Raw genomic sequence first — 56,963 nt, 5'->3', positions numbered from 1 at the left:
GCGAGCGCCTTCAGCAGGTCGAGCACCGGTGGCTGGCGAGCGGCAGTCATGCCCCATCCTACCGGATCAATCTGATGGATGGCTGCGCCCAGGCTTCGGCGCAGCGGCCGCACCGCCTGACCGGTGGGCGCCTCGCCCCCGGCAGAAGGGCGAACGTGGACGTCCGGTTAAGATTTCCGTGACGGCACGCACCCATACTCGAAGTATGGCTGCAAACCCTGCTCGAGACGACCGTGTCGTTCTCGACGCCATCACCCGCAGCATCGATCCCGTCCTGGTGCTGGAGCCGCTCACCCTCGAGGTGCTGGCCGTCTCCGAGGCGTTCGGCACCTGGAGCGGCCACGACGCCGCGACCCTCCCCGGCACGGACGTCCTGAAGATCGTCGCCGCGCACGAACGCGAGGCGTTCCGCCGGAACGTGACGACCTTCGGCGCCGAGCTGAAACTGCCCACGCGCCGCGACAGCACCTTCCGCGACCCGCGCGGCCACCCCATCCACGCGCAGATCCGCGGTGTGCGCTTCGAGCTGCCGGGCGGTCGGCGCGCCGTCATGATCGTCATCCGGCCGAGCCCGGCACAGTCGGGCGAGGTGACCTTCTATCACCGGCTGCTGCAGGACCTGCCGCTGCCCGTCAGCGTGCTGGACGAGCAGGGCCGTTACCTGTACGTCAACCCGGCCGCCGTGCCGGACGCTGCCCTGCGAGACGTCGTGACAGGGCGGCGTGACCGGGACGCCGCCGCCGCACTGCAGCTTGACGAACCCGCCCTGCAGCGGCGCGAAGCGGAACTCGCGTCCGTTCTCGCCACGCGCGAACCTCGGCGCTGGACCGAAACGATCGGTGACCGGCTCTACGAACGGACCTTCATCTCCGCGCGCGAGCCCACCACCGACCGCGACCTCGTGATCTCCTGCGCCACAGACCTCCCGGAGCGCCTGCAGCAGACCGAACGCCTCCGCCTGCTGGAGGGCGGCATGAACGCCACCTCCGCGCCTGTCTGCCTGCTCGACGCGGAAACCCTGCAGGTCGTGTACGCCAACGCGGCCTTCATCTCGCTCGTCGGCCAGCGGCAGGACATTCTCGGTACGTGCCCGCTCGACTGGCCGTGGGACCGCCGCGACCGGCCGGAAGTCGAACGGCTGTTCGGCCGCATGCGGAGCAACCCGGACGCGCCGATCGTCATGGACCTGCGCTTCTCCGCCAGCAGCCAGTGGTGGGAGGTGAGCGCCACCCCCATGCCCCCGGACGACCCCGGGCCAGGGCAGCGGCAGACGCCCCACTGGGCCCTGCTGCTGCGTGACGTGCGCGTACAGCGGCAGGCGAGCGTGTTCCTGCAGAGTTTCGCGGCGGCGGCCGTCACGTCCCTCGGAGGCGCGCCGCTCGAAGAGGTGCTGGAGTGGATGTTCCACGGCCTGAAGGAGGCCACGCCCGGCTGGACACCCGGCGTCGTCACGCTCGACGAGCCCGTCATGCGCACCATCGGTCCCGTCCTGCCGGAACTGCGCGCCAGCCTGCAGGACTACCTGAGTGAAGACGCCCGCCGACTCTGGGCGCGGCGCGACCCGGACCGGCAGGCGCGCCCTCACGTCATTCAACACGTGTGGGAGCGGCTGAACCTCGGGACGCTCGTGGACGGCCAGTGGCGGCCCGCCGTCGGGACGAGCGTCGAGGTGCCGCTCTACGACCACGCCCGCGAACTGCTCGGCGTGCTGGCCCTGACGCACCCGCAGCGCCTGGAGGCCACCACGCAGGTGCAGGACCTTGCGGAGCACGTCGCGGGGCACGTGGCGCTCTTCATCGACCGGCAACGGCACCAGGACCGTCTGGAGCGCCTCGCCTACCGCGACTCCCTGACCGGCCTGCTGAACCGTGACGGGTTCGCGCGGTCGGTCGCTGCCTTCCTCGGCACGCCTGACGCGCCCCCGCGCGCTCTGGCCCTGATGGACCTCAACCGCTTCAAGTTCGTGAACGACACGCTCGGCCACGACGTCGGCGACGACCTGCTGCGCGGCGTCGGAGAGCGCCTGCAGGCCGAACTCGTCCGCTTCCCGGTCCTGTCGCTCGCACGGATGGGCGGCGACGAGTTCGCGCTGCTTCTCGACGATCCCGCGCACATCGAGGCCGTGAGCGCCGCCGTCCAGAACGCCGTGAGCCGACCCTTCGACATCTCCGGCCGTTCCCTGCGCGTCGGTGTCGCCATCGGCTGGAGTCTCGCGCCGGACCACGGCGACACGCTCGCGAGCCTGATGCGTCAGGCCGACACCGCCATGTACCAGGCCAAACGCAGCGGCCAGCTGTGGCAGGCCTACCTGCCGTCCTCCCAGCCGCGCATCTCGCACCTCGCACTGGAAGCGGCGATGTACGAGGGCCTGAGCGGCGGCCAGTTCACGCTCGTGTATCAGCCGCAGGTGCGCTGCGACACCCGCGCCGTCACGGGCGCCGAGGCGCTGCTCCGCTGGACGCATCCCACGCTCGGCCCCGTGTCGCCCGCCGAGTTCATCCCGGTGGCCGAGGCGACCGGACTGATCACGGACATCGGCACCTTCGTGCTGCGAGAGGCGCTGCACGAAGCGGCCCACTGGCCCGCGCACCTCAGGCTCAGCGTGAACGTCTCACCGGTCCAGCTGCGCAACTCCCGTTTCCCGGCCCACCTCGCCGTGCTGCTGCGAGCCGCGCGTTTCCCACCGGAGCGCCTGATGCTCGAGATCACGGAAACCGCCATCATTAACGACCTGAGCGCCGTGACGTACGCCATCCACGAACTGAACGCGCTCGGCGTTCGTGTCGCCATCGACGACTTCGGCACCGGGTACTCCACCCTCATGACGCTGCGGCACCTGCTCGCGCACGAACTGAAGATCGACCGGGCCTTCGTGAACGAACTCGACCGGCCCGGCCGTGACGGCCGCGAGAACCGCGCCATCGTGCAGGCCACCCTGGCCCTCGCCAGTGCGCTCGCACTGCACGTCGTCGCCGAGGGCGTCGAGACGGAGGCCCAGGCGGACCTGCTCGCCGAGCTCGGCTGCCCCACCATGCAGGGCTGGCTGATCGCGCCCGGCGTGCCCCCCGCAGAGTTCCGCAACCGCTTCGCGGACGCGCCACTCCTCCCCTGAGAGGCGCGCCGCACGACACAGAAACGGCCCGGAAGGCGTGTGCCCGCCCTGCGTTCCTCATTGTCCCTGAATTGTCAACGTCCCGTAAGACCTGCCCCGGTACACTGTGAGACAGAACATGAGCGCCTTCCGGAGCGTCCCGACCCCCCTGCTGGACCTGGAACGCGCCTGGGCCGTGAGGGACGAGGATCCGGTCCTCGCCCGGCACCTCGCGCTGACGTTCCGTCCTGCTGCACCTGCTCCGCCGCAGGTGGACGTGGTCCTCGCGTACCTCGAATGGCGCGACGGAAACCTCCCGGCCAGCCTGCACCGCTCACACCAGGCGATCCGTGACCTGCAGCGCGAACCGCTCAGCGCGTGGCACGGCCGGGCCGTGAACACCCTCGCCTGCCTGGAAAGCCGACTGAACCGGCCCGATCAGGCGGTGCGCCTGTACGACGAGCAGATCCGCGTCGCGCGCCAGGTGCAGGACGACGAACTCGAGGCGTCCGGCCAGCACGACCTCGGTGTGGAACTGCGCGCCAGCGACCCTGACCGCGCTCGCGAGCACGTCCTGACCGCCCTGCAGCGTTTCCGGCAGCTCGGGTACGGGTTCGGTGTCGCCATTGCCCTCACCAACCTCGCGCAGTTCGCGCAGGACGCCGGACAGCACGAGCAGGCCCTCACGTACCTGGAGGAGGCGCTCACGTACCCCGGCCTGCATCACCGCCCGGAGGTGGAGGCCGAAGCGGTCCACACGACCCTCCTGAGCCTCGACGCGCTCGGCCGCACCACCCGGGTGCCGGAACTCGAAGCGCGCCTCGCCGCCCTCGCTGCACAGAACCCTGGCTCCGAACTCCGCATCGACGTCGCGCTCGCCCTCACCCGGCACGGCGACCCTCACCTCGCCCTGCGCCTCCTGCCGCCCGAGGTGGAGTTCGCCCGGTCCCTCGGCACGCACGTCTCCCTGCCCCGACTGCACGAAGCGCTCAGCCGCGCGCACGCCGAACTCGGCCACGACCACGACGCCCTCCTGCACCTGCGCGCCACCCTCGACTTCGAACGGGCGACGCACGCCTCGGAACGCCGCAAGGTGTACCGCAGCCTCGAAGTGCTGCACCGCATCCAGGCACTCGAGGAGGCCGCCGAGAACGAACGCCGCCAGAGCGCCGCGCTGCAGGAGCACGTGCGGGAACTCCAGGCCCTCAACGACCGCATCCGGGAACTCAGCCGCACCGACGGTCTCACGGGCCTGTCGAACCGCGACCACCTGTTCCGGCGCGGCGAGACGCTCGCCCTGAACGCCACCCCGGACGCGCCGCTCGGCGTGGCGATCATCGACATCGACCACTTCAAGGCCGTGAACGACACGTACGGCCACCCCTTCGGCGACACCGTCCTGCGCCGACTCGCGGGCCTGCTGCGCGAGCACGCCGCCCCGCAGGACGTCATCGCCCGCTACGGCGGGGAGGAATTCGTGCTGCTGCGCCCCGCAGAGGCTGCCGAAGACCTCGCACGCACTGCGCAGCACGTCGTCGACGCCATCCGCAACCTGACGTGGCCGGACCTGCCGCATCCCTTTCGCGTGACCGTCAGCATCGGCGTGGCGGAGGCGACCACCCCGGACTTCGAGATGGCCCTCGCGACCGCCGACCGGCACCTGTACCACGTCAAACACACGGGCCGCGACGGCGTCGCCTGGCACACCTGAGCCGAAATCGGTCGGAACGAACGGCAGGACGTACGGTCCGGCGCAGGTGAAACGAGATCCGGTGTGCTTCCCTCACCTCATGAAGGTGGAGCGGAACCATGTGAGCGAGGCCCGGACGACCGCCAGGCACGGGAAACGGGCGGAACGCCGAAGCGCCCGCCCGCTCCCCTGCACCTTCCTTATTTGTCGGCGCTGACGGCGTCCACGACCTTGATGGACAGGTCCGGCTGGATGCGGATCACGAAGATCCGCGCGTCGAGCCGGTCGCCGAGCTTGTCGAACTGCACGGTGCCGCTCAGCAGGCCCGTCGTTCTGGAGGCACGGATGCCCGCCTCGACGGCCGCGTGGTCCGGGACCTTGCCGCCGCTCTTGCGGGCGAGGTTCAGGATGGTGCCGAGCGCGATGTTCGCCGCGTCGTAGGCGGTCACACCGAAGCCCTGCACGTCCGCGTTGAAGGTCTTGCGGTACAGCGCCGCGAAGGTGGCTGCCTTCGGGAGGGAACTGGCGGGCGCGGCCGTCGCGGTGTACATGACGCCGCTGGCGGTGCTGCCCGCCAGTCTCTGGAATTCGGAGGAATCCCAGCCGTCGCCGCCCATCACGGCGGACGTGACGCCCGACTCGCGCAGCTGCTTCACGAAGGGCGCGCCCTGGTTGAAGATGCCGCCGAAGAACACCGCGTCCGGGTTGAGGGCCTTGATCTTGCTGATGATGCTGGAGAAGTCGCTCTTCTCCTCGGTGCCCTCGGACGCGAGGATGGTGACGCCGTGCGCGCGCAGGTACTTCTCGACCTCGCTCGCGAGGCCCTGCCCGTAGGCGGTCTTGTCGTCGAGCATGTAGACCTTTTTGGCCTTGAGGGTCGTGGCGATGAACTTGCCGATGGCGCTGCCCTGCGCGTCGTCGCGCGCCACGACACGGTTCACGTTCGGCAGGCCGCGCGCCGTGACCTTCACGCCCGTCGCGGACGGCGTGATCATGGGGATGTGCGCGCCGAGCAGCACGTCGCTGACAGGAACGGCCACGCCGGAGTTGTACGTCCCGATGAGCGCCAGGATGGCCGGGTCGGCGGCGATGCGGCGTGCGAGGGCCGTACCGGTGGTCGGGTCGGCCTGGTCGTCGTACGTGACGAGCTGCAGCTCGAATCCGGCGGCCTTGAAGCGCGCCTGGTACGCGGCCACGGCGAGCTGCGTCGCGTTGCGGATCTGCAGGCCCTGGTCGGACTGCCCGCCGGAGAGCGGGCTGAGCGTGGCGAGCTTGATGACCGGCAGGGCCTGGGCGGCGCCGAGCGTCAGGAGGGCGGTGAGGGCCGTCAGGGTGAGCGTGCGGTGCGTCATGGTTCCTCCTGGTGGCCGCGGTGCACGGCCGTGGTCATGCGTGGGGCGTGTCGTTCGGTACGGGTCGGTGGCGCGCGTTCCTCCGGACTTCGTGACAGCGTACACGTTCCGGGTGGGGCTGCCCAGGTGTGAATCACACGACCGGAATCGTGTGCAGCCGTGTGGAAGGTACACTACCTGGATGACCGACGCGCTGCCCTTGCCGGACCTCGGCGTGTCCCGCCCGCTGCTCGTGCAGGACCTGCTGCACCTGCCGGTCCTGGTGGGCGCCACGCTGCTCGCCGGGCACGCGGGCCTGGGCATGGTGGTACGCCGCGCGCACACGGTGGAGCAGCCGGACCCGGAACGCTGGGTGCGCGGCGGCGAGCTGCTCCTCACGACCGGCGCGGGCTGGGCGGGCCGCGTCACGCCCGAAACCTTCGTGCGGCGGGCCGCGCGTGCAGGCGTGTCGGCGCTCCTCGTCGCGGAAGGCCGGGACGCGCTGACCGTCACGCCTGCCATGCGGCGCGCCGCGGACGCCCGCAACCTGCCGCTGCTGAGCCTGCCGTGGCAGGTGCCGTTCGTGGACGTGCTGGACGCCATCAGCGCCGAACTCATGAACCGGCAGCAGGCGCTGATCGTCGCGAGCGAACGCATCCACCAGGCGCTCACGCAGGCGGCCGTCACGGTCGCCACGGTCGACGCCCTCCTCGACCGCTTCGCGGGCATTCTGCGCACCGACGTGCAGTTCAGTCCTGCCGGAACGCCGCTCCCCGGTCCGGACGGTGCGTGGGCGGCCGTGCCCGTCACCATCGGCCGGGAGGACGTCGGGCGACTGCGCGGCGTGCTGCAGCCGGACCGCGATCCGGACCTGCAGGCGCGCGCGCTGGAGCACGCGGCCACCATCCTGGCGCTGCACCTCTCGCAGGCGCGTACCGGGGCACTCATCGAGGCGCGCCTGCGCTACGCGGCGCTCGACGCGCTGTTCAGCGGCGGGTGGACCGACACGCCCAGCGTCCGCGCGCGCGCCGCCGCGCTCGGCTACCTGCCGCAGCAGCCGTACCGCGTGTGCCTGAGCGCCGTGACAGGCGGAGAAGCGCTCGCCCCGCACGTCCCGGAACAGCCGGAGGCGTTCCTGCAGCGCGAGGCGCTCGCCCGGCACGTCGCGCAGCGCCTCCAGGCGCACGGCGTGCCCGCCCTCCTGACCGTGAACCTCAACCGCGTGGAGTTCCTGCTGCCGGACGACCCGGCCCTGGTGCGGCGCTTCACGGCCACCGCACCCGGCGAGACGGAAAGCGTCACCCTGATCGGCCCGCGCTGCGAGCGCCCGGAAGACCTGCCCGCCGCGCATGCCGAACTGTCACGCGCGTTCCGGGGCGTCACCGGTCCCGGCGTGCACCACTACGAGGACCTGCTGCTCCCCAGACTGCTCGGCAGCGTGTCGGACCTCGCCGCGCTCCGCGCCTTCCACGCGCGCCTCCTCGGGCGGCTCGACGCGCCCGGCGTGCCGGGCCACCTGCGCGTGACGCTGCAGGCCCTCGTGGACAGCGGATTCCAGCAGGCCTGGACGGCCCGGCAGCTGGGCGTGCACCTCAACACCCTGACGGCGCGCGTGCAGCGCCTGGAGACGCTGCTGGAACTGGACCTCGGCGCGCCCTTCACGCGCTTCGAGCTGAGCCTCGCGCTGCACCTCGAACGCCTCGGCCCGCCCCGCTGAACAGGCCCGGCCGCGTTCACCTGCGGCGCCCTCGGTTCAGGTGGCGGGTGCCGCGTCCGTCTCGCCCCACACCACCGCCCGCGCCCGCCCGGCGGCCTTCGCGCGGTACAGCGCCTCGTCCGCAGCATCCTTCAGCGACACCATCCCGGACAGCCCGTGCCCGGCCACGCCGATGCTGACCGTCACCTGCCCCAGCGGGTGCGCCGGGTGCGGGATCGCCGCGTCCCGCAGGGCCGCCAGGATGCGGTCCGCCACGCACCGCCCGCCCTGCAGGTGCGTGTCCAGCAGCAGCACCGCGAACTCCTCGCCGCCGTAGCGCGCGACCACGTCCGCCGCGCGGTTCACCTGCGACCGGACCACCCGCGCGACCTGCTGCAGGCACGCGTCGCCTGCCGGGTGCCCGAGCGTGTCGTTGTACCGCTTGAAATGATCGATGTCGAGCAGCAGCAGCGTGACCGGCAGGCCCGTCCGCGTGTGCAGCGCCAGGGCCCGCTCGTACCCCTGATCGAAGGCGCGGCGGTTCGAGATGCCCGTCAGGCCGTCCGTGAGCGACAGCGTCTCCAGCTGCGCGTTCAGGTCCGCGAGCCGATCGTTGAGCATCTTGAGCTCCGCTTCGCGTTCCCGCCGGGACCGCAGGGCGCGCGTCAGGCGGGCCGCGCTGGACGCACGCGCGCACAGCGCGCCGGGCCGGACCGGCTTGGTGACGTAGTCGTTGGCGCCCGCCGCGAAGGCCTCGTCCAGCCGGTCCTCCTCCTGCATGGCCGTCACCATGATGACGCTCAGGTCCTCCAGGTGCGGGTGGGCGCGCAGTTCACGCAGGAAGGTCAGGCCGTCCGTGTCCGGCATCACCAGGTCGAGCAGCAGCACGTCCACGTCCGTGACGCCGCCCGGCATGCCGAGCAGGGTGCGCGCGTCGTCCAGCGTCGCGGGCGCGGTGACGGCCGCGCCGGTGGGCGTGAGGGCGCTCGCGAGCATGGCGCGCATCAGGGGGCTGTCGTCGACGATCAGGACATTCACGGTGAACCTCGTTCGGGAGCGGTGGGGGAGGGGACGGAAGCGAGGACGGCGAGCCAGAAGGCGGGCAGGGCGTGCGGGGGCGTGTCGCGGCGCGGGCGGCCCTGGGCGTGCAGTCCGGCCTGCCGGGACTCCGCGACCCGGTCCGGGCGTTCGCTCAGGACGCTCAGCCGGTCCGGCGGCCAGCCGAGCCGCAGGGCGTCCCCGGCGAGCTGGCCGGACACCACGCCGAGCGTCTCGCCCGCGTACGGCCGGGCCTGCCGGTGGAGGACGACCCGCGCTCCGACGGAGCGCAGCAGGTCCGCCACGGCCTCGCCCGCCAGCCGGGAGTCATCCATCACCACGGCACTCGCGGCGGGGAGGGAGGCGGGCGGCGCGGGACTGACGGGCGCGGCGACAGTACCCTGAACGTCCTGGCCCACTGACGCGGCCTTCAGCGCGGCCGCCAGCGCCTCCTCCTGCATGGTCGCGGGCAGGCCGGGCGTCAGCTGCCCCAGGCTGGCGCGCAGGTGATCGCGCACCCCGAACGACAGCGCCAGCCAGCCCTGCCCGGCCCTGGACGCGTCGTCCCGCCACCTCTGCAGCAGGTCCTCGAAGGCGCCCGTCACGAGCCGCAGGCCATGCAACTCCAGCATGGCGGCCCCCCCCTTGAGGGAGTGCGCCGCCTGGAACGCCGAACGGATCGCCTGCCCGTCCGACGCGTCGTCCTCCAGCCGGTGAAGGCTGCGCTCCAGCAGCAGCAGCTGGGATTCGGCCTCCTCCGCGAACAGCGGCAGGAACGCGCCCGGGTCGAGCGTCATGCGTTCCTTCCCAGCAGGCCCGCCAGTTCCTCGGGCGTCAGCACGTAACTCGGACGTTCCCGCTGCAGCGCCTGCTGCGGCATGGACGGCAGGGACGCCGTGGCGGGCGCCTGCACCACCGTCAGCGCGCCCGCCCGGCGCAGCTGCGCGAGCCCTTCCGCGCCGTCGTCGCCCATGCCGCTCAGCAGCACGCCCGTCACGGTCGGGGCGACCGGCACGGCCGACACGAACAGCCGGTCGATGCTCGGCAGGTGTTCCAGCCCCGGACGGCCCGGCTGCAGGTGCAGCACGCCGCCCGACAGCCACAGGTGCTGCCCGTCCGGCGCGACGAGAATCTCGCCCGCCCGCAGCGGGTCGAGGTGCCGGGCCACCCTCACCTCGCTGCCCGTCACGCCGGACAGCCACGACGCGAAGTTCTGCCCGAACCCGCCGGAGATGTGCTGCGCGATCACGACCGTCCCGGACGGCTTCAGGTTCCTCAGCGCGACGGACAGGACCTTCGGCCCGCCCGTGCTCGCCCCGATCAGCGTGAGCCGGGGGGGCACCCCGGCCGGGCCGCCTCCCTGCACGCGCTCCGGGCCGCCCTCCGCGCCCGCCGTGGGCCGCAGCAGGCGCGCCGCCGCGTGCAGGTCCGGCAGCGTCACCGCGCCCGGCACGGCCCCGCCGATCACGATCACGCGCGCCTGCACGCGCCGCGCCGCGCGCGTCACGTCCGCGAGGGGCACGTCCGGCAGCGGCGCCATCAGGATCAGGGCGCTGCCGCTGCCGGGAGTGCCCTGCAGGTGCGTGAGGGCCGCCGTGACGGACGACGTCAGCAGACGCGGTGCGGCGAACAGGCGTGCCGCCAGCTGCCGGTCCTCCAGGCGCGGCGACACGAGCACCACCGGCGCGCCGTTCACAGGAGACGCTCCACCGTCTGCAGCAGCACGTCCTGCGTGAACTCACCCTTCACGAGGTACGCGTCCGCGCCGGCGTCCGCGCCCGCCTGCCGCTCGTCCGGCCGCGCGAGCGACGTGAGCAGCACCACCGGCAGCGCCGAAAGCTGTGTGTCGGCCCGCACCGCACGCGCGAGCTCCAGGCCCGACATGCGCGGCATCTCGACGTCCGTGAGCAGCAGGTCCACCGGCGTGGAGCGCAGCACCTCCAGCGCCTCCAGTCCGTCATCTGCGGACTGCACCTCCAGCCCCGCACCTTCCAGGATCTGGCACAGCAGCTGCCGCGTGACGGCCGTGTCGTCCACCACCAGCACCCGCCTGCGCACCGCTTCCGGGGCGGGCGACAGCGTCTGCACGCCCACGCTGCGTGCCAGGAGCGACGACACGTTCAGCACCGGCACGACCGCGCCCGACGGCAGGATCGCCGCGCCCTCCAGATACGGCGACCCGGCGAGCGGCCAGCCGAGCGGCTTGATCACGATCTCCTGCTCGTCCAGCAGCGACTGCACCAGCAGCGCCAGCCGCCCGCTGCCCTGCCGCAGCAGCAGGTACGCGCCCTCCACGGCAGGCGAGGCGTCCCCCATCAGGCGCGCCAGGGACGCCGCCGGAACGAGGGCCGACCCGACCCGCACGACCGGGCGGCCCTCCAGCGACTCGGGCGGCCCGGCCCGGCCTGCGCGCTCCACCCACGTGATCGGCAGGGCCAGCGTCCACGCGCCGCTGCGGACCACCACCACCCGCGTCGTCGCGAGCGTGAGCGGCACCTGCAGCCGCACCAGCGTCCCGTCCGGCCCCGTCTGCAGCGTCACGTCGCCGCCCAGCGCGCGCGCCTGCGTGCGCACCACGTCCAGGCCCACGCCGCGCCCCGATAGGTCCGTCACCTCCTCCCTGGAACTGAAGCCCGGCGCGAACAGCAGTTCCGTCAGCTCCTCCGGGGCGGGGTCCGCGTCGTCCGGCAGCAGGCCGCGCCGCACCGCCGCCTGCCGCACGCCCGCCAGGTCGATGCCGTGCCCGTCGTCCGCGACCGTCACCTCCACGTGCCCGCCCCGGCTCACGGCGTCCAGCGTGACGCGCCCCACCTCGTCCCGCCCGGCCAGCACGCGTTCCGCCGGGCCCTGCAGGCCGTGATCGACGGCGTTGCGGATCAGGTGCAGCAGCGGCGCGCGCAGCCGGTCCATGGTGTGCCGGTCGAGGTCCACCTGCGCCCGCCCCAGTTCCAGCCGCGCCCGCTTGCCCGCCTGCCGGGCCGCGTCCCGCACGGCCGGCTCGAAGCTCTGCAGGTACGGCAGGGCAGGCTGCAGCCGCGCGGCCAGCACCTCACGCACCAGCGAGTCCGTCAGGGCCGCGAGCGACGTCTCGGAGCGCCGCACCTCGCGCCACGCCGCGTCGTCCGGCCCGGACCGCACCCGCGCGAGCCGGTCGGCGAGCTGCAGGCGCGCCGTCGTCAGTTCGCCCGCCAGCGCGAGCAGCGCGTCAAGTTTCCGCACGTCGATCCGCACCGACTGCGCCTCCTGCACCTGCGGGGGTGGCGGGGCGGACGCCTCCCTCACCGTCACCCCCGGACCGGGCCGCGCTGGCAGCGGCCCCCCCCGAACCGGATCCGGGTACACGGCCCGCAGCGCCTCCCGGTACCGGGACGGGTCCGGCAGCAGTTCCTCCAGCCGAGTCAGCTGCCGCGCCAGATCCTCGTCGCCCTCCACCGCCGCCGCCGCACGCAGCGAATGCAGTGCGCGCGCCGCGCCCTGCCCGCCTGCCTGCACGTCCGCCCGGGCCGCCTCGACCTCCGCGGCCAGCCGTTCGTTCACGCGCGCGCCCGCCCCCTCATGCCCGTTCCTGTCACGTCCTGTACCGTCCCGTCAGCGTCGTCAGGCGCTCCAGCAGCGTCTGCAGGTGACGCGCCACCTGCTGGTTGTCCTGCGTGACGTTCAGGTGCTGCAGGGTCGCGTCGTTGATGTCGTTCATCGCGATGGCGATCTGCTCCATGCTGAGCGCGTGCTGCTGCACCGCGTCCGCGATCTGCGACGCCATCCGCGACGCGTCCTCGTTCACGTCCGCCAGCGCCACGATCGTCTGCCCGGCCCGGCCGATCAGGGCGCTGCCCACCTGCGCCTGCTTGCTGCCCTCCTCGGTCGCGAGGACCGCCGCGTTCGTCGCCGTCTGCATGTCCTCCAGCTTCCGGCGGATCTGCGCGGTCGCCCCCTTGCTCTGCTCGGCCAGCGTCCGGATCTCCTGCGCGACCACCGCGAAGCCCCGGCCCTGCTCGCCCGCACGGTTCGCTTCGATCGCGGCGTTCAGCGCGAGCAGGTTCGACTGGTCCGCGAGTTCCGACACCGTCTCGATGATCTCCCCGATCTGCCGCGACTGCCGCGACAGCTGCAGCATGTTCTGCGCGATCGCGTCCACCCGCGCCTGCAGCTCCGTCATGCCGGCTTCGGCGTCACGGGTGGCGTCCACGCCCTGCGCGGCCACGCTGCGCGCCTCGTCGGAACGGCGCGCGACGCTGCCCGCCACCTCGACCGCGTGACGGCTGCTCGTGCGGACCTCCTCCACGGCGGCCGTCGTCTCCGCGATCGCGGCGGACTGCTGGTTCACGCTCGTCGCCTGCTGCGTGGTGGCCGTCACGAGGCTCTGGCTCGCCTGCGCGAGTTCCGACCCGACCTGCTGGTTCTGGTGCACGAAGGCGCGCAGCTGCTCCACCATCGCGCGCAGCGCCTGCCCGAGCGTGTCCGCGTCGGACCGGACGGGCGGCACGGTCGTCAGGTCGCCCTGAGACACGGCGTCCGCCGCGCGCGCCACCTCCAGCGTGTGCCGCGTCAGGTCGTGCACCGCCTGCCCCAGCACGTCCGCACCGTGCCGGACCGGGAACGACGTGTCGCTCACGCCGCGGCTGATGTCCACCATGGTGCCGGCCAGCGCCCGCTGCTGCACCGTCAGGGCCGACAGGGCGCGCAGCATCTGCCCGACCTCGTCCGCGCTGCCGTTCACGCGCACGTCGTCCAGGTGCCCGTCCGCGAGGCGCTGCGACACGCGCGCCACGTCCCGCACGGCGTCCGACACGCGCCGCATCAGCAGGAACGCCGCGCCGGTCCCCGCCGCCCCGCCGAGCAGCAGCGTGATCAGCACCCAGCGCTGCCCCGCCGCGAGTTCACGCGCGAGCGTGCCCTCCAGCAGGTTCAGGGTCCGTTCCCGCCCGTCCAGGTAGCCGTTCACGCTGCTCACGATTCCGGCCCGCTCACGTTCCAGGCTCGACTCGAACAGGCTTCTCGCCTGTGCGGGCGGCGCGGCCAGCACGGCGCGCAGCGCGTCGCCGTACCCGGACCAGCCGGTCCGGACGGGCGTCAGGGCTGCCGAGTCCGGCAGGCCCGCCACGAGCGTTTCGGCCTTGAGCCGCGCGGCGTCCACCGCCGCGTCCTGCGCGGGCACGCGGCCCGCCAGCAGCGCGCGGCTGACGCTCAGGCTGAGGCTGTTCGTCGCGCCGCGCACGTTCGTGAGCTGCCGCGACTCGCCGATCCCGGCCGTGAGCTCGGCACTCACCTGCCCGGCACGGTCGAGCGTACGGTACGACAGGACGCCCGTCAGGACGAGCGGGAGGAGGAGCAGCAGGAGCACACCGGACAGTTTCAGACGGATGGACATGAGGATACCTTCGAGATTCGGGTGAGGGGGGACAGGATACAGAGCGGAAGGACGAGCGGCGGGCCGTTCACGGTGCGTTCCAGGCCTGCAGCGGGCCGTGCAGCAGCCGTTCGAGGTCCAGCAGGGCCGCGTGCTCCGCCGCGAGGCCCGCCACACCCGGCGACGGGAAGGGCGGCGGCGTGAGCGCGTGCGGGTCCACCCACAGCAGGTCAGCGGTGTCGTCCACCAGCAGCGCGCAGCGGGCAGGCCCCGCCCCGGTGAGCAGCACGGTGCGGCCCGACTCGCCCGACACGCGCCCCGTGAGCAGCACGTCGGCACGCAGCACCGGGATCAGTTCCCCGCGCACCGCCTGCAGGCCTGCCACGACGGGCCGCGTGAGGGGAAGGGGCGTCACGGCCGCCTGGAGAATCTCCGTCAGATCCGCGAGACGCACCACGTACCGTTCGCCCGCGACGCGCACCGAAACGGCGTTCACCGGGGGACGCTGCCCCGACGGGACGCGGGAGAGCGTTTCCGTCCGGACGCGCATCAGCTCGTGTTCCCCTGCGTTCACGGGCGCTCCAGGCGCTGCCGCGCGGCAGCGAGGGCCGCCTGCCCGCGCGCGAGCGTCCACTCGGGCAGGTCCGGGCGGTCCAGAAGCGTCTGCACGAACTTCAGGGTGCGTGCCGCCCGGTCAGGCTGCCCGGCGTCCAGCAGCGCGAGCGCCAGGGCCAGCTGCGCGTCCGGGTCTTCCGGGCGCTCGTACGCCCGGCGGCGCACCTCCGCGAACGCGTCCACGGGCGGACCGGCAGGTACTGCCGGAACAGGCGTGAACGGAACCGGACGCGCAGGCGTGACCGGCCGCTCCATCCGGGGCACCTCCGGACGCGCCGCGGGCCGCCGGAACGCGCTCGCGCCCGGCAGCGGCACGAGTTCCAGCCCGAGTGCCGCGTCCGGCCGGGGATCGCTCGGCGCGAGCAGCAGCACCCCGCCCGGCACGAGCGCCGCCACCAGCCGCGCGTACACCCGCTGCACCGCCTCCGGCTGCAGGTAGATGGTCACGTTCCGGCACGACACCACCGACAGGCCCGTCATGGGCGCCGGGTCCTGCAGGTTGTGCACCAGGAAGCGCGCGGCCTGCCTCAGCGCGGGCCGCGCCCGGAACGCCTCGCCGCACCGCTCGAAGTGCCGGTCGCGCAGTGCGTCGTCCACGCCCCGGAACGACCAGCGGCCGTACTCGCCCCGCTGCGCGCTCAGCACGGCGTCCGCCCGCAGGTCCGACCCCCACACCTCCACCGGCACGCCCCGCTCCTGAAACACCGCCGCGAGCGCGTAGGCCTCCTCACCGGTCGAGCAGCCCGCACTCCAGGCCCGCACCACGCCCCCGGACGGGCGCGGCACGAGGTCCGGCAGGGCCAGCAGCTGCTCCCGGATGCGCATGAACCACGTCTCACCGACCGTGAACGCCGCCGCGACCTGCTCCGCCACCCTCGGCTGGGCCCTCGCCGTGCTCAGCAGGCCCGGCAGGCCCCCGTGCGCGGCCAGCAGCGGTGACAGGCGCTCCAGCGCGCCCGGCAGCTGCGCAGGATTCCAGCGCAGGCCCGACACGCCCTCCACCAGACGCTGCAGGCCCACCACGGCCGGATCGGGGTGCGGGGCGGCCGTCACGCGTCACCCCACAGGACCGGCAGCACCTGACCCGCGTGCACCGCGCTGTCCGCCCGGCCCGTCAGGGTCTGCAGGCCCTCCACGTCGTCCACCCACCACGCCTCGCGCCGCGGCGCGTGCAGCACCACCATCCGCTGCGACGGCGCGGGCGTCACGGCCCGCTCACGCCAGCGGTCCCGCACGTCCAGCAGCGGCAGCGTCTCGCCGCGCAGGTGCACCTGCCAGCCGCCGTGCGCGTCCCTGGACGGCAGCACCATCGGGTACACGCGCTCCACCCGCCCGAGCGGCAGCAGGAACCGCGCCTCGCCCACCCGGCACAGCAGGGCGTCCAGGCCCTCCACGGTCTTTGCCTGCCCGCCCGCCAGGGCCGCCGCGTCCCGCGTCACGCGGCCGCGCGTCCGGACGACCGGCAGGCCCCCTGCCGCGCCACGAAGGGCAGGACGGAACGGGCGGTCTGGAATGGGCGGGCAGCGCGGCGGTTCATGAACATCCTCCTGCCGTCCCGCGTGGAGGGGAGGCCGATGCGCCCAGCATAAAGGGTCCGCAGGCCTGCGCCGTCCCAAAACTTCACACTGCGCCGCACACGTGACCGCCGCGCCCGTGACACGCGCCCCCCCGGTGCACTACGCTCAGGCCGTGACCGTGCCCGACGACGTCCGCGGGCGCCCTGCGCCCCACCCTCAAGACCCCGCCCCGACCTTCCCGGCCGACCCGGCCCCCGAAACCCGCGACGCTGCGCCCGCCGGAACCACCCGCGAACTCCTGGCGCTCGCGTGGCCCCTGATGCTCAGCAACCTCGCGTACACCGCCGTCGGCTTCACCGACACCCTCTACATGGGCCGCCTCGGCGTGCTGGAGGTCGGCGCGGTCGGCCTGGCGGGCGTCGTGCTGTTCAGCGTCTCGCTGTTCTTCCGCGGCGCGCTCAACACCGCCGCCACCTTCGTCGCCCGCGCCGTCGGCGCTCAGGACCGACCCGGCGTCATCCGCTGGGCCGGAATCTTCCTCACGCTCTCCCTGACGGGGCTGCCGCTCGCTCTGGTCGGCCCGTGGCTCGTCGAGCACCTCCTGAACCTCATGCACGCCGAACCCGACATCACCCGCGTCGGCCTCACGTACGCCCGCATCCGCATCTTCGAGATTCCCTTCGTGCTGCTCGGCGCGGCCAGCCTCGCCATCATGCTCGGCCTCGGCAACACCCGTACCCCCATGCTGCTCTCCTGGCTGCTCGTGATCGTGAACGCCGTCCTGGCCGCCGTGTTCGTGTTCGTGCTGCACTGGGGCGTCGCGGGCGCCGCGTGGGCCAGCCTGATCGCCGTGAGCGTCCAGGGTCTCCTCGCGTACCTGCTGCTCGGCCTGCACCGCAACGAGTACGGCCCCTTCCGCTTCGTGCGCCCGGACACGAAGGAACTGCGGTCCGTGGCGCGCATCTCCGTCCCGGCCGGCGCGACCGACCTCGGCGAGGTGAGCGCCTTCACGGTGTTCCTCGGGATCATCGCGCGGCTCGGCCCGACCGAACTGGCCGCGTCGCAGATCGCGAACCAGTTCGCGAGCTTCGGGTTCCTGCCCGCCTTCGCGCTGTCCGCCAGCACCTCCAGCCTGCTGTCCCGCGCGCTCGGCGCGGGCCGCCCCGACCTCGCCGCCCGCATCGGCTGGCGCGGCGCGGGCCTCTCCGCCGCCCTGATGGCCGTCCTCACCGCCGCATTCCTCGCGTTCCCGCACGCCCTGATCCGCCTCTTCAACTCCGACCCCGGCGTCCTCACGCTCGGTTCGCGCGTGCTGGCCGTCATGTCCGGCTACATGCTCCTCGACGGGCTCGGCATCGTGCTCGGCGGGGCGCTGTCCGGCGCGGGCGACACCCGCTTCCGCCTGCTCGTCACGCTCAGCGGCGCGTGGCTGCTGATGGTGCCCGGCGCGGCCCTCCTCGCCCCGCGCTACGGGGTGAGCGGCGCGTGGTTCGCGGCCCTGCTGTACATCGCGCTCGTGGCCGCCACGTACAGCTGGCGCTTCTGGTCCGGCCGCTGGCGCCGCAAGACGCTCTGAGCGGGATTGCCCGACTCCACCCTACACTTTGCCGGACGTCAGCGCCTACACCCGCGAGAACAGCGCCAGTCCGGCCTCCGTGACGCTCAGGTCCACGCTTCCCTCCTGCACGAGGTACTCGGCGAGAGCGGCCGTCTGGTCGATGAGCAGCAGCGCCTGCCGGTCGTTCAGACGCGGATGCAGCCGCCGCGTGAGGTCCATCACGCTGGCAGGCGTGTCCAGGGCGTCCAGCGTGGCGCGCAGCTTGTCGGCATACCGGTCGCGCAGGTCCCGGACGCGGTCCCGCCACTGCAGCATGGGCGCGTCGTGCCCGCCGAACGCCACCGTCACGCCGTCCAGCCGCTCGATGCGGTCCAGCGACGCGAGGTAACGGCGCAGGCCGAGCTGCGGATGCACCAGCGCGGGCATCAGCGGCGGGGAATTCAGCGGCAGCAGGTGATCGGCGCTGAGCAGCACCTCGTCCACCACCAGGCACACCTGCCCGGCCGCGTGCCCCGGCGTGTGCAGCACCCGGAACACCCCGTCGAGGTCCTGCAGGTCCGTCAGGGGCGTCTGCACCGTCACGCCCTCCGGCAGCATCAGGTTCCGGGCACGGTTGCGGACGCGCGTCAGGTACGGGTCCTGCACGCCGGACCAGCGGATGGCCGCCTCGACGCGCGCCACCTGCGCGTCCCGCGCCGCGAACGGGTCCGCGAGGCCCGGCACGTCCAGCACGTGCGCCGCGACCGGCGCGCCCGTCAGGCCACGCACGAACGGCAGGCCCGCCACGTGGTCCGGGTGCGCGTGCGTCGCCACCACCCGGTCCAGTCCCTCCCACGACACGCCCGGCTCGTGCGCCCGCACGGCCTCCAGGCCCGCCGCGAGGCCCGACGTGCTCGCCGGGTCGGCGCTGCCCGCGTCGATCAGGGCCGAGTACGCGGGGCGCCGCGGGTCGCCCGTCACGAACAGGTACGCGTTCACCCGGAAGTGCGGGAACGCCTCCAGCGACAGCGTGTACAGGCGGTGACCGGCCGCCGTCACGTGCCGCGCGGGACCGGACGCGTCCGGGAGGGTGGATGCAGGCATGGCCGCCACTGTAGCGCCCGCCGCGCCGCAGGAGGCGTGCCCCGCGCAGGGACGCGCCAGCGGAACGCACCGTCCGGAGGACACGGACGCGCCGCCCGTGCGCTACGCTGGCCGGTGGGAAGACCTGTGCCGTCATCCTGGACGCTCGCCACACGCGGCGCCCGAGAAGGAGTCCACCATGAACGAACAGCAGACCGGGGCGACCGCCCCGCAGGACCGCCCTGGCTTCAGCCGCCGCTACGACGTGCAGGGCCTCGACGCCATCGACGTGGCCGTCCTCGACACCTTCCCGCAGCTGCGGGACGACGACACCACCCGCTACCCGGGCGAACCGATGGAGATCACCATCCGCACCGACGAGTTCTCGCCCGTCTGCCCGTGGAGCGGCCTGCCGGACTTCGGCGAACTGGTGATCCGCTACCTGCCGCGCGACACCTGCGTGGAACTCAAGAGCCTGAAGTACTACCTCACCAGTTACCGCTTCGTGGGCATCTACCACGAGCACGCCACCAAACGCGTGCTGGGCGACCTCGTGCGCCTCCTCGACCCGCTCAGCATGCACGTCACCTGCGACTACGGCATGCGCGGCGGCATCCGCACCGTCGTCACCGTCAACTACGTCGCGCCGGACCACACGCCCGCCACCCGGACGTCCTGATGCCGTGGACGCTGACGTCGGAATTCACGTTCGACTCCGCGCACGTCATCAGCGGGTACGACGGTCCCTGCGGCCGCCTGCACGGGCACACGTACCGCGTCCGCATGCAGCTCACGAGTGAGCGCCTGCGGCCCAGCGCGCACGTCAAGCGCAGCATCATGGTCGCCGACTTCAAGACCCTCAAGTGGGCCAAGAAGGACGTCGACGCGGGCGGCCTCGACCACGCGTACCTCAACGACCTCCCGGAACTCGGGGACGACACCACCGCCGAAGTCGTCGCCGCATACATCCACCGCCACACCATGCGGCGCGTCCGTGCCGACCTGCAGGACGGGGACGACGGCGCGGACCTGCGGCTGCGCGTCACCCTCTGGGAGACGCCCGACAGCTGCTGCGAGTACTGGGAAGCATGAAGTACCCGGTGTACGAGCGGTTCTACACCTGGCAGGGCGAGGGCGTGCACCTCGGCGCCGCCGCGTACTTCATCCGCCTGTACGGCTGCCCGCAGGCCTGCCCGTGGTGCGACAGTGCCGGGACCTGGCACCGGGACTACCGGCCGGAAGGCGTCACCCTGATGAGCGCGCACGACCTCGCGGAGGTCGTGCGCGCGGAGAGCCCGGCGGGCGCCATGGTGGTCATCACGGGCGGCGAGCCGATCCTGTTCGACCTGGCACCCCTCACGGACGCCCTGCACGCCCTGGGGCGGCGCGTGCACCTCGAGACGAGCGGCATCGCCCCGCTGCGCGGCGAGCTCGACTGGGTGACGCTGAGCCCGAAGCCGTTCGGCACGTGGCCCACCCCTGAAGTGGTGGCGCGGGCGGACGAGGTCAAGATCATCGTGCATGACGTGAGCGACATCCAGGCGGGCCTGGAGACGCTGGACGGCCTGCGCGGGGAAGCGGTGATCTGGCTGCACCCCGAGTGGAGCCGGGCCAGGGAGCGGGACATGACGGTGCTGAACGCGATCACGGACACGGTGAAACGCCATCCGCGCCTGCGGGCCGGGTACCAGATGCACAAGCTGTACCGTGCGGACGACCTGGACCCTTCGAGTGACAAGCGACTCATCCCGCTCGGCGGGAACACGGAACTGGGGTACTGACATGACGGAAACACATGAGACGGTCCAGACACACCGGCGCGCGGTGGTGCTGCTCTCGGGCGGGCTGGATTCCAGCACGACGCTGGCGATGGCGGTGCGGGAGGGGTACAGCTGTACGGGCCTGTCGTTCCGGTACGGGCAGCGGCACACGGTGGAGTTGGAGCGTGCGGCGCAGATCGCGCGGCACTTCGGGGCGGACCACCGGGTGATCGACATCAACATCGGGTCGTTCGGGGGGAGCGCGCTGACGGACGCGGCGATGACGGTGCCGACGGACGGGACGGAGGACGGGGTGATCCCGTCGACGTACGTGCCGGGGCGGAACACGGTGTTCATCGCGGTGGGGCTGAGCCTGGCGGAGGCGATCGGGGCGGAGCGGGTGTACCTGGGGATCAACGCGGTGGATTACAGCGGGTACCCGGACTGCCGCCCGGAGTACCTCGCGGCGTTCCAGACGCTGGCGGACCTGGCCACCAGAGCGGGGCTGGAGGGGCGCGGGGCGGTGCTGACGGCGCCGCTGGTGAGCATGACGAAGACGGACATCGTGAAGGCGGCGCTGGAGTTGGGCGTGCCGGTCGCGTGGACGTGGAGCTGCTACCAGGGGGGCGAGGAGCCGTGCGGGGTGTGCGACTCGTGCCGCATCCGTGACCGGGCACTGATCGAGGCGGGCCACCCGGAACTCGCCACCCGGCACGCGCAGGCGCAGACGCACTGACCGCGAGGCAGGCATGAAGAGGCGAGGCCCCCGATACCGTCCGGGGGCCTCGCCTCTTTGCGCTTCAGGGCTTCAGAAGAGCTGCGCCGCGCGGAAGCACAGCCAGCCGAGCGCGGTGCAGACGGGAATCGTGAGCACCCACGCGATCACGATGCGGCCCGCCACCTGCCACTTGACGTGCTTGTAGCCCTTGGTGGTGCCGACGCCCATGATGGTGGTGCTGATGACGTGCGTGGTGCTGACGGGAATTCCGAGGCGGCTCGCGCCTTCGATGATGCTGGCGGCGCTGAGTTCCGCCACGAACCCGTCGATGGGTTTCAGGTCCACGACCTTGAAGCCCATGGTGCGGATGATGCGCCACCCGCCCGTCGCGGTCCCGAGGCCCATGGCGCCCGCGCAGCTGAGCACCACCCAGGTGGGCACGGTGTCGAGGGTGCTGCCGAGATACGCGCCGAGCGCGAGCGTGATGATGCCCATCGTCTTCTGCGCGTCGTTCCCGCCGTGCGAGAACGCCATGAACGCCGCCGAGAACACCTGCAGCGGCCGGAACACGCGCGTGACCGTGCCGGGCCGCATGTGCCGCGCGAACAGCCACAGCACCACGCCCATCAGGATCATGGACACCGCGAAGCCCAGCACGGGCGACGTGACGAGGCCGAGCAGCGTCTTGTTCACGCCTTTCGGGACGATGGCGCCCCAGCCGCCCGCCGCGACGCCCGCGCCGACGAGGCTGAACACGAGCGCGTGACTGCTGCTGCTCGGCAGGCCGCGCCACCACGTGATGAGGTTCCAGACGATCGCGGCGACGAGGGCGGCCGCGACGAGCCGCAGGTCGCCCGCGATGCCGGGCGCGACGATGTCGCGGCTGATGGTTTTCGCGACGGCCGTGCCGGTGAGCGCTCCGACGACGTTCATGACGGCCGCCATGCCGATGGCCTGCGCGGGCGTGAGGACGCGCGTGGCGACGCTGGTGGCGATGGCGTTCGCGGTGTCGTGGAAGCCGTTGATGTAGTCGAAGATCAGGGCGAGTGTGACGATGCCGATCAGGATGAGGAGGGCGGTCGTCATGCTCAGGCGTTCTTCAGCAGGATGCTCTCGACGGTGGCCGCGACGCGCTGCGCCTGATCGGTCGCCTGTTCGAGCAGGCCGACGATCTCGCCGGTCCGCATGGCGCGGATCATGCCCTGCACGTCCGTCACGCCGTCGTACAGCGTGGACTGCACCTCGTCCCCGAGCCGGTCGGCGTCGTCCTCCAGCTCGCGGACGCGTGCCGTGATGCGGTTGAGCTCGTCGGCGCGTTTCAGGTGCTCGAGGAGCGGCATGGCCTGCGCGAGCAGTCTGGCCTGCTCGTGCGCGATCCGGGCGAGCGCGAGCGCCTGCGGGACGGGGGTTTCCACGCGGTACAGCTGGAACATCCGTCCGGCCTCTTCGAGGTCGTCGACGAGGTCGTCGAGGTGCGTGTTCAGTTCGAGGATGTCGGCCCGGTCGAACGGCACGATGAACGACGCGGCGAGCACGTTGAGCGTCTCGCGGCTGAGGCGGTCCCCTTCGTGTTCGAGGTCGCGCAGGCGCTTCACCTTGCCCTGCAGGTCGGTGTAGTCCTCGAGGAGCGTGACGAGGGCCTGAGCCGTCACGACGGCGTTCTCGGCCTGCGCGGTGAACAGCGCGCCGAACTTCGTGTTCTGTGGGAGGAGGCGTGACATGACCATGCGCCCATTGTGTGCGGCGTACTGCGCGGATGCGTGCCGGGCAGTACGCGTCCCCTTGCGGTTTTCTTGGGGTTTGCGCCCTGCAGACGGCCAGGGTGAGCGGCGCGCCCCGGGGGAAGCGCGCCGCTCTCACTGACCCGCCGCAGATGGCTGCAGCGGGTGAACGGACTACAGGGGCCGTTCGGGGCGGCGGGCGACGAGGGCCAGCAGGGCCAGGGCCGACAGGCCGCTCAGGCTGAGGGGGGAGAGGACGGGGATGTTCGACCGGAACTCGCGCGGCGCGCCGGGTGCACCCTCGCCGCCCTCTGCGCCCTGTGCGGTGTCCTGCGTGGTTCCGGCGGCCTTCGCCTGCGCCTGACGCTGCGCGAACTTCGCGGCGTCCTCCTGCCTCGTCTCGCGGTGCTCGAGCGTGCCGTACGCGCCGACCAGCGTCAGCACGCCGAACAGCACCATCACGGTGGTTCGCACGGCCCGTGCGCGCGCGAACGCCAGCAGGCTGAGCAGGAGGCCGATCAGGGTGGCCGCGAACCCGATGATCTGCGAGCCCTCCTTGTAGTGGTCGAACAGATACAGCTCGACGGCGAGGAACGCGAAGCCGAGGACGCACGCGACCATCACGACCTCGGGGAATTTCGTCTGCACGGTGCTGCTGAGGGTGGAAGCTGCCATGCCGCACCCTAGCGGGACGGTGTGAAGATCCGGTGTAGTGGCCCGCGCAATCCCAGCGGTTCGTGAAGGCATGAAAAAACGCTCCACCGTCCGGGAGCGCGGGGGTGGAGCGGGGTGAGGTCAGGGGGCCGTTTCGGTGTCCTGCCGGCGGGCGCGCACCATGTTCTTCTGCAGCGGCATGAAGCTCCCGCCGGCCAGGAAGCGTCCGAGTTTGGTGACGGTCGCGTCGTGTTCGGTCACCCAGCGCTGCTCGGCGACGGTGAGCCTGTACGTGCTGCTCAGCAGGTACGTGGGTTTCTTCTCGCCGCTGGGCAGCAAGGCGTACAGGACGGTGGCGAGGCGTTCACCTTCGAAACTGCTGAGCCGTTGGCCGGCCTTCTTGGCGGCCGCTTCGGTGGGAAAGAGACGGAGGGGCTTGTCGGACATGCCTTCAGTATGCGGCCCAGACGCGAGATTTGTCTTGAGGGCGCTCCAGGCGGTCTTCACGGTGCGGGGTCACTGCCGGGCCGCGAGGAACGCGACCACGTCCCGCAGCTGCGCGGCGCTGAGCACCCCGGCGTAGGGGGGCATGCTGGCCGCGCCGTTCTGGACGCGCCACGTCAGCTGCTCGCGGTCGAGCCGGGCGCCCACGCGGCTGAGGTCCGGGCCGCGCAGGCCGCCCTGCTCGTCGATGCGGTGGCAGAGGATGCAGGACGCGCTGTGGAACACGGCCGCGCCGCGCCGCGCGGCCGGGTCGCTGCCGTGCACGGACGCGGCCCGCAGGGGCGGCGCGCCGAACTTCGGAAGCCACGGTTCGCGCTCGCCGAGTACGGTGAGGCTCACGACGAGCGTCACGCCGACCACGACCACGGCGACGGCCCACGGGCGGCGGCTCGGGGCGCGCTCACCGCGCGAACTCACGAGCGGCAGCAGGAACATCGCGCCGAACACCAGCAGCGGCGCGAGGATCAGCAGCGGGTTCGTGACGCTGTACGGCCACAGGGCCAGCACCGCGAAGTACCAGATGAGGTACCAGTCGGGTTTCGGGTCGGCCTGCACGATGCTCGGGTCGGGCGGGGCGCTCAGGGCGGGCGCGCCGATCCGCCACGCGAGGAACGCGACGATCAGGATGCAGGCACTCCCGAAGAGCGCGTCGCGCCACGCGGCGTCCGGCCAGAACGGCACGCCGTCCCGCTGCACGAGCGCGCGGTAGCGGTCGCGGTACGTGCGCCGGTCGACAGGTTCGCCCGGTTTCGGCGGTTCACTGATGCCGTTGCGCAGCACGAGCGCGACGTGCAGGCCGATCAACACGATCATCAGGCCCGGCAGCCACAGGGCGTGCAGCGAGAACAGGTGCGTGAGCGTCCCGGCGTTGAGGGTCGCGCCGCCCATCAGGAAGCGCGCGAGGACGGGGCCGATCCCGGGCGCGCGCGAGGCCTGCTCGGCGCCCACCACGACGCTCCACACGGCGTTCTGGTCCCAGCGGAGGACCTGTCCGGTGAAGGCCATGGCGAGCGTCAGCACGAGCAGCACCACGCCGCTCAGCCACTGCACCTCGCGCGGGTACTTGTACGCGGCCATCAGGTACACCCGGATGAGGTGGATGCCGATCATGACGACCATCAGGGACGCCCCGAAGTAGTGCAGGCCGCGTACGACGGCTTCCATCGTGCCGGGCCGCGAGATGGCCTGCAGGCTGCGGTAGGCCGTGGCGCTCGACGGTTCGTAGAAGAGCGCGAGCGTGATGCCGGTCACGACCTGCAGCACGAACGCGAACAGGGTGGCGGACCCGAACACGTACGCCCATCCGCTGCGGCGCGGGACGCGGTGCGCGGCGACGCGCGCGACCGTCCCGACCAGCCCGGTGCGTTCCTCCAGCCACGCGAGCGGTCCGCGGGCGGGGAGGTGCGGCGCGCCGGTCTCTTCCGCGGGCCTGCCGTCCTGTTCCCGGGGCGTCACGCGCCGCCCCGCAGGGTGGGGAGCGGCTGGTCCCACGGCTGCACCTGCACGTCCTGACCGTTCAGCCGCACCTGCAGGCGCTGCAGCGGGATGCGGGGCGGTCCGGCGAGGTTGCGGCCGTCCGCGCCGTACACCCCGCCGTGGCACGGGCAGAAGTACAGGCCGGAGCGCGCCTGGTGCTGCACGGGGCAGCCGAGGTGCATGCAGGTGTTGTGCAGCGCGAGCCAGCCGTCCGGCTGCCGGGTGAGCCACGCGGTGTCCTTCCGGACGGCGCCGCTGCCCGCCTCGGCGTGCGGGCGGGTGAAGGTGACGAGCGCGGTCTGCCCGAGCGGGAAGTCCTGCACCGTGCCGACCGTCTGCCACCTGCCCGGCCCGGCGTGCCGGAAGGCGGGGTCCAGCACGGCGCGCGCCACCGGGTACCCGGCGGCCGCGGCGGCGAGCGTGCCGCCCGCGAGCGTCACGAGGGCGAGCGTCTGCCGCCGCGTGAGCTCGCTGTCGCGCAGGGGGCGCGCCTGCCGGCGTTTCACGCGCTCTCCCGCAGCGCGTCCCGCGCCCACAGGGCCGCGCCCGCGAGCGAGACGGCCGCGCCGAGCACGGCGACGCTCCACGCGCCGACGAGCACGCCGACCGTCCCGAGCGCCAGTCCGAACGCGAGCGTGACGGGCGCCAGGGTAGGGGGCGTGTCCAGCATCTCGCGCGGGCGTGTCCAGCCTTCCGGCAGGGCCTCTGCGGCCAGCCCGGGGCGTTCCGGGGCGGGCGTGACTTCCGGCGGTGCGGGGGCGTGCGCGGCGGGGTCGCGGCCGATCAGGCGCAGCAGCAGGTACGCGGGCACGCCGAGGGCGCGCAGCAGCAGCGTCCACGGGCGGGCGGCGGGCGGGTCAGGGGGTGACTTCATGCGGGACCTCCGGGGTCTTCAGGTGTGAGATCAGGGTGGCGAGCGCGGCGAGCATGACGACGCTGCCGCCCACCACCCACATCAGGACGCCGCCGAGCGCGGTGTCGTCCGCCCGGGCCGGGTACACGCCCGCCGAGAAGGTGAGGGCGGCCCCCAGGCCCGCGCACACCGCCATCTGCAGCAGCAGCGCGCCCGCAGCGCCCGCGCCGCCCTGCGCGGCCCGCAGCCACAGCGGGAGCGCCGAGAGCAGGTACAGCGCCGCTTCGAGCGCGTGCCCGGCGGGCGTCATCAGGCGCGTCATCACGTGCGGCTGGTGCAGGCCGAGCAGCACGGCGGCGCAGAGCAGCACGGCGAGCACGCCGTCCGGGCGGGGCCGCCAGCCGGGCACGGCCAGCACCGCGAGCGGCGCGGCCGCGAGGCTCAGCAGCAGGTGGGCGGCCATGTGTTCGCTGAACGGCCAGTCTCCCCCGCGCAGGGACGCGGCGCCCAGCGCAGCCGACCCGAGCGCCGCGAGGACGGCTCCCGCCAGCGGCAGGGGACGGATCACGGTCCCCGCCACACGTACAGCAGCAGGAACAGCAGCACCCACACGGCGTCCACAAAATGCCAGTACAGGCCGAGCGCGTCCGTCACGCCGCGCCTCCGCCACCCGAGCCGGTCCCGGAAGCGCAGCGCGGCCAGCACCAGCAGGGCGAGCGCACCGAGCAGCACGTGCAGGGCATGCAGGCCCGTCAGCGTGTAGTACCCGGTGAAGAACAGGGTGCTGGACACCCCGTACCCGGCCTGCACGAGCTGCAGCCACTCCTGCAGGGTGCCTGCCACGAAGGTCAGCCCGAGCAGGCCCGTCAGGGCGTACAGCACGCCCGACACGCGCGGCACGTCCCGCAGTCGCTCGGCGGCCCACAGGGTGCCGCTCGACGCCCACAGCAGCACGCTGAAGACGAGCGTGCCGCTCAGGTCGAGGTGAGGGGCGCCCTGCGGCGCGTGCCGGCGCAGGTACAGGTGCCCGACGATCAGCAGCGTGAACGTCACGGCGTCCCCGAACAGGAAGAGCGCCATGCCCATGCGGCCGCTGCTGACGCGCGAGATGGGCGGCGGGGCGGCCGCGTGCGAACCGCTCACCGCGGGTGCTCCTGCTCTTCCGGGCGGATATGGCCGTGCGTGCGGTCGTGCCGTGCGGGCCGCCGGTGGTCCGGGTCCTCCGGGTGCGCGAGGTCCCACAGGGGCCGCCTGGACTTCACGGGCGGAAGCCGCGTGAAGTTCCCGGCAGGTGGCGGGCTGCTCGTCGCCCACTCCAGCGTCCACGCCCGCCAGGGGTTGTCGCCTGCCACGCGGCCCAGCTGCCGGCTCACGACCAGGTTCACGAGCACGAGCACCAGTCCCGCCCCCATCACGAAGGCGCTGACGGTCGAGACGCGGTTCAGGGCGCCCCAGCCGGGCAGGTCCGGGTACGTGTACACGCGCCGCGGCATCCCCATCAGGCCGAGCGCGTGCTGCACCAGGAACACGCCGTTGAAGCCGAGTGTGATGAGCCAGAAGGCGGCCTTGCCGAGCGTGTCGCCCAGCAGGCGGCCCGTCATCTTGGGGTAGTAGTGGTGCAGGCCCGACAGCAGCGCGAACAGCGTGCCGCCCATCAGGACGTAGTGGAAGTGCGCGACGACGTAGTACGTGTCCGTCACCTGCCAGTCGATGGGGAGGACCGCGAAGCTCACGCCGGTCACGCCGCCCAGCGTGAACTGCACCAGGAACGCGAGCGCGTACAGCATCGGCGTCTCGAAGCGGATGCTGCCGCGCCAGAGGGTCGCGACCCAGTTCAGGACCTTGATGCCGGTCGGAATGGCGATCAGCATGGTGCTGGCCGCGAAGGCGAGGTTCACGGGCCGCGAGAGGCCCACCGCGAACATGTGGTGCGCGTACACCGCGAAGCTCAGCACCGCGATGGCGAGCGTGCTGCCCGCCACGAACTCGTACCCGAAGATCGGTTTGCGGGCGTACACGGGAATCACCTCGCTGATGAGCCCCCAGGCGGGCAGGATCATGATGTACACCTCCGGGTGCCCGAAGAACCAGAAGTAGTGCTGCCACAGCAGGGCGCTGCCGCCGTGCGCGAAGTTGTGCCCGCCGAGCGCGCGGTCCACCTCCAGCATCACGAGGGCGGCGTTCAGGGCGGGCATCGCGAACACGATGATGACGCTGTTCACGAAGGCCATCCACGAGAACATCGGCATCATCCACAGGCCCATGCCGGGCGCGCGGTAGCGCAGGGTCGTCACGATCAGGTTGATGGCCGTGAGGGTGCTGCCGGTCCCCATGAAGATCAGCGCGGCTGCCCAGAAGTCCGTGCCGAGGCTCATGCTGAAGGGCCGTTCGCTGAGCGGCGCGTACGCGAACCACCCGGCGGACGGCGGGCCTTCCAGCAGGCTGAGGTACAGCAGCAGCCCGCCGAGCGCGGTGATCCAGAACCCGAAGGCGTTCAGGCGCGGGAAGGCCATGTCGCGCGCCCCGATCTGCAGCGGAAGCAGGTAGTTGCTGAAGCCGAGCAGCATCGGCATGACCGCCAGGAAGATCATGGTGGTGCCGTGCAGGGTGAAGAAGGCGTTGTACGTCTCGCCGGTCAGGACGGCGTTGCCGGGCGCGGCGAGCTGCACGCGCATCACGAGCGCTTCCAGACCGCCGATCAGGAAGTACAGGCTGCCGAGCGCGAGGTACAGCAGCCCGATGACCTTGTGGTCGGTGCTGGCGAGCAGGCTGGCCGCGCCGCGCAGGCGGGTGCGGGTACGGGTGGGGGAGGCCGTCATTTCAGGGTCTCCAGGTACGTGGTGAGCTGCGTGAGCTGCTCCTGCGTGAGCGGGTAGCGCGGCATGCGCGTGCCGGGCTTGGCGCGCTGCGGGTCCTGCAGCCACGAGCGCACCTGCGCCGGGGTGCGGCGCAGCGCGCCGCCCGCGAAGGTGGCGCGCGACGCGAAGTGCGTGAGGTCCGGGCCGACCGTGCCGTGCGTGCCGAGGCCGCGCACGGTGTGGCACTCGCCGCAGCCTTCCCGGACGAGGAGCGCGGCGCCCTGTGCGGCCGGGCCGGTCGCCGCGGCGGCGGGGCGCGCCTGACGGGCGAGCCAGGCGCGGTAGCTCGCTTCCGGTTCGGCGATCACCGTGAAGCGCATCCAGGCGTGCTGCGCGCCGCAGAATTCGGCGCAGGCGCCCAGGTACCGGCCGGGCCGGTCGGCCTGCAGCCACAGGCGGCCGTTCTGGCCGGGGACCGCGTCGAGTTTCCGGCCGAGCTGAGGCACCCACAGGTCGTGGATCACGTCGGCGCTCTGCAGCTGCACCAGCATGCGCCGTCCGGCGGGGATGTGGATCTCGTTGGCGGTCCGGGCGACGCCCTGCCCTTCGGGGTTGCTGCCGCGCGGGTAGCTGGCCTCCCAGTACCACTGGTGGCCCGTGACGATCAGGTCGGGGCGGCCGTCCTGCCCGGTGTGCGGGTCGGCGCGGTTCATGGTCCACCACGCGAGCGCGAACAGCAGGGTGAGCAGCAGCGCGGCGAGGACCATCCAGATCACCTCGTCGCGGGCGTTCCCGAACAGCTGGGGCGGTTCGCTGCGCGCGCCGCGGTGCCGGTACTTCCAGCTGAAGTACAGGGTCGCGCCAGTCACGGCCAGGAACACGGCGAGGCCGAGCGCGAGCGTGAACACCGTGAGGTGCGTGATCGGTGCGGCGAGGGGAGAGGCGGGCTGCAGGACGGGAACGGCCGCGGGGGCGCTCACGCGGCGGGCAGCGGGGCGGGCGGGAGCGTGCGGGGACCGGTCATGGGCGGCATTGTATTCTCCGTTTCGTTTTGCCCGTGTGAGCGGAGGGTCTGCGTTTGCTCAGGCCCGTCAGGGGTAAATGTACGGTGAAGGCAGGGGGCCGGGGGATGGTGCGCCGGATCACACCCAACCTGTACGTGTACGTATAGGTTGGGGTCATGAACGCTTCACCTGTTCCCACCCCCGACCGCGCGGCCGGAACCGCCGCCTGGGCCGTCGCGCTCGCGGCCCTGATCGCCTTCATGGGCATCGGCGTCGTCGACCCGATCCTCCCCGAAATCGGCCGGCAGCTCGGCGCGTCCTCCACCCAGGTCGAACTGCTCTTCACCACCTACCTCGGCGTGATGGCCGTCATGACGCTCTTCGCGGGCCGGCTCGGCGCGCGCTTCGGCCGCCGCCGCGTCGCCCTCACCGGCCTGGGCCTCATCTCGCTGTTCGCCCTGCTGTGCGGCCTGTCGAGCAGCATTCCCGCCCTCGCCGTCTTCCGGGCCGGATGGGGCTTCGGCAGTGCACTCTTCACGCCCACCGCGCTCGTGCTGCTGCTCGCCCTCATCCCGCGCCCCGAGGCGGCCGTCATGCGCTACGAGGCCGCCATCGGCCTCGGCATGAGCATGGGCCCGCTGCTCGGCGGCGTGCTCGGCGGGCACAGCTGGCGCTACCCCTTCTTCGGCGCGGCCCTGCTGATGCTGCTCGCCTTCGTGTCCGTCCTGACGCTCGTGCGCGTCCCCGACCGCCGCGAACAGGTCGGCCCGCTCAGCGACGTGTTCCGCGCGTACCGCCACCCCGCCTTCCTGAACGTCGCCGTGACCGGCGGACTGTACTACTTCTGCTTCTTCGTGCTGCTCGGCTTCACGCCCCTCTTCCTGAAGCTCTCCGTGCTGGGCCTGGGCCTGATGTTCTTCGGCTGGGGCGTCCTGCTCGGCGTGGGCAGCACCGTCGTCGTCGAACGCCTCCTGCACCGCACCACCCCCAGCCGCATCCTGCGCGGCACCTTCACCGGCCTGCTCGTGCTGTTCCTGCTGCTCGGCCTGCTGCCGGGCCTCGTGCCGCTCAAGGTCGCGCTCGTGATCCTGTCGGGCCTGCTGTTCGGCATCAACAACTCGCTCCTCACCACCCTCAGCGTCGAGGTGAGCAGCGCCCCGCGCGCCACCGCCACCAGCGCCTACAACTTCCTGCGCTGGGCCGGCGCGGCCTTCGCGCCCCTCGCGTCCGGCCTGCTCGCCGAGCACGTGACACCCGACGCGCCCTACCTCGTCGGCGCGGCCCTGCTGCTCGTGTGCGCCGCCACCATGGTCCTGCGCGGTCGTCACATCGACCAGGCCCGGCGCGGCGAGGAAGCCCCCATCACCGAACCCGCCGGGACGCCCTCCCTCGCCCACGACTGAGAACCCCCGTCCCCGTCTTCCCCTGTCCCCGGTACGCGCGTGCCGGGGGCGTATGCTGTCTACCCGGAGCCCCCATGACGCACCCCACCCCCACCCCGGACCCCACCGGCACGGACGCCCGCTACACGGTCGGCGAGGTCGCCGAACGCCTCGGCCTGACCCTGCGGACCCTCAAGTACTACGAGGAACTCGGCCTCGTCACGCCCGAACGCAGCGGCGGCGGCTACCGCCTGTACGGCGAGGCCGACATCGCGCGCCTGGAACGCGTGCGCCGCATGCGCGCCCTCGGCCTGTCGCTCGGCACCATCGCCCGCACCTTCACGCAGCCGCTCGAACGCGACCCCTCCGGACGGCAGATCATGACGCGAGACAGCCTGCAGACCCTGCACCGCGACCTGCAGGCGCAACTGCAGGTCCTGCACGCCCGTATCGACGCGGCCCGCCGCGAACTGAAGGAAGCGCAGGCACTCGAACGCGACCTGCAGGGCGACCTGCAGTACCTGGAGCGCCGCCTGAACGGCGAGACGCTCGACACCCTGATGGCCGAACGCCGCAGCGAGGCGGATCCCGACACCCCCACCGCGGAATGAGGACGGCGTCTTAATGTTCGCGCGCCGCGCCCGGAATGTAAGAAGGCCATCCTTACACTGATCTCATGAGTCACGAACGTCAGGGAGGGTTCACCGCCGCCGCCGTCACCCCCGAACACTCCGCCCACACGCGCCACACGGCCGGGAGGACCACATGCCCGGCCTGCTGAAGAAGGTGCTCGTCGTGGACGACGACCCCGCCCTGCGCCACCTGTTGGGCTTCATCCTGAGAGGCGCGGCCTTTCAGGTGCTCAGCGCCGCGAGTGGACAGGAAGCCCTCGACCTGCTCGCGGGGACGCCCGACGTGGACCTCGTCGTGACGGACCTCGGCATGCCGGGCCTCAGCGGGTACGACGTGCTGGAGCGCGTGCTGCTGCATGGCGGGCCGCCCGTGATGGTCGTCACGGCCAGCGGCCGTCCCGAGGAGCAGCAGCACGCCATGACGCTCGGCGCGGCGGGCGTGCTGGAGAAACCCTTCACGCGCGCGGGCCTGCTGTCGGCCGTCACGCCGCTCCTCGAACGCCGCTGGACCGACGAGCCCGCCACGACCGGCACGGACCTCCCGCAGGCCCTCTGAACGCGGCCCGGGCCGCAATCGATTGCCGGACCGCGCCCCCTGATGCGTCCGGCCCGCACCTGATCCGGTCTTGATCCGATTCCAGGGATGCCGGAAACAGCCGAGGCAGCCCTTCCTGGGTAGAACGGACGCCCTACAGGTACAGGACGCTTGCCCGCCTCTCAGGCAGAACAGCGCCCTGCAGGACGCTTGCCCGCTCCCCCGATTCACACACCCGCCCGTCCCGGGTTCTTCACGGCCCGCGCGTTGCAGCCCCGCTAGACTCCACACGTGCGCCCCGCCCTGCTGACCCTCGCGCTGCTCCTGACCGCTGCCCGCGCCGCCACCTCCCCGACGAGCGCTCAGGCGCAGGCCATCTCGCGCATCGCACAGGCCACCTACAGCGCCTGCGGCCAGCAGGTGCGGCTCAGCACCCCGCTCAGCCTCGCCGCACTCGACATGCTGCACGGCCACACCTCCGACCAGGCGCTCCAGCGGCACGCGTACCGCAGCTGGAAGGCGCAGTTCTACACCGCGACGTACCATGGGAACCTCAGCTGGCTCAGGACGGCGCTCGCGAACCGCTGCGGCGACTGGACCGACCTCGACGAGTACGGCCTCGCGACGGACGACACCCGCGTCGTCCTCATCACGGCCCGCGAGGACGCCGTCGACCTCCGGCAGACGGACCGCTGGCTCAGCGAATTCCTCACCCTCACCAACCGCGCCCGCTTCCAGGGCCAGAAGTGCGGCACGACCCTCATGAACAGCACCACGCCCCTCACGTGGGACCCGGTGCTCGCCCGTGCGGGCGCCACGTACCTGCAGGACATGGTGCGCCTCAACTTCCGCGGGCACGTGCACGCCGGGGACGGCTCCACCCCACTGCAGCGGGCCGCCCGCCTCGGCTACCCCGGCGGGGTGGGGGAGAACCTGCAGTACAACGCCGTCACCCCGCAGGAAGCCGTCACCTCCCTGCTCGGCAGCCCCGAACACTGCCTGAACCTCATGAACCCCGCGTACACGCGCTTCGGCGCGGCCGTCACGAACGGACGGCCCGGCACACTCTTCGCGACGTACTGGGTGCAGGAGTTCGGCACGGCCCCCTGAGGGACGCACCGAGGCTCAGGCGGCGGCCGTGACCCGCGCGCTCCTCCGGGTGAGCCATCGGCGGCCCGGTTCCTCCACGTACCGGTACGTGAACTGCGCGACGCCCGCGATGACCAGCAGTTCGATCACGGTGAGCCCCACCGTGACGAGAACGCTGTTCCTGGCCACCGCCGTGAAGAACGTGAACCTCAGGGCGGCCAGAACGACGTAATGCGTGATGTACAGCGAGTACGAAACACGTCCCAGATATTCTGGCACAGGGCGTGCGAGCAGGTGCGGGAGCGTTCCCTGTCCACACGCCAGCGCCAGGAGCAGCGCGGGAACGAGCGTCACCGCCCAGCGAACGTTGAGGTGCGCGAGGCCCAGCAGGACGCCCGCCGGCAGGTACAGCACGGCGCAGACTGTTCCGATGTTCGTCCAGACGCGCGTCTGGGCGGGGGTCAGGCCACGCCAGTACAGGTACAGGGCCACCCCCGCGGGAAACTCGGTCAGGATGCGGATCATGCCGTAGTTGGCAGGCCCGAGCGCGTAACTGCAGGCCATCAGGACCGGCAGGCCCAGGAACACGGTCGGCAGTGCTCCGCGCGGAACCCTGCTCAGGGCATACAGGACACCTGGGAACAGCAGGTAGGCGAGCCACTCGCTGCTGATGCTCCAGGCCGGCACGTTCCAGCTCAACCGCGCCTCATGACGCGGATCCCAGTCCATCACGAGCAGCAGCTGGGCGAGAAATTCTCCCGGTGGGTTGGTCTTCAGGAAAGGCGTGCCCTGTATGGTGAGCAGGGCGCCGAGCAGCAACATGAGCGTCAGCGCGAAAAGGTGAGCTGGCAGGAGGCGCGCGAGCCGCTTGCGTAGGAAGTCGAGGTAAGTCTGGGCGTGTGCGCGTGTATCGGCGAACACATGGTGGTAGCTGTACCCGATGATGAATCCGGACAGCATGAAGAACAGATCGACGCCGTTGCTTCCGAAACGCAGGACGTGCTGTGGCCATGTGTCTTCCGTGATAGCGGGGTACTGCCCGATCAGGTGGTAGAGCACCACAGTGGCTGCTGCAATGGCACGCACGCCGGTCAGTGCCTTCAGTTCAGCTCTCATACCCCACGGTACCGGGCGTCTCGTGAACGGAATGCAAATGGGCCTGTGGTGCCGCGCAGAGGGTCAGGATGCTCGCACGACCTCGGTTGAGGGTGCCGTTGGCTTTGGGCAGGAATCGCTCTGTTGAGTATGTTGCTCACAGTGTTTCAGATCACTTTCAGATGAACAAAATATGAGAAAAAGATGTCTGACAGTTTCCTGACTGACGCCAAGCGTAAAGATCAGACGGGCTGACGATGTGGAGTTTTTCGCTTCGGAGCCGCTCGAATTCGGGGTTTTCGGCAACGGATGTTGGATTCCTCATGGTCTCCAAAGATGAAGAGTCCAATAATGTCCCCGAGAAAGAAGCCCGAGGGTCAACGCACCCGATTCTCTCCACCACGTCAGTCGTGCAGTCGCCCCTCCTTCTTCATGCACGAACACCCCCGACAAACGACGTTTCGGCAGCCTGCGCTGCACGGAAGTCCTCCGCTGTTGCACATTCAAGGAGAAGTTGTGAAATACAAGGTACTACTTCTGTTGACCTGCCTGCTGGCCTCGTGCTCCAACCAGACCAGCTCGACCGCGCCCGCCATGGACTCCAGCATGCCCGGCATGGACATGAGCGCCGCCGCCGACGACACCGACGCCACCACCGTCCCGGCCGACGAGCAGGCCGCCGCCGGACCGCTCGTGAGCAGCCCAGCTCCAGCTGACGACACCGCCAGCCTGCAGAGCCTCGCCGTGACCCGGGTCGCCGGCGCCGTTCCCACCCTGGTCGGCAGCTACCGCGTCAACCGCAAGATCGGGACGGACGAACAGCCGGAGTACGGTGGGACCGTCTACCGTCCCCGGCAGGTCACGAACGGCGTCGCCATCGAGACGACCACCTACAACTCCAACGGCAAGCCGAGTACGCTGATCAACGCCGGACCGTACGCCGGATGGGACCTGCTCCTGCCGCGCAACAACCGCACTACGTCCCTCGACACGCGCCCCGACTGGTTCGTGGTGCGACTCAACCGCCCCGCCACGGTCCTCGTCGGCGTGCGCAGCGCGAACGTCCCCGCGTGGCTGAGCGGCTGGACGCACGGCACCGACCTGCAGGCGCAGACGAACGGCAAGACCGAAACCATCCGCACCTTCCAGAAGACCTTCGCGGCCGGCGTCACGAACCTCGGCGGCGTCGCCGCCAAGCCGGGAGGCGAAAACCCGTACATCGTGATGCTCGCCGAGCAGAACGGTCAGCCGTCCGCTGCGCCCGTCGTTCCCGCGGGCAACGAGGTGCCGGTCGCGAACAGCACCTGCCCCGCCTGGGTGCACGACCTGTACATGACGGCCGGTCCGGACGGCGTGCAGTACCGGACCTGGCACCCGCAGATCGATCCGGTGTACTGGTGCTACTTCAACCACGAGCACGGCAGCGACCCCTCCGTCGCGGGCAGCGTGTACAGCCCGGCCTTCATGTACACCGCGGGCAAGGACGGCATGTCCGAACCGCACGCGGGCTTCAAGGTGAGCGTCGTCAAGGCACCGGCCGGCGGGTACTGGGTGCTCACGCACCACTTCGGCACGGGCGGCATCGGGCGCGCCTGCGTCAGCATGCACACGGTCGACATGGCGTACGTGCAGAACAACGTCCTCAAGGTCAACCTGCACTTCATGGGCAACTTCGGCCGGGGCATGGTCACGCAGCTCAAGAACGCCTACCAGATCACCGGCTGCGCTGCGCCCGCCACGGCGGTCACACCGAGCTTCGGTGCCCGCATGATCAACCTCAACCCCAACAAGGGCTACGAGCCCTGGCGGATGGACTCCAGCATGCTCAAGCTCGGCGTCACCATGAAGGACCTGACCTTCGACACGGGGGATCCCATCACGGCCTGCGCCACCGTCGAGTGCACGGCGCTCGTGAAGCGTGAAGGCAACACCGGCTCCGACCACCGCGTCGTCACCAACTCCGACATCATCGTGTCCGGTACCGGCCAGACGCAGGGCACCTTCTACACCAGCGCGGACGGGACCCGCTTCCTGAAGGCCACCGACGCGGGCGCCGTGCAGCAGTACATCGCTCCCGGCTTCGTGCTCAAGAGCGGTGTGGATAAAGTGACCTGCTTCACGCTGGACGCCTGGCGCGGCGAGATGGGCTGCGGCGGTAAACTCCTCGCCCCCGGCAAGTCCCTTGAGAACAGCATCGGCGCGGCCAACTGAGCGCCGCCCAGGGCCCCGGTAACGGTCAACCCTGGTAGACCACCACACGCAGATCGGAAAGGAAAGGAGAGGCGACCACGGTCGCCTCTCCTTCTGCCTGCCGTGCGCGGCGTTTACCAGCGGACCGAGACGCCGACGGTACCGGAGTTGATCCGCGAGATGTTGAAGTCGTAGCCGATCCCGAAGTTCAGGGACCAGCCGGGATCGAGGGGCGACTCGGGCACGTTCGAGAGCGAGTAGCCGGCACTGACGGCCTTCCCGAACACGTTGTACCCCAGGCTGGCGCTCTGGTTCACGACCTTGGGCGGGTCGATGCGGTAGGGGAGGGTGGCGAGGACGGCGCCGTCCGCGTTCGTAATGGTCAGGGTGCCGCTGTGCGGTTCCGTGACGACGCAGTTGATGTTCTGCAGGACGTTCGCGCCGACCCGGACCTTGCCGTTCTCTCCGGCGCTGATCAGCAGGCGGGGATCGCTGGACTTCACGTAGATCTCGGTGGCGGTGCGGCTGAAGACGGTGAAGCCGATGTTGACGAGCTTGTTGCCCGGCGCGATGCGGCCCTCGAGCCGGCTCGGCTGGACAAGCAGTTCCTGCGTGACGGTGGGGGCCGCCTGCTGCGCGGGCGGGACGCTCACGGGAACGGCAGGGGCGTTGGTCTGCCCTTGCGCCCAGCACATCATTCCGAACACCGTCAGCATGATCTTCTTCATCCCTGAATCTCTCATAACGTTCTCCTCTGTCAACAGCACTCAAAACGATGAAAAGCGCGACACTCGAATGACCACGGTGCATCCGATGACCGAAGTCGGGGAACGAGAGGCGGGTCCTGGAACGACCCGAGTCTCAACGGCTGCCAGGATGAGGCCAGTGCCACGCAATCAGGTCACAACGTTCGCGGCTGATCAGGAGGACGAAAGCAGAATGGGCCGCATCTGCCCTCATTATCGGCCGTGCCCGTAACACCTCCGCTAAAGAACGTGAACGGGGCACACTCCGGAACGTTACAGCCTCGCCCGGCCGGGTCAGGCCTGCAGGATCGACCGGTACACCGCCAGCGTCTGCTCCGCCATGCGCTGCCACGTGAAGGTCCGCGCGCGCTCGCGCCCACGCCCGGACAGCGACGCGCGCAGCGCCGGGTCGGTCACCAGACGGTGCATCGCGTCCGCAATCTCATCTGAACGGGCCGGGTCCACCGTCAGGGCCGCGTCCCCCACCACCTCCGGCAGCGAACTGGTGTTCGAGGTGATGACCGGCGCGCCGTGCGCCATCCCCTCCAGGGCCGGCAGTCCGAACCCCTCGTAATAACTGGGGTACACCAGGCCCAGCGTCCCGAAGTACAGGGCGCTGAGGTCCTCGTCCGTCACGAAGCCCGTGAACTGCACGCCCGTCATGTCGAACGCCTGCCCGAGCTCCTCACGTGCCCGGGAACCCCACGAGGCCGGACCGACGATCACGAGGCCCACCTCGTCCGTGCCCGCCGCGCTCAGCCGCTCCCGTAGCAGCGTGTACGCTTCCAGGACGCCTTTCAGGTTCTTGCGCGGGTGCAGCGCCCCCACGTACAGCAGGTACCGTTCCGGGACATTCATGCGCCGCCGGACCTCGGCCAGGGCGTCTGGTGTCTGCGCTTCCGGCATCCGCACGCCGCACGGCGTCACGTGGACCCGCTCGCTCGGCAGGCCCAGCAGGCGCGTCAGGTCCGACGCGGACGCCTCGCTCACGGTGAGGACCGCGTCCGTCGTCCAGCGGGCCGCCGGGACCAGCGTGCGGAAAATCATGCGGGTCGCGAGCGGCTGCGTGTTTGGGTACACGAGCGGCACCGCGTCGTGTACGGTCGTCACGCGCCGGTACGCGCCGCGCTGCCCGATGAACGGCGCGATCCCGCACGGGTCGTGCACGATGTCCAGGCCCAGCGTCTGCGCCGCGCGGTGCAGGTCGACGCTCCCCAGCGCGGCCGCACCGTAGATCTTCTGCAGTCTCGGCACCGGATGCGTCGGGAACTCCTCGTACCACCCGAGCTTCGAGTCGCGGTACGGGTTGAGCAGCGTGATCTCCAGCCCGGCGTCCAGGTCCCGCAGGGCGCGCGTGAGTTCCACCGTGTACCGCCCGATCCCGGTGAGCGAGTGCTCCATCCCGTACGTCAGGAACCCGACCTTCATGCGAGCCCCAGCACACTCATGGTGCGGCGCGCGGTGGCCGCCCACGTGAAGCCCTGCGCGCGGGCGACACCACGCGCCCGCAGGCCGTCCGCGACGCCCTCGCCGTGCAGCACCGCCAGCACCGCGTCCCGGATGGCTCCCGGGTCGAGCGGGTCGACCAGCAGGGCCGCGTCGCCCGCCACCTCCGGCAGCGAGGAACGGTCGGACGTGATCACGGCCGCTCCGCTGGCCATCGCCTCCAGGACCGGCAGTCCGAACCCCTCCTCCAGCGACGGGAACACGAACGCGGCCGCGTTCCCGAACAGGCCCGGCAGGTCCCCGTGCGGCACGTACCCCAGGTGCCGGACGCGGCCCGTCAGGTGCAGGCGCGTCACCTCCCGCTCCAGCCATGCGTGATCGCCCGCCGACCACGGCCCGGCGAAGTACAGCTGCAGGTCCGGCTCGGTCCGGGCGACCTCCGCGAACGCTTCGAGCAGCCTCGCCTGGTTCTTGTTGTCGTTGCGGCCGCCCAGGTGCACCAGGTACGGCGGGCTGTCCGCGTACGGGCCCGTACCGCGCACGTCCCGGAAAAGCTCATGATCCACGCCGTGATGCACGACGTGCACCCGGTCAGGATCGATGCCGAGCAGGGTCACGGCATCGTTGCGGGCGCTCTCGCTGATCGCGAGGATCCGGTCGGCGCGCTGCAGCTTGGCCTGGTACACCTGCCAGCGCAGCACGTCGAGCCGCTCGCTCAGTCCCCGCGGCGGTTCCGTCCTCGCGAGCTTCAGGTGCGTCAGGTCATGCAGGACCGACACCGTCAGCCCGAAGGGGTTCTTCACCAGTCCGTTGAAGTCCGGCGCCAGGAACACCGCGGGCCGCACGCGGGCCAGACCGGCGCGCAGCGCGACCTCGTTGTACATCCAGTACACCTGCGCGGGGCGGTGCGGTCTGTACACGCGCGTCACGCGTTCCGGCGGCAGGTCCGGCAGGTCTCCCTGCGTGGACGCGAGGTACTGTGGCCGCACGTCGAGGCGCTCGATGGCGCCCACCAGGGACCGGACGTAGGCGCCGACGCCGCGGAGGCGGTGCTCGGACTGAAGCGGGGACGCGTCGATGAGTAGGGTCATGGGAGGCTCCTGCAGGAAACGGGGAAGGACGTGAGGACAGGCAGGGGCCGGAGGTGAGGGCGACGCCGGACCTTCACTTCAGGCTCGGCGCGGTGCGTGTCACGGCGCCGCATTCACGTCGACGCTGAACTCCAGTCGACGCTGCTCGGCCGTGTTCGCCTGGTTTTCCGCGCGCAGCACCACGCTGTACGCGCCGGACGTCCTGGGCAGCTGGACGGGCACGCTTCCCGACCACGTCTGCCCGTCCGTGAGCGGACCGACGCGCTGCGGGGCACTGCCGTCCGCACCGACACGGAACGTGCCCGGCTCGCGGCCGTGGTACGTGAATCGGACCGGGATGCTGAGCCGCTCACCCGGCGTGCCCGACACGCGGTAGCCTTCCATGCGTCCCTGGCTGCCGAGCGCGTAGAACTCCGAGGTCGGCACGCGCGGCTGCAGCCAGTACACCAGACTGACCACCACGGCCATCCCTGCCGCCAGCGCGACGACCGAGCCGAGCGCCCAGCGGACCGGCGCGTGCTCCCAGCGGACCGTGAACGGCGCCGCGACCCGCGACGCGCGCCACAGGCCGGCGCCCGCGAACAGCGCCGACCAGACTGCGATCGCCCGCAGCATCATGCCGGGCGTGAACCCGAAACCGAGTCGGCTCACCAGCAGGGCCAGCAGGGCGACGCTGCCGACGGAGAGTCCCACGCTCAATGCGGCGCGCTCCATGACGCGCAGCTGCTTCCGTGCCGGAAAGAGGGCGAGCGTCAGGGCATACCCCGGCAGCCACAGCACGGCGACCGCGCCCGCCAGGACGCGCAGCGCGCCGAGGGCGCCGGGCCAGCCGCGCAGCGAGACGGCCAGCAGGACGAGCGTCAGCACGCCCAGGAGGAGGTCGGGGCGAGTCCACACGGCTCCCCGGGAGGCGGGCGTGCGGCCCGGTGTGACGGGAGGATTCAGGTCAGTCAAGGGGATACCTCAGGTTCACGCGGTAGCGGCCAGGATTCTCGTGGGCGTAGGGATCGTTGATGGGCGCGCCGTGCAGTTCCACCCACGCGTGGCTGTCGATGCCCTGCGCGCTGCGCCGCACGCCCGAGGTCAGCACGGCAGGCAGTCCCGCGAGACGGTACGCGCGGTACAGCGCCAGCGAACGCGGCAGGCAGTTCCCGCCGGGCCGGACGCGCAGCAGCGTGAGCGCGAGATGCACGCCCCGCACGAGCCGCTGACGCTCCCGGTCCGGGACCTCTCTCGCCGCTGCGGTCGGCGGCGTGACGCGCCGCAGCAGCGTCGGCAGGTCCGGCGTGCGGCGCAGCAGCCACAGCACGTACAGCACGCCCGGCAGGGCCGCCGCGACGTCCACCGCCACCTCCGGCAGTTTCGCGGCGAGCGCCAGCGCGTACTCTCCCGTCACCGAGCCCCGCTCCTGCAGCAGTTCCACGTCCCAGCGGGCGCGCTGGGTGGGCGTCACGGCACTCAGGTCGATGCGGTTCGTGAACCCGTCGCAGCGCCGCAGGAACTGCCGGACCGTCTGCGTGCACCCGAACTGCCGGGCCCGCGCCCACAGCTGCGCTTCGGTCACGCCCGCCCGCTCGACCAGCGCACGGAAGTCCAGCAGGTCCTGCGCCTTGATCACCCACTGCTCCGGCACCCACAGCCGGTTGAGGATCAGGCCCACCAGCAGCGCATCGACCGGCGCCGGCCCGAGCAGACCCGAGCGGTCAACCGGCACGGCCTGGCGCCACACGGCGTCCGTGATGCGCTGCTGGCGGGCACTGCCGCGCAGGGTGTTGTGCAGCAGGCGCGAATGCACGTCCAGCACGACCTGACCGCTGGGGCTCAGCAGGTGCAGCAGCTCGTGCTTGTGCGGCTCCAGCGAGTCGGACGCCTGCCACGTGACCCGGTACCCGAGACGCTGCGCGGTGCTGGAGGCCCGCTCGGCCTGCTCGGGCCGGATGAGGACGTCCACGTCCCCGTAGGGGCGCAGTTCCGGGCGTTCGTACACGTACTCCGCGAGGTGGTAGCCCTTGAAGACCATCACCTGCAGGCCCTCCGCGCACCACGCGTCCAGCAGGGGCCGGAGTTCGGCGAGCACGATCTGCCTGCGCAGCACGAGTTCACGGTAGTCGGCGCGCACCTCGGCCCGCGTGGGATGCGAGGCGTCCAGGCGGTGGAACGCCAGGGCGCTCAGGCGGTGCTGCCTGAGCTGATCCGCGGGCGGCGCGTCACTCACGTCGCCCTGCACGAACAGCGCGATCTGCCGCGCGTCACGGGGGTTCATCGCGGCCATCATAGGGGGAGCGGGCCGCGGCCCAGCACCAGGCGCGAGAACTTCAGGCGCGGCAGCACGCGGCTGATCTGGCTGGCGGTGCCGCTCGCCGCGGCGTCCGTGACGGGCAGCCCGGCCGCCTCCCAGAAGGCGCGCACGGCCTCCAGGCGCGGCATACTCAGCCACTCGGACGGGTCTTCCGGGCGGCGCGACAGCACCGCCACCTGCGTGAGGGTGCGTCCGTGCGGGTCGAAGGCGACGTCCGCGTCCACGAGCGCCTCGAACGGCAGCCACGCCTTCCCGTCCGCGTGCCGCGCCCATTCGCGCTGCCTGAGGTTCGGCGGGAGGTGCGCGAGACTGTCCTGCAGCAGGCGCATGCCACGGTCCCAGCCGTACACCTGCGCGGTGGCCGGGTCGAGCCACACGAAATCCTCGGCCAGCGCCGTCCATCCGGCCTGCAGGGCGCGCAGGAGCGTGGTGCTCTTGCCCGTCCCGCTCGGCCCGATGAAGGCGCAGGTCGTGTCGCCGCGCGCCGCGACCGCCGCGTGCAGCGGAAGCAGGCCACTGCGGCGGACGCCCTCGGCGATCATGACCTTCAGGGCCGCGAGCGTCGCGCGGTCCGGCACCGCCGAGGGCGCCAGGCCCACCGTGACGGTCCCCGGCAGGTAATCGGCGCGCAGGAGCACCTCGCCGCGCGGCGCGTAAGTCACGGCGTCCTCGTGCACGCCGAGCGGGATCTGCTGCTGCATGGCGTGCACGGTCACGGCGCGCGCCGCGTCCGGCAGGGCCTTCGGCGCGCCGTTCGTGGGGCCGAGCACGATGACGCGCCCGGACGCCTCGCGCCCGTGGTCCGTGAAGGCCCAGTCCTCCAGCACGTACGGCCGGAACGCGTCCGGGCAGTCACCGAGATCGAGGGTGCAGCCGAGCACGTTGACCGTCCCCCCTGTGCCCGGGACGTTCGGGAGCGTTCCGGGCCGGGCGTTGCCGTCAGCCTGCACGGACGAGCCCCGCCGACGTCAGGCGGCGGAGCAGGCCCGAGACGTCCTCCCGGGCCTGCTCCGCCGTCACGTCGAACGCCTCGGTGAGCCGCTGCGAGAGCTGCGTCTCGCTGGCCGGGAGGGCCAGCCAGACGGCCCGACCGGAGGCGTTCAGGCTGAAGATCTGCTGCGTCGCCGGGTCCAGCAGGACCAGTTCGTCTTCAAGGTCGGTGGCGACGATCGAGGGAATGGCGGTGTACTGCTGTTCGGTCGGGTGAGTCATGCGGCGCTCTCTTTGTCAGGTGAGGGACGGAATTCAGGAGTGACAGGGATGCGGGCAGGGGAGAGGACCGGCTCAGTTCGTGACGCGCTCCAGGTAGATGCTCAGCGACTGCCGCACGTCCTGGTCCACGCGTTCCGCGAACTTGTGCATGCTGTGCAGCACGATCCCGGTCACGCCGACCGTGATGCCGCCCGACACCAGGAACGCCACGAGCACCGCGAGGCCCACCGGCAGGTTGCCGCTGACCATCATGGTGTGCACCAGGTACACGCTCAGCAGCAGCCCGATCAGGGTGCTGACGAGTCCCGGCAGGCTGAAGAACATCAGCGGGCGGCGGCGCGCCACGAGGCTCAGGAGCGCGTCGAGCACCTGCAGGCCGTGAATCATGGGGTTGCGCTTGTTGCCGTCCAGGTACTGGACGTTCACGGGCGCTTCCACCACGCGCAGTCCGGCGGGCCGGAACAGGAACTGCATCTCCGACTCGACCGACAGGTCCGTGCTCGTGAAGTGCAGCGCCTCCACGGCGGCGGGCGAGAAGGCCCGGAAGCCGCTCTGCGAGTCGGTGGTGTGCACGCCGCTCGCGATGTTCGTGACGGTGGTGAGCGTGTGCTGCCCCACCTGACGCCACGCGGGGATGTCGCTCTTGATGTCGAGGAAGCGCGAGCCGATCACGACGTCCGCCTCTTCGGCCAGGACGGGCGCCACCACGGCCGGAATGTCGCGCGCGTCGTGCTGCGCGTCACCGTCGAGGCACACCACCACGGCGACGTTCTCCAGGCGGCGGGCGGCCTTGAAGCCCGCGTTGAGGGCCTGCGCCTTACCCATGTTGAGCGGCTGGCGGACGACCATGGCGCCCGCCTTCTCGGCGAGGCTGGCGGTGCGGTCACTGGAGCCGTCGTCGACCACGATGACCTTGTCCGCGAACTGAAGGGTGGTAAACACCACGCTGGCAATGAACCGTTCTTCGTTAAATGCCGGGATCACGGCCACGATGCCCGTGGACCGAGGGCCGAGAAGTCCCGGCCGTTCCGTTTCTTTGATGTTGGTGTAATTCGTCATGCTTCCCCCCGGATCATGCCGTGCGGCTGGACCTTCGCCTCGTGTCTTCGTGAACTGAGGCAGGGCGGCGCGGTGCGGGCCCCCCTGCCTTCAGTGAACCTGCGGTCAGTGCGTGATGACGGCCGTGGCGGGCGCGCTGTCGTCACCCGCGATGCGGGCGCTGGCGACCGTGTTCTTGGTGCAGAGCGCACCGCCCGTCTGGGTGTTGAAGCCGTGCACCTCGCTGCCGCCGAAGTTCGTGACGACGCTGCAGGCGCGGTCGAGGGTGTTCTCGAGCGAGTCGGCGGAGGCGGTCGTGACGGCGTCCGCCGTGATGATGCCGTACCAGGTGAAGGTGCGGACATCGTCACCCTGGTTGAGCGGGGTGCTGTCGGGCGCCACGAACGCCACGCTCACCTGGCCGGTCTTGCTGCCGGGCGCGATGCTGCGGGAGGTGGTCTTGGCGGTGCTGCTGCGCGCCACGAAGCCGAAGGGGAAGGCCGTGGAAGCCGCGCCGTAGCGGGTGTTCATGAAGTCGGTGATGTTCTGGATGTAGCTCTCGCTGTACACCTGGAAGTCCGCCTTCAGGTTGGGGATGGTGGCGTCGCCGGTGTTCGGGTCTTCCACGCGGGTGTTGATGGGCGCGATGGTGCGGGCCTGCGCCTGATCGACGACCGCGCCGTCCTGGCGGGTCGCGCTGGCGAGCGACGTGTCCCCGACGTTGTAGCCGGGCACGTTGTAGCCGAGCAGCGTCACGTTCTTGTACGTGCTGCTGGTGCTGTTGCTCACGTCGAGCGTGGTGTACAGGTAACGGTTGGTGGCGTCCTGGAACGCGCCACGGATGACCGACTGCGAGATCGTGATGCCGGCGGGGCGGCTGAGCACCTGCGAGTCGAGTCCGGCCACGCCGTCCGCGACGGAGCTGGTCTTGACGGAGACCGTCATGTGGTCGGTGTTCACGTCGGTGAACGTGACGGCCGCGAAGCCCAGCACGACAGGCTGCGTGTCGGCGGCGGGGGTGGTCGTGGTGGTGGTGGTTTGACCGCAGGCGGCCAGTCCGGCGATCATCAGACTTCCAAGGACAAATCGTTTCACGTTGTTCCCCTCCATACGTCGCGGTCTCTTCCCCGAGGCTCCGCGTCGTGAATCCTTCCCTCGACAAGGGCGTGTGGCCCTTGTGCGTGGTGTGCTTCGGTCAGCCGCCCTGCCCGCCACCGAATCCGGTGCCGGGGAGCGTGCGGGTGAGTTCCTTCCATTCGCCCAGGCTTTCCAGCGTGGGGGTCTGGTACTCCTGCCGCACCTTCGGCTGCTCGTTGCGCTCTTCGACTTGACGCTCTTCGTTCATAATTCCCTCCCTGGGTAACGTGGTACGACGAAACGGTGGAATCGAGGTGTGACGTCCCGGCCCCATCAGGGCCTGATGAGAGTTCACTTCGTTGCTGTCGGGCGATGTGAGGCGGTTCGGAAGTGTGAATTACTCCACAGCCCTGATGAGGGTAACTGCACTTTAGGTCCTCCCGTCCCTCCCGTCAAGTGGCGATAAATGCCGTCCCGGCGCGGCTCCAGCCGCATTTTGGATTTACGTTTCTTTTACGCCCCGCGACGCCGTGTGGTGTGCATTTGGTGTGCCAGGGAACAGAAACCGTAAATCGGAAGACCCCGCCTCCACACCCCCACTCATGAAGGAAGATGAAGACACTCATGGTCCGCAGGTCCGCCGCTCACTCCGGTCCTCCCCGGGTCACCCGCCACTCCCCCCGGCGATCCGGCACGCCGCCCGCACGGCGCGTCAAGGAAATCCTCGGTGCAGACACGTTCGTTAACGTTTCCGACACATGCGGCAGGGCATCATCGTGACACTCGGACCGGCCACCGCCAGCACGCCGACCCCCACACCCACCCTCCCGGAGCGACCATGACCCACACTCCCCACACCGACCCGCCCACGAGTCTGCCGCAGCTCCTCACCGTCGTGATCGTCAGCTACGGCAGCCGCCCGGACCTCGAGCGCTGCCTGCCCACCCTGGTGCAGCACCCCGACCACACGCCGCGCATCCTGGTGATCGACAACCACGGGCACGACGGTGTCGCCGAATGGCTCACACAGCGCTGGCCGCAGGTCACGGTCCTGCGCAATCCCGCCAACACCGGGTACGCGGGCGGCAACAACCTCGGCCTCGCCCACACCTCCACGCCGTACGCCCTGATCCTCAACCCCGACACCGAGGTCTCGCCCGGCGCCCTCTCCCTCCTGCTGCGCACCGCGATCACGTACCCGGACGCCTTCATCACCCCGAAACTCGTGCAGCCGGACGGCCGCGTGAACGCCTGCGGCAACGAGATGCACTACACCGGCCTCACGTGGTGCCTGGGCCTCGGCGAGGCCCCGACCGCCTACGGCGGACTGCACACCGTGCCGCTGCTGTCCGGCGCGGCGATCCTGGCGCGCACGTCGTCGTTCGTGGAGCTGGGCGGTTTCGACGAGCAGTACTTCATGTACCACGAGGACACCGACCTCTCCCTGCGCGCCCGGCTGCTCGGGTACCGGCTGCTGTGCCAGGCGGACGCGTCCGTCACGCATCACTACACGCTCGGCATGACGCCCCGAAAGCTCCATTACCTGGAACGCAACCGCCTCCTCACCCTCTTCAAGACCCTGAGCGCGTCGACGCTCGTGCAGCTGCTCCCGGCCCTGCTGCTCACCGAACTCGCCACGTGGGCGTACGCGGTCCGCAGCGCCGAGTACGCCCGGCAGCGTTTCCGCGTGTACGTCTGGCTGTGGCAGCAGGCGCCCGGCATCCGCCGGGCACGCCGCGAGGTGCAGCGACGCCGGACCTGCAGCGACGCGGACCTGCTGGACGGCGCGGCCCTCACCCTGCCGTTCGCGCAGCTCACGGGCGGCCTCGCCAGCCGCGCGCTGAACGCCGTCACCACGCCCGTGTACGCCCTGCTGCGCCCGCTCTCCCTGCGGAGGCACGCATGAAGATCGCGCACGTCACCGCGACCTTCCCGCCCTACTGGGCCGGCACCGGCAACGTCGCGTACCACAACGCCCGCCTGCTGCACGAACGCGGACACGAGGTGGTGGTGTTCACGGCCAGCACCCCCAGGGACGCCGAGATGCAGTTCCCGTTCGAGGTGCGCCGACTGCCCGCCGTGTTCCGGATCGGGAACGCGCCGCTCACGCCGGGCCTCGTGTCGGCCCTGCGCGGCTTCGACGCGATCCACCTGCACTACCCGTTCATCTTCGGAGCGGAACTCACGGCGCTCGCCGCGCGCCGCTACCGCATCCCGCTCATGATCACGTACCACAACGACCTGCTCGCCGGCGGCGCGCGCGGCCTGATCTTCCGGGCGTACACGGCCACCAGTCAGCCGCTCGTGCTGCGCCAGGCGGACCTGCTGCTCGGCACGTCCCGCGACTACGCCGAGCACTCCTTCTTCAGCAGCACCACGCCGCGCGGCGCGAACTTCGCGGTCCTCCCGAACGGCGTGGACGTGCAGCAGTTCCTGCCCGGCACCCGCAGCGGCGAACGGTACGCGCTGCTGGTCGGCGGTCTGGACAGCGCGCACCACTTCAAGGGCGTCCGCGTCCTGATCGAGGCCGTGTCGCGCCTCCCGGACGCGCGCGCCGTGATCGTCGGGGACGGCGACCTGCGCGGCGAGTACGAGGCGCTCGCGGCACGCATCGCGCCAGGCAGGGTGCGCTTCGCGGGCCGTGTTCCGCCCGCGGAACTCGCACGCCTGTACGGCGAGGCGACCGTCGGCGTCCTCCCGAGCACCACGCAGGGTGAAGCGTTCGGCATGGTGCTCATCGAGGCGATGGCGGCGGGCGCGCCCGTGATCGCGTCCAACCTGCCGGGCGTCAGGACCGTCGTCGAGCACGGCCGTGACGGCCTGCTCGTCGAGCCGGGCGACGTGGACGGCCTCACGCGCGCCCTCGCGACGCTGCTCGGCGATCCCGGGCAGGCGCGCGAGATGGGCGCGCGCGGCCGGGCCAAGGTCCACCGCCTGTACGACTGGAACGTCATCGCGTCCACCCTCGAAGGCCTGTACGCGCAGGTGACCGCTTGAACGTCCGCACGCAGACCGCCCAGATGCAGGTGCAGACGGTCACGCGCCACCACCCGCTCGTCCCGGCGGTGGAGGGCGCCCACGAACTCGCGTGGTCGTACCTGCTCGACCAGGTGTTCAGCCGCGCCGCGCTCGCCGGGGTCGGCTTCCTGCAGGCGCGCCTGCCCGCTCCCGGCCTGGAGGCCGAGGCGGAACTGCGCGGCTGGCTCACCCCGGCGCACGCCGACGACACCGGGGTCGCCGCGCTCGACTTCCGCGGCGTGAACGAACACGACCTGAACGGCGCGCAGTGGGTGGCCGTGCTGCACGGCGGTCCGCTCGCCCCGCGCGCCCTGCGGGACGTGCCGCCCCTCCCGGCCCGCTTCACGCTGCAGGAATCCCGGTACCTGCTTACCTGGGGCGTCCGCGCCTGGGGGGCCGGCATTCGCCTGGCGTACCTGGCGCGCCGCCCGGACCTCGCGGACCGCGCGGGTTTCGCGATGCGGCGCTCCTTCGTGAGCGTGAAACGCGTGCCCGCGTACTACGTGCTCTCCATCTGGAGGCGCGCGTGACGGCCGCGGCCCCGTCGGCCGTCACGGCGCGCGTGACCGGCGCCGTGACGCGCCTCGACGCGTGGCTGCAGAGCATGCGTCAGGACGGCGGGTACGGCGGACCGGTCGCGCACTACTGGCAGAACCGGATGCTGTATGCCGGTCCCGGGCTCGACTGGCGGTACGAGGGCCTGCTGGTCGGGTACCACGCGCTGCATGTCCGGACGCGTGACGACGTGTGGCGGCAGCGGGCGATCCTCGCGGCCGAGGACCTCCGGCACGGTCAGGGCCCGGACGGCCTGTACCGCGCGTCCCGCTTCGAGATCAACCCCGGCACGCTCGGCACCCCGCACGAGGCCGCCGCGAGCCTGGGCCTGCTGGACGCGCTCGACAGCCTCCCGCACTCGGACGTGTACCTGCAGGTGGCGCGCGACAACCTGGACGCCGTGATCGCCGCGCTCTGGGACGGGCAGGGCTTCAACGACCACCGCAGCGTGAAGGGACGCGTCCCGAACAAGCTCGCGACACTCGCGCAGGCACTCCTGCGGCTCGCGGACCGGCTCGGACCGGCCGGAAGACCGTACCTGGACCTCGCCCGTTCGGCGCTCGACGACGTGCTGCGCTACCAGGAGCCCGGCGGCGAGGTCCATCAGTACGCGCCCGGCGCGGGCCGCGGCGACGGCCGGTACTTCCCGTTCTACAACGCCCGCTGCGTGGAACCCCTCCTGCTCGGCGCGCAGCAGCTCGGACGCCCCGAGTACGCCCGCGCGGCCGAACGGATCCTCGACCTGCTCGGCCGCTGGATGAACCGCGACGGCAGCTGGCCGCAGATCGTGTACGCGGGCGGACAGCGCGCCGAGTACCCGCGCTGGTACGCCGGGACGGCCGACATCCTGTACGCGCAGCACGTCGGCGGGCGCACCGTGCCGGACGCCGCGCTCGCCCGCCTGCTGGACGCGCAGCTCCCCAACGGCGCCTTCCCGACCGCGGAGGGCTTCTCGGCGCAGGTGACGCAGCGTCCCGGCCACACCGATCCGCGTGACCTGCTCGGCGTGGTCGGCTGGAACGACAAGGTGCTGCGCCTCCTCGCGCACCTCGTGGACGGCCCGGTCCCGGCGGCCCCGGCGGGCCTGCCGGCCGTGCAGCGGGACGCGGCATGGCTCGGCACGCCCTGCACCTTCCACGACGATCCCGGAGGCGTCCGCGTGACGGACCGTTCCGGCCACGAACTGTACCGCTGGGACCGCGGGACCGTGTGGGCTTCACAGACCGGCCAGGAGGCCGAACTCCGATGAAACACCTCAGAACCGCCGTCACCCTCACCGCGCTCGCGGCCTTCACGGCCCTGCAGCTGCGGCGCGGGCGGACCGGCACGCCCCCGGCACCCACCGACACCGCCGCACCACCCGCCCTCCCGGTCACTCCCGAACGCGTCAGCGTGCTCGTGCCGGGCTGGAAGGCCGCGAACGACCTGCCGCCCTTCATGGAGGCGTTCCGTGCCCTGACGCACCCGAACCTGCAGCTCGTGCTGTGCGTCGGCGGACCCGACGGCAGCCTCGAGCTCGCGCGCCGACTCGCGCCGGACCACGTGGTGCTGGAACAGCGGCCCGGCGAAGGCAAACAGAAGGCCCTGGAACGCAGCCTGGAGGAAAGCGACGGCGACGTGATCCTGCTCACCGACATCGACTGCCGCCTCACGGATGACGTGGTGCAGGCCCTGCTCGGCACGCTCCACGCGTCCGGCAGCGCCGCCGTGACCGGCGCGTCCATGCCGCTGCGGGCGCAGCTGAGCATCCCGCTCGTCCGTTCGCACTACGCGACCGAGGTGGCCACCCTGCCCGGCCGTGCGGAACCGGTGGACGGCCTGCTCGGCCGCAGTGCCGCCGTGCGCCGCGACGCCCTGAAGGGCACGCGCGCCTTCTCGGTCCCCGCACCGTCCGGCACCGACTACACCCTCGCGAAAGTCCTCGCGCAGGCCGGGCACCGCATCACCTTCGCGCCCGGACCGCGCATCGAGAGCGAGTACCCGGACACCGTCCGCGTGTACGCCCACAAGCAGGCGCGCTGGCTGCGGAACGCCTACCTGCTCGGCCGACGCTACGGCGCCGAGCAGGAGGTGCGCGCCGTGCAGCGGACGCTGGCCGTCCCGTTCGTGCTGAGCGGACTGCTGCTCGCCTCGCCGCTCTTCCCGCCGCTGGCCGTGCTCGCGGCCCTGCTGTTCGCGCACGCCGTGATCGGCCGCACCCGCCTTCAACGCCAGGCGGGCCTTGCGCCCAGCGTGCTCGGCAGTGCCGTACACACCGCCGGGGACCTGTGGGCGTCCCTCAAGGCCTGCCGCGACATCCTGCGCGGCCAGACGCCCTGGTGACGCCCCCACTGCATCCCGGGTGAAGGTCCCGTCGCCGCGCTTCCCCCCCACGTCCCTTCGCTGCTCACGTCGCGCCCCTGCCGTCCTCTCCTTCCCCTCCCCCCACAGGTGACACGTATGCGGAACCCTTCCCTCCACCCCGGTGTACACACGACCTCCCGTGCGGCGGCGCTCGCCGTCACGGCCGGCATGCTGCTCTCCTGGGCTGCCGCCGCGCCGCGCAGCGCCCCCACCCCGACCGCGACCGTCACGACCGCGCCCAGCCCGGTCAAGGCCACCCCGACCGCCCCGATCCACGACGCCCTCCCGGCCGGCCTGAAGATGCAGTACCACGGGACCGTCCCGCTCGCACAGCTCGCGGCGGGCGCCGTTGGACACGGCACCCTGCTGTACACGCACGTTCCGTCCGGCGAGGTGCGGCTCGCCGTGCAGCTCGACCACCCGCAGGGCGGGAACGCCACCGCCCGCGTGTACGACACCTCCACCCTGAACGGCCCGTCCGTGCCCGCCACCGTGACGGGCGACACCGTCACCCTGCCCGCCACGCTCAAACCCGCGCTCGTCATGACGGCGCACGGCGGCTGGTGGGTGCGCAACGAACGCCCGAACTACGCCCTGGACGTCCACGTGTACGGCCAGGCGTACGCCATGTGGGGTCAGGCGTACGACCCGGCGCGCGGCCCAATCGGGTCCGGCGCGCGCATCCGCCCCGGCGAGGCGGCCGTCGACGTCCGCGTCCGCCCCGACGCGAGCGGCCTGCCCGGCTGGGACGACCGCCGCCTCCTGCCGGACTTCGGGACGAGCGGGTACATCCGGTACAACTACGCCGAACGCAAGTGCGTCACGCCGACCACCCTGAACCTCGGCGTGACACCCGAATGGCCGTTCCTGGCCGCGCAGGCCGCGTACGAACAGCCCGCCGGACAGCTGCGCGGCCCCGTCGGCGTCGACTGGACCCGGGGCCGCGTCACGCACTTCGCGGAACTCGTGGCGGTCCGCAACCAGAACTGCGCGTACGCGCTGTACAGCCTGAACGCCGCCCGGAACGGACGGAACCTCACGGACTTCGAGTCGCCCTTCGCGTTCTACGACCTGTCCGGCCAGGGCGACGGCCACCCGAACATGATCCTGCGCACCGAACGGTACTTCCCGCTCGACCGGTACTCCACCGGCGTCGACGCCCGCCTCAGGGGCAACACCATCCCGCAGGACTTCCAGACGGTGCGCTACTCCTGGCGGAACGCGCCGGGCGACCAGCGCTGGAACTACAAGATCGAAGTGCAGGGCTCCGCCCCCTACACCGGCACGAACCGCGTCGCGGGCGGTACCGTGACGGTCGACACGCCCACGTACGAGGCATACCCCGCCTGGGTGACGGACCGCGCGTGGCCCGTCGTGACCTTCGTCGCCACCGAAAGCGAACGCCTCACCCCGAAATCCTCCGAAGGCATCTACACGTACTCGCCGCGCGAACTGGGCCTCCCGTACCTGCTCGGCACGACCGCCACCGCCGACCCCGGCGCGTTCGGCCACATCCCCGACGGGTTCCGCGGCGAGTACCGGTACACGACGACCTCCAGGCCGCAGCTGTACCTCGGCAGCGTCGACGGACGCGTGCACCTGCTGCACGCCGAGGGCGGCGCGTGGCCCGTCACCCAGGGCCAGCAGCTGCAGGTGCACGCGATCGCGGGCAGCGCGTACGTGAACCACTGGCGCCTGCAGGACCGCGGTGAGCGCGTGCAGGAACTCGCGCGGCTCGGCTCGACCGTCCTGCTCCTCTCGGACGGCAAACTCAGCGTCACCCGCACCAGCGCACCCCAGGCCCGCTGGACCGGCACGCCCCCCACCGACGCCGCCAGCTGGCGCGCCTTCCGCGCCGTCACCGGCGACCGCATCGACCAGCCCGCCCCGGACCTGCAGGCGTGGTTCACGGGACAGGCGAACGCCAGCACCGCCCGCCAGGTCCGCACGTACCTCGGCGTGCAGGTCGGTGAACTGCACGCCCTCCCGGACGGCGCACAGTTCGACCTCACCGTCCGTGACGACCGCCGCGCGAGCGGCGCGCTCACGGTTCCCGCACTCGACACCCTGAACCCGGGCCGCTACACCGTGACCGTCACGCCCGCCGGCTGGACCGTCACCGCCCAGACCCCGCCCCGACTCGAGGGCGAGGCGTCCGCATCCGGCCTCACCCTCAACACCCCCGGCTGGCTGAACGTCACCCTCCGCAACACCGGCTCGCAGGTCTGGAGCGGCCCGGCGACCCTCCGCGTGAACGGTACGTCCGTCCACGAATGGCCGACCCTCGAAGTGCCCGGCAGCGCCGAACGCACGTACCGGATCGCGTGGACGCCCACCCGCGCCGGACAGTCCGCGGTGATGCTGCACGCCGGAACCCGTGACCTGCAGCTCGGCATGGCCGACCTTCCACCCGGCGACGCGCGCCTCACGGACCCCGCCGCCCTCTTCCAGGGTGCGCGCCGACCGGGCCTCACCGTCCTCCTGCTCAGCGTCCTGCTGGCCCTGGCGAGCGTCGCCGGATGGCGCGTGTGGAGCCGCGCGTGAAGCGCCTCTCCGCGCTCGGCACGCTGGCCTTCCTGACCGGCGCGTACTTCGTCCTGCGGTACCTGGGCCTGTGGTCCGAGAACGACACCGCCGTTTTCCGCCAGATGATCTTCAACATGCAGCAGGCCGCCACCATCGACCCCCCCAACCCGTACACGCACGGGTACGCGTACCAGGCGCTCGCGTCCACCCTGCTCGGCCTGACCGGCCTGACCCTCAAGGACTACCTGCAACTGTACAGTCCGGTCCTCGGCTCGCTGCTCCTCGCCCTGTTCGGGTACGTCACGTACGCCCGCTACCTCACGAGCCGCACCCAGGCGCTCGTGGCGGCCAGCGTGCTGTTCCTCGTCCCGGAACTCCTCTTCACGGTCCTGCGCGGCAACCACGAGAAGTTCACGGTGACGCTCACCCTGCTCGCCGCCCTGCTGTTCCTGCGCCTCCTCACCCCGCCTCCCGGCGCGTCGCCCGTCACGCACCGCGTCACGTGGGGCGCCGCGCTGGCCCTGTGCTTCTTCGCGCTGAATGCGCTCAACCTGTTCTTCGGCTCGACTTTCCTCATCTCGCTGACGCTCACCCTGCTGATCCTGCTGATCGCGAACGTCCCGCTGCACCTGCGCCTCACGCGCACCTTCTTCCTGACGGCCGCCGCCGTCGTCCTCGGCGGCTGGTGCCTCGTGACCCTCGACCTGCTGTACGTGTACCCGCCCGCCCGCAGCGACTTCTCGCTCCTCACGACCGCGTCGCAGAAACTCCTGGACCTGCTGAACTTCAAGTCCGCGACCTTCAACCCGTACACCGCCATCCAGAGCGACTGGAGCAACCCCGTCCTCTACCAGTTCGTGACGGCGTTCCGCTGGGTCCTGCTCGGCTCCGCCGTCCTGAACACCCTGCTGGAGTTCCGCGCCTTCCGCCGCGCCCCCGGCGCGCCCGACTGGACGCGCGTGTTGATGGCCGGCTTCTTCGCCGCGTCCCTCGTCCAGCTGGCCGCGGCGGTCGGCGTGGACCTGCTCGGCCTCGCGGCCGGGTCGAACCTCCAGGTGCGGCTGTACTCGTACGTGGTGCTGTGGGCCGCGCCGCAGTTCGTGCTGTTCGTGGTGCGTGTCTCGCGCCGCATCACGGTGCCGGGCGGGCCAGCCGTGAGGGGTGCGGCCCTGCTCGCGGTGTTCGCGGTCCTGCTGTCGAGCAGTGTCCTGAAGAGCACCCTCGACCCGGTCCTCAGCAACCGCTGGCTCGGGTATCACCCCTCGGAGATCCAGGCGGTACGCACGTGGACGCAGCACTCGCAGAGCAGCAGCATCTGGGTCGGCATCGATACCCGGATCGTGTTCGCGTACGTGGCAGAGTCGGGCGTGTTCGTCCCGCGGTTCAACAGCCTGTCGGCCAGTCCTGCCGAACGCGTCGGCTCCGGCTTCGCTCTTCAAAGCCCGCTGACCCTCAGCAACAACCGCATCTGGAACCTGCCACTGCCCGAACTGCTGCTGGGCGACCGCATCTACGACAACGGCACCTCGCAGATCCTCTGGCGTCACCCACTCACTCAGTTTCAGAGGTAGGACAAGAATTGGGAGTGGAAAGGGAGGGTGCACTGGAGTGGCCTTGGTGTACCCCCCTCATATTGGACGAAGCTGGTGAGCGTCATTCGGATCTCTCCCGTTGGAGCACAAGGGCTTCCCTTGTGCGCTCCGGAAAGCGAGGATGACCTCTGAACGCAGGAACCTTTACCGAAGAGCAGATCGTTGCCCTCCTCCAGAACGCTCAGAAGGGCGAAAAAACCGTGGAGGAGCTCTGCCGCGACCTCGGATGCAGTACCGCGTCCTTCTCCACCTGGAAGAAGCGTTACGGCGACGCCAGCGTCGCCGAAGCCAAACGGCTGAGACAACTGGAACGCGAAAACGACCGTCTCCTCAACATTGTCGGACAGCAGCGTCTCGAGATCGAAGGAATGCGGGAGGTCCTGGCAAAAAAGCGCTGACGGCTTCCGAGCGCCTCTGAGCCGCACACGCCATGATCGAACACGGTGTCCGGGTCCACCGGGCGTGCGAGTTACTCTCCGTGCCACGCTCTTCATTGACGTACCGGGCGCATCCCAGACACGACGAGACCCTTCCAGCACGGATCAAAGCCACCTCATACAGTTTTGAGATAAACTGAGTCCATCAAAGCGACTGAGATCATCCCCCACCTGACCCTGGAAGAACTGCGTGAGCGGTTCAAGACCGCCGCCACGCACGACGAACG

General features: G+C 71.3%; 54 protein-coding genes (1 of these 54 running past the window's edge). 21 read left to right on the top strand and 33 right to left on the bottom strand.

Annotation, left to right across the window (positions count from 1 at the left end; translation table 11 throughout):
* On the bottom strand, positions 1-50 hold the 5' end (the start) of the coding sequence (locus tag IEY33_RS10215; RefSeq protein WP_188963109.1) for an ArsR/SmtB family transcription factor. The gene continues 271 nt to the left of window position 1, outside the view; only the first 50 of its 321 coding nucleotides appear in the window; the start codon lies at positions 48-50; the stop codon falls past the left edge of the window.
* A gap of 155 nt (positions 51-205) precedes the next feature.
* Between IEY33_RS10215 and IEY33_RS10210 the strand changes: the two genes are divergently transcribed.
* Positions 206-3,112, top strand: a complete 2,907-nt coding sequence (locus tag IEY33_RS10210; RefSeq protein ID WP_188963107.1) for a sensor domain-containing protein — start codon at positions 206-208, stop codon at positions 3,110-3,112.
* Positions 3,113-3,230: 118 nt separating this feature from the next.
* The gene (locus IEY33_RS10205; protein WP_188963105.1) at positions 3,231-4,802 is read left to right on the top strand and encodes a GGDEF domain-containing protein; all 1,572 of its coding nucleotides are present in this window, start codon (positions 3,231-3,233) and stop codon (positions 4,800-4,802) included.
* A 179-nt stretch (positions 4,803-4,981) separates the two neighbouring features.
* Here the strand turns inward: IEY33_RS10205 and IEY33_RS10200 are convergent, their stop codons facing one another.
* A complete protein-coding gene (locus IEY33_RS10200; RefSeq protein ID WP_188963103.1) occupies positions 4,982-6,133 on the bottom strand; it encodes a branched-chain amino acid ABC transporter substrate-binding protein in 1,152 nt (383 codons plus the stop codon).
* Between the two features lie 181 nt (positions 6,134-6,314).
* Between IEY33_RS10200 and IEY33_RS10195 the strand changes: the two genes are divergently transcribed.
* Entirely contained in the window at positions 6,315-7,829 is a 1,515-nt protein-coding gene (locus IEY33_RS10195; RefSeq protein WP_188963101.1) for a PucR family transcriptional regulator, read from the top strand.
* 36 nt (positions 7,830-7,865) lie between these two features.
* On the opposite strand, the gene IEY33_RS10190 is transcribed toward IEY33_RS10195, so the two are convergent.
* The 8 genes from IEY33_RS10190 to IEY33_RS10155 form a co-directional block, all read right to left on the bottom strand.
* Positions 7,866-8,846 (bottom strand): GGDEF domain-containing response regulator, encoded by a 981-nt coding sequence (locus tag IEY33_RS10190; RefSeq protein WP_188963098.1) that lies wholly within the window; start codon positions 8,844-8,846, stop codon positions 7,866-7,868.
* The gene (locus IEY33_RS10185; protein ID WP_188963096.1) at positions 8,843-9,643 is read right to left on the bottom strand and encodes an Hpt domain-containing protein; all 801 of its coding nucleotides are present in this window, start codon (positions 9,641-9,643) and stop codon (positions 8,843-8,845) included. Before IEY33_RS10185 ends, IEY33_RS10190 begins: the two co-directional genes overlap by 4 nt.
* Positions 9,640-10,542, bottom strand: coding sequence for a CheB methylesterase domain-containing protein (locus IEY33_RS10180; protein WP_188963094.1), 903 nt, complete (start codon positions 10,540-10,542; stop codon positions 9,640-9,642). Before IEY33_RS10180 ends, IEY33_RS10185 begins: the two co-directional genes overlap by 4 nt.
* Positions 10,539-12,383: a hybrid sensor histidine kinase/response regulator gene (locus tag IEY33_RS10175; protein ID WP_188963092.1), complete on the bottom strand. Its 1,845-nt coding sequence runs from the start codon at positions 12,381-12,383 to the stop codon at positions 10,539-10,541. Before IEY33_RS10175 ends, IEY33_RS10180 begins: the two co-directional genes overlap by 4 nt.
* Positions 12,384-12,414: 31 nt before the next feature.
* Positions 12,415-14,214, bottom strand: a complete 1,800-nt coding sequence (locus IEY33_RS10170) for a methyl-accepting chemotaxis protein (RefSeq protein ID WP_188963090.1) — start codon at positions 14,212-14,214, stop codon at positions 12,415-12,417.
* Positions 14,215-14,281: 67 nt separating this feature from the next.
* Entirely contained in the window at positions 14,282-14,767 is a 486-nt protein-coding gene (locus IEY33_RS10165; RefSeq protein ID WP_188963088.1) for a chemotaxis protein CheW, read from the bottom strand.
* Entirely contained in the window at positions 14,764-15,861 is a 1,098-nt protein-coding gene (locus IEY33_RS10160; RefSeq protein ID WP_188963085.1) for a CheR family methyltransferase, read from the bottom strand. Before IEY33_RS10160 ends, IEY33_RS10165 begins: the two co-directional genes overlap by 4 nt.
* Positions 15,858-16,247 carry a chemotaxis protein CheW gene (locus IEY33_RS10155; protein WP_188963082.1) on the bottom strand — a complete coding sequence of 130 codons (390 nt, stop codon included), beginning with the start codon at positions 16,245-16,247 and terminating at the stop codon, positions 15,858-15,860. The genes IEY33_RS10160 and IEY33_RS10155 overlap by 4 nt, the downstream gene beginning before the upstream one ends.
* 250 nt (positions 16,248-16,497) lie before the next feature.
* Between IEY33_RS10155 and IEY33_RS10150 the strand changes: the two genes are divergently transcribed.
* Positions 16,498-17,901: an MATE family efflux transporter gene (locus tag IEY33_RS10150; RefSeq protein WP_229670925.1), complete on the top strand. Its 1,404-nt coding sequence runs from the start codon at positions 16,498-16,500 to the stop codon at positions 17,899-17,901.
* Positions 17,902-17,946: 45 nt separating this feature from the next.
* Here the strand turns inward: IEY33_RS10150 and IEY33_RS10145 are convergent, their stop codons facing one another.
* Positions 17,947-18,966 (bottom strand): MBL fold metallo-hydrolase, encoded by a 1,020-nt coding sequence (locus tag IEY33_RS10145; protein ID WP_188963080.1) that lies wholly within the window; start codon positions 18,964-18,966, stop codon positions 17,947-17,949.
* A 178-nt stretch (positions 18,967-19,144) separates the two neighbouring features.
* On the opposite strand from IEY33_RS10145, the gene queF reads away from it, so the two are divergent.
* Genes queF through queC form a run of 4 tightly spaced genes read left to right on the top strand, consistent with a single transcriptional unit; the run spans position 19,145 to position 21,441 of the window.
* On the top strand, positions 19,145-19,624 hold the full coding sequence (queF, locus tag IEY33_RS10140) for a preQ(1) synthase (RefSeq protein WP_188963325.1): 480 nt from the start codon (positions 19,145-19,147) through the stop codon (positions 19,622-19,624).
* Positions 19,624-20,037, top strand: a complete 414-nt coding sequence (locus IEY33_RS10135; protein WP_188963077.1) for a 6-pyruvoyl trahydropterin synthase family protein — start codon at positions 19,624-19,626, stop codon at positions 20,035-20,037. The genes queF and IEY33_RS10135 overlap by 1 nt, the downstream gene beginning before the upstream one ends.
* Positions 20,034-20,726, top strand: a complete 693-nt coding sequence (locus IEY33_RS10130) for a 7-carboxy-7-deazaguanine synthase QueE (RefSeq protein WP_188963074.1) — start codon at positions 20,034-20,036, stop codon at positions 20,724-20,726. Before IEY33_RS10135 ends, IEY33_RS10130 begins: the two co-directional genes overlap by 4 nt.
* Position 20,727: 1 nt before the next feature.
* On the top strand, positions 20,728-21,441 hold the full coding sequence (gene queC / locus IEY33_RS10125) for a 7-cyano-7-deazaguanine synthase QueC (RefSeq protein ID WP_188963072.1): 714 nt from the start codon (positions 20,728-20,730) through the stop codon (positions 21,439-21,441).
* Positions 21,442-21,513: 72 nt separating this feature from the next.
* On the opposite strand, the gene IEY33_RS10120 is transcribed toward queC, so the two are convergent.
* The 11 genes from IEY33_RS10120 to coxB form a co-directional block, all read right to left on the bottom strand.
* Positions 21,514-22,509 carry an inorganic phosphate transporter gene (locus tag IEY33_RS10120; RefSeq protein WP_188963069.1) on the bottom strand — a complete coding sequence of 332 codons (996 nt, stop codon included), beginning with the start codon at positions 22,507-22,509 and terminating at the stop codon, positions 21,514-21,516.
* Between the two features lie 2 nt (positions 22,510-22,511).
* Positions 22,512-23,150, bottom strand: coding sequence for a DUF47 domain-containing protein (locus IEY33_RS10115; RefSeq protein WP_188963067.1), 639 nt, complete (start codon positions 23,148-23,150; stop codon positions 22,512-22,514).
* A gap of 168 nt (positions 23,151-23,318) precedes the next feature.
* Positions 23,319-23,819 (bottom strand): hypothetical protein, encoded by a 501-nt coding sequence (locus IEY33_RS10110; RefSeq protein ID WP_188963065.1) that lies wholly within the window; start codon positions 23,817-23,819, stop codon positions 23,319-23,321.
* Positions 23,820-23,939: 120 nt separating this feature from the next.
* Positions 23,940-24,245 (bottom strand): hypothetical protein, encoded by a 306-nt coding sequence (locus IEY33_RS10105; protein ID WP_188963062.1) that lies wholly within the window; start codon positions 24,243-24,245, stop codon positions 23,940-23,942.
* Positions 24,246-24,314: 69 nt separating this feature from the next.
* Positions 24,315-25,757 (bottom strand): cytochrome b N-terminal domain-containing protein, encoded by a 1,443-nt coding sequence (locus tag IEY33_RS10100; RefSeq protein ID WP_188963059.1) that lies wholly within the window; start codon positions 25,755-25,757, stop codon positions 24,315-24,317.
* The gene (locus IEY33_RS10095) at positions 25,754-26,284 is read right to left on the bottom strand and encodes a QcrA and Rieske domain-containing protein (protein WP_188963057.1); all 531 of its coding nucleotides are present in this window, start codon (positions 26,282-26,284) and stop codon (positions 25,754-25,756) included. Before IEY33_RS10095 ends, IEY33_RS10100 begins: the two co-directional genes overlap by 4 nt.
* The gene (locus IEY33_RS19275; RefSeq protein ID WP_229670924.1) at positions 26,281-26,652 is read right to left on the bottom strand and encodes a hypothetical protein; all 372 of its coding nucleotides are present in this window, start codon (positions 26,650-26,652) and stop codon (positions 26,281-26,283) included. The genes IEY33_RS10095 and IEY33_RS19275 overlap by 4 nt, the downstream gene beginning before the upstream one ends.
* Positions 26,636-27,199: a cytochrome c oxidase assembly protein gene (locus IEY33_RS10085; protein WP_229670923.1), complete on the bottom strand. Its 564-nt coding sequence runs from the start codon at positions 27,197-27,199 to the stop codon at positions 26,636-26,638. The genes IEY33_RS19275 and IEY33_RS10085 overlap by 17 nt, the downstream gene beginning before the upstream one ends.
* Complete coding sequence (locus IEY33_RS10080; protein WP_229670922.1) at positions 27,196-27,774, bottom strand: cytochrome c oxidase subunit 3; 579 nt, start codon at positions 27,772-27,774, stop codon at positions 27,196-27,198. The genes IEY33_RS10085 and IEY33_RS10080 overlap by 4 nt, the downstream gene beginning before the upstream one ends.
* Positions 27,771-29,450 carry a cytochrome c oxidase subunit I gene (ctaD, locus tag IEY33_RS10075; RefSeq protein WP_188963052.1) on the bottom strand — a complete coding sequence of 560 codons (1,680 nt, stop codon included), beginning with the start codon at positions 29,448-29,450 and terminating at the stop codon, positions 27,771-27,773. Before ctaD ends, IEY33_RS10080 begins: the two co-directional genes overlap by 4 nt.
* Positions 29,447-30,409 (bottom strand): cytochrome c oxidase subunit II, encoded by a 963-nt coding sequence (coxB, locus tag IEY33_RS10070; RefSeq protein ID WP_188963049.1) that lies wholly within the window; start codon positions 30,407-30,409, stop codon positions 29,447-29,449. Before coxB ends, ctaD begins: the two co-directional genes overlap by 4 nt.
* Positions 30,410-30,609: 200 nt before the next feature.
* Between coxB and IEY33_RS10065 the strand changes: the two genes are divergently transcribed.
* The 4 genes from IEY33_RS10065 to IEY33_RS10050 all read left to right on the top strand — a co-directional run bounded on the left by IEY33_RS10065 (position 30,610) and on the right by IEY33_RS10050 (position 34,092).
* Positions 30,610-31,836 carry an MFS transporter gene (locus tag IEY33_RS10065; protein ID WP_188963046.1) on the top strand — a complete coding sequence of 409 codons (1,227 nt, stop codon included), beginning with the start codon at positions 30,610-30,612 and terminating at the stop codon, positions 31,834-31,836.
* Between the two features lie 74 nt (positions 31,837-31,910).
* On the top strand, positions 31,911-32,426 hold the full coding sequence (locus IEY33_RS10060; RefSeq protein WP_188963043.1) for a MerR family transcriptional regulator: 516 nt from the start codon (positions 31,911-31,913) through the stop codon (positions 32,424-32,426).
* A gap of 154 nt (positions 32,427-32,580) precedes the next feature.
* The gene (locus IEY33_RS10055) at positions 32,581-33,003 is read left to right on the top strand and encodes a response regulator (protein ID WP_188963040.1); all 423 of its coding nucleotides are present in this window, start codon (positions 32,581-32,583) and stop codon (positions 33,001-33,003) included.
* Between the two features lie 270 nt (positions 33,004-33,273).
* Positions 33,274-34,092 (top strand): CAP domain-containing protein, encoded by an 819-nt coding sequence (locus tag IEY33_RS10050; RefSeq protein WP_188963038.1) that lies wholly within the window; start codon positions 33,274-33,276, stop codon positions 34,090-34,092.
* A 15-nt stretch (positions 34,093-34,107) separates the two neighbouring features.
* On the opposite strand, the gene IEY33_RS10045 is transcribed toward IEY33_RS10050, so the two are convergent.
* Positions 34,108-35,187: an acyltransferase family protein gene (locus IEY33_RS10045; protein ID WP_188963035.1), complete on the bottom strand. Its 1,080-nt coding sequence runs from the start codon at positions 35,185-35,187 to the stop codon at positions 34,108-34,110.
* Between the two features lie 495 nt (positions 35,188-35,682).
* On the opposite strand from IEY33_RS10045, the gene IEY33_RS10040 reads away from it, so the two are divergent.
* The gene (locus tag IEY33_RS10040) at positions 35,683-37,377 is read left to right on the top strand and encodes a hypothetical protein (protein WP_188963033.1); all 1,695 of its coding nucleotides are present in this window, start codon (positions 35,683-35,685) and stop codon (positions 37,375-37,377) included.
* 113 nt (positions 37,378-37,490) lie between these two features.
* On the opposite strand, the gene IEY33_RS10035 is transcribed toward IEY33_RS10040, so the two are convergent.
* The 10 genes from IEY33_RS10035 to IEY33_RS09990 all read right to left on the bottom strand — a co-directional run bounded on the left by IEY33_RS10035 (position 37,491) and on the right by IEY33_RS09990 (position 46,533).
* A complete protein-coding gene (locus tag IEY33_RS10035; protein WP_188963030.1) occupies positions 37,491-38,099 on the bottom strand; it encodes a hypothetical protein in 609 nt (202 codons plus the stop codon).
* A gap of 297 nt (positions 38,100-38,396) precedes the next feature.
* Positions 38,397-39,530: a glycosyltransferase family 4 protein gene (locus IEY33_RS10030; RefSeq protein ID WP_188963027.1), complete on the bottom strand. Its 1,134-nt coding sequence runs from the start codon at positions 39,528-39,530 to the stop codon at positions 38,397-38,399.
* The gene (locus tag IEY33_RS10025; protein WP_188963024.1) at positions 39,527-40,639 is read right to left on the bottom strand and encodes a glycosyltransferase family 4 protein; all 1,113 of its coding nucleotides are present in this window, start codon (positions 40,637-40,639) and stop codon (positions 39,527-39,529) included. Before IEY33_RS10025 ends, IEY33_RS10030 begins: the two co-directional genes overlap by 4 nt.
* A gap of 99 nt (positions 40,640-40,738) precedes the next feature.
* The gene (locus IEY33_RS10020; protein WP_188963021.1) at positions 40,739-41,593 is read right to left on the bottom strand and encodes a DUF8471 domain-containing protein; all 855 of its coding nucleotides are present in this window, start codon (positions 41,591-41,593) and stop codon (positions 40,739-40,741) included.
* Complete coding sequence (locus IEY33_RS10015) at positions 41,586-42,902, bottom strand: lasso peptide biosynthesis B2 protein (protein WP_188963020.1); 1,317 nt, start codon at positions 42,900-42,902, stop codon at positions 41,586-41,588. Before IEY33_RS10015 ends, IEY33_RS10020 begins: the two co-directional genes overlap by 8 nt.
* An 8-nt stretch (positions 42,903-42,910) precedes the next feature.
* Entirely contained in the window at positions 42,911-43,888 is a 978-nt protein-coding gene (locus IEY33_RS10010; protein WP_188963017.1) for a hypothetical protein, read from the bottom strand.
* Complete coding sequence (locus IEY33_RS10005) at positions 43,878-44,150, bottom strand: PqqD family protein (protein ID WP_188963014.1); 273 nt, start codon at positions 44,148-44,150, stop codon at positions 43,878-43,880. Before IEY33_RS10005 ends, IEY33_RS10010 begins: the two co-directional genes overlap by 11 nt.
* 72 nt (positions 44,151-44,222) lie before the next feature.
* Complete coding sequence (locus tag IEY33_RS10000; RefSeq protein ID WP_188963012.1) at positions 44,223-45,209, bottom strand: glycosyltransferase family 2 protein; 987 nt, start codon at positions 45,207-45,209, stop codon at positions 44,223-44,225.
* A 105-nt stretch (positions 45,210-45,314) separates the two neighbouring features.
* A complete protein-coding gene (locus IEY33_RS09995) occupies positions 45,315-46,283 on the bottom strand; it encodes a hypothetical protein (RefSeq protein WP_188963009.1) in 969 nt (322 codons plus the stop codon).
* Positions 46,284-46,383: 100 nt separating this feature from the next.
* Entirely contained in the window at positions 46,384-46,533 is a 150-nt protein-coding gene (locus IEY33_RS09990; protein ID WP_188963007.1) for a hypothetical protein, read from the bottom strand.
* 570 nt (positions 46,534-47,103) lie between these two features.
* Between IEY33_RS09990 and IEY33_RS09985 the strand changes: the two genes are divergently transcribed.
* From IEY33_RS09985 to IEY33_RS09950, 8 genes are all read left to right on the top strand, one after another.
* The gene (locus tag IEY33_RS09985; protein ID WP_229670921.1) at positions 47,104-48,171 is read left to right on the top strand and encodes a glycosyltransferase family 2 protein; all 1,068 of its coding nucleotides are present in this window, start codon (positions 47,104-47,106) and stop codon (positions 48,169-48,171) included.
* A complete protein-coding gene (locus IEY33_RS09980; protein WP_188963004.1) occupies positions 48,168-49,262 on the top strand; it encodes a glycosyltransferase family 4 protein in 1,095 nt (364 codons plus the stop codon). The genes IEY33_RS09985 and IEY33_RS09980 overlap by 4 nt, the downstream gene beginning before the upstream one ends.
* Positions 49,259-49,813: a hypothetical protein gene (locus IEY33_RS09975; protein WP_188963002.1), complete on the top strand. Its 555-nt coding sequence runs from the start codon at positions 49,259-49,261 to the stop codon at positions 49,811-49,813. Before IEY33_RS09980 ends, IEY33_RS09975 begins: the two co-directional genes overlap by 4 nt.
* Positions 49,810-51,087 carry a YyaL domain-containing protein gene (locus tag IEY33_RS09970; protein WP_188962999.1) on the top strand — a complete coding sequence of 426 codons (1,278 nt, stop codon included), beginning with the start codon at positions 49,810-49,812 and terminating at the stop codon, positions 51,085-51,087. The genes IEY33_RS09975 and IEY33_RS09970 overlap by 4 nt, the downstream gene beginning before the upstream one ends.
* The gene (locus tag IEY33_RS09965; protein WP_188962998.1) at positions 51,084-52,160 is read left to right on the top strand and encodes a glycosyltransferase family 2 protein; all 1,077 of its coding nucleotides are present in this window, start codon (positions 51,084-51,086) and stop codon (positions 52,158-52,160) included. The genes IEY33_RS09970 and IEY33_RS09965 overlap by 4 nt, the downstream gene beginning before the upstream one ends.
* Positions 52,161-52,277: 117 nt before the next feature.
* On the top strand, positions 52,278-54,725 hold the full coding sequence (locus IEY33_RS09960; RefSeq protein ID WP_188962995.1) for a hypothetical protein: 2,448 nt from the start codon (positions 52,278-52,280) through the stop codon (positions 54,723-54,725).
* Positions 54,722-56,278 carry a hypothetical protein gene (locus IEY33_RS09955; RefSeq protein WP_188962992.1) on the top strand — a complete coding sequence of 519 codons (1,557 nt, stop codon included), beginning with the start codon at positions 54,722-54,724 and terminating at the stop codon, positions 56,276-56,278. The genes IEY33_RS09960 and IEY33_RS09955 overlap by 4 nt, the downstream gene beginning before the upstream one ends.
* A gap of 149 nt (positions 56,279-56,427) precedes the next feature.
* Positions 56,428-56,697, top strand: a complete 270-nt coding sequence (locus tag IEY33_RS09950; protein WP_188963321.1) for a transposase — start codon at positions 56,428-56,430, stop codon at positions 56,695-56,697.
* Positions 56,698-56,963 lie beyond the last annotated feature (266 nt).

The sequence above is a fragment of the Deinococcus aquiradiocola genome (assembly GCF_014646915.1).
Taxonomy (GTDB): Bacteria; Deinococcota; Deinococci; order Deinococcales; family Deinococcaceae; genus Deinococcus; species Deinococcus aquiradiocola.
This window is presented reverse-complemented; position numbering and strand designations above follow the sequence as displayed.

Excerpts from the sequence above, each read along its gene's own strand:
- IEY33_RS10210 (WP_188963107.1), top strand. The coding sequence starts at position 206 with ATGGCTGCAAACCCTGCTCGAGACGACCGTGTCGTTCTCGACGCCATC.
- IEY33_RS10205 (WP_188963105.1), top strand. The coding sequence starts at position 3,231 with ATGAGCGCCTTCCGGAGCGTCCCGACCCCCCTGCTGGACCTGGAACGC.
- IEY33_RS10200 (WP_188963103.1), bottom strand. The coding sequence starts at position 6,133 with ATGACGCACCGCACGCTCACCCTGACGGCCCTCACCGCCCTCCTGACG.
- IEY33_RS10195 (WP_188963101.1), top strand. The coding sequence starts at position 6,315 with ATGACCGACGCGCTGCCCTTGCCGGACCTCGGCGTGTCCCGCCCGCTG.
- IEY33_RS10185 (WP_188963096.1), bottom strand. The coding sequence starts at position 9,643 with ATGACGCTCGACCCGGGCGCGTTCCTGCCGCTGTTCGCGGAGGAGGCC.
- IEY33_RS10170 (WP_188963090.1), bottom strand. The coding sequence starts at position 14,214 with ATGTCCATCCGTCTGAAACTGTCCGGTGTGCTCCTGCTGCTCCTCCTC.
- IEY33_RS10145 (WP_188963080.1), bottom strand. The coding sequence starts at position 18,966 with ATGCCTGCATCCACCCTCCCGGACGCGTCCGGTCCCGCGCGGCACGTG.
- queF (WP_188963325.1), top strand. The coding sequence starts at position 19,145 with ATGAACGAACAGCAGACCGGGGCGACCGCCCCGCAGGACCGCCCTGGC.
- IEY33_RS10135 (WP_188963077.1), top strand. The coding sequence starts at position 19,624 with ATGCCGTGGACGCTGACGTCGGAATTCACGTTCGACTCCGCGCACGTC.
- IEY33_RS10130 (WP_188963074.1), top strand. The coding sequence starts at position 20,034 with ATGAAGTACCCGGTGTACGAGCGGTTCTACACCTGGCAGGGCGAGGGC.
- queC (WP_188963072.1), top strand. The coding sequence starts at position 20,728 with ATGACGGAAACACATGAGACGGTCCAGACACACCGGCGCGCGGTGGTG.
- IEY33_RS10120 (WP_188963069.1), bottom strand. The coding sequence starts at position 22,509 with ATGACGACCGCCCTCCTCATCCTGATCGGCATCGTCACACTCGCCCTG.
- IEY33_RS10115 (WP_188963067.1), bottom strand. The coding sequence starts at position 23,150 with ATGGTCATGTCACGCCTCCTCCCACAGAACACGAAGTTCGGCGCGCTG.
- IEY33_RS10110 (WP_188963065.1), bottom strand. The coding sequence starts at position 23,819 with ATGGCAGCTTCCACCCTCAGCAGCACCGTGCAGACGAAATTCCCCGAG.
- IEY33_RS10105 (WP_188963062.1), bottom strand. The coding sequence starts at position 24,245 with ATGTCCGACAAGCCCCTCCGTCTCTTTCCCACCGAAGCGGCCGCCAAG.
- IEY33_RS19275 (WP_229670924.1), bottom strand. The coding sequence starts at position 26,652 with ATGAAGTCACCCCCTGACCCGCCCGCCGCCCGCCCGTGGACGCTGCTG.
- ctaD (WP_188963052.1), bottom strand. The coding sequence starts at position 29,450 with ATGACGGCCTCCCCCACCCGTACCCGCACCCGCCTGCGCGGCGCGGCC.
- IEY33_RS10065 (WP_188963046.1), top strand. The coding sequence starts at position 30,610 with ATGAACGCTTCACCTGTTCCCACCCCCGACCGCGCGGCCGGAACCGCC.
- IEY33_RS10060 (WP_188963043.1), top strand. The coding sequence starts at position 31,911 with ATGACGCACCCCACCCCCACCCCGGACCCCACCGGCACGGACGCCCGC.
- IEY33_RS10055 (WP_188963040.1), top strand. The coding sequence starts at position 32,581 with ATGCCCGGCCTGCTGAAGAAGGTGCTCGTCGTGGACGACGACCCCGCC.
- IEY33_RS10045 (WP_188963035.1), bottom strand. The coding sequence starts at position 35,187 with ATGAGAGCTGAACTGAAGGCACTGACCGGCGTGCGTGCCATTGCAGCA.
- IEY33_RS10035 (WP_188963030.1), bottom strand. The coding sequence starts at position 38,099 with ATGAGAGATTCAGGGATGAAGAAGATCATGCTGACGGTGTTCGGAATG.
- IEY33_RS10030 (WP_188963027.1), bottom strand. The coding sequence starts at position 39,530 with ATGAAGGTCGGGTTCCTGACGTACGGGATGGAGCACTCGCTCACCGGG.
- IEY33_RS10025 (WP_188963024.1), bottom strand. The coding sequence starts at position 40,639 with ATGACCCTACTCATCGACGCGTCCCCGCTTCAGTCCGAGCACCGCCTC.
- IEY33_RS10015 (WP_188963020.1), bottom strand. The coding sequence starts at position 42,902 with ATGAACCCCCGTGACGCGCGGCAGATCGCGCTGTTCGTGCAGGGCGAC.
- IEY33_RS10005 (WP_188963014.1), bottom strand. The coding sequence starts at position 44,150 with ATGACTCACCCGACCGAACAGCAGTACACCGCCATTCCCTCGATCGTC.
- IEY33_RS10000 (WP_188963012.1), bottom strand. The coding sequence starts at position 45,209 with ATGACGAATTACACCAACATCAAAGAAACGGAACGGCCGGGACTTCTC.
- IEY33_RS09990 (WP_188963007.1), bottom strand. The coding sequence starts at position 46,533 with ATGAACGAAGAGCGTCAAGTCGAAGAGCGCAACGAGCAGCCGAAGGTG.
- IEY33_RS09985 (WP_229670921.1), top strand. The coding sequence starts at position 47,104 with ATGACCCACACTCCCCACACCGACCCGCCCACGAGTCTGCCGCAGCTC.
- IEY33_RS09980 (WP_188963004.1), top strand. The coding sequence starts at position 48,168 with ATGAAGATCGCGCACGTCACCGCGACCTTCCCGCCCTACTGGGCCGGC.
- IEY33_RS09965 (WP_188962998.1), top strand. The coding sequence starts at position 51,084 with ATGAAACACCTCAGAACCGCCGTCACCCTCACCGCGCTCGCGGCCTTC.
- IEY33_RS09960 (WP_188962995.1), top strand. The coding sequence starts at position 52,278 with ATGCGGAACCCTTCCCTCCACCCCGGTGTACACACGACCTCCCGTGCG.